The organism is Enterobacter sp. RIT637 (genome assembly GCF_019718755.1).
Classification (GTDB): Bacteria; Pseudomonadota; Gammaproteobacteria; order Enterobacterales; family Enterobacteriaceae; genus Enterobacter.
The window spans coordinates 114,418-172,088 of the sequence record NZ_JAIHAZ010000003.1 but is presented as its reverse complement, the minus strand read 5'-3'; the positions used below and the strand labels follow the sequence as shown (position 1 = coordinate 172,088).

The window sequence follows — 57,671 nt, the reverse complement described above, 5'->3', positions numbered from 1 at the left end:
CTGCAGCTGGAAGTCTGGGATACCGGGCCGGGTATTCCGCTCGGGCAGGAAAAGGCGATTTTCGAAAAATTTTCGCGCGGCAATAAGGAATCCGCGATCCCCGGCGTTGGGCTGGGTCTCGCTATTTGCGAAGCGATTATTGACGTGCACGGCGGCACCATTTCGGCAGAGCACCGTCCGGAAGGCGGCGCGCATTTTTGTGTTACACTTCCACTTGATACCCCACCAGAACTTGATGAATTACCAGAGGATTTGTGATCAGCGTCCTGATTGTTGAAGATGAGCTCGCCATAAGCCGATTTCTGCGTACCGCGCTGGAAGCCGACGGCCTGCGCGTTCATGAAGCCGGTACGCTTCAACGGGGGTTAATTGAGGCCGCAACGCGAAAGCCGGACCTGGCTATCCTCGATTTGGGGCTGCCGGATGGGGATGGCATCGATTTTATCCGTGAGGTTCGTCAGTGGAGCCAAATGCCGATTCTGGTGCTTTCTGCGCGAACTGAAGAAGCGGATAAAATCGCCGCGCTGGATGCAGGCGCAGACGACTACCTTATCAAGCCCTTTGGCATTGGTGAGCTGCAGGCCCGGCTTCGCGTCGCATTGCGTCGTCATAGTGCAACGACGCCTTCCGACCCGGTGTATACCTTCGGTGACATTCAGGTCGATCTTGCCGCTCGACGCATCATTCGGGCAGAAGAAGAGATCCACCTCACGCCTATCGAGTTCCGTCTGCTTGCCGTTTTGCTCAACAATCACGGCAAGGTGCTGACTCAGCGCCAGCTGTTAAGCCAGGTCTGGGGACCTAATGCCGTCGAGCATAGTCACTATTTACGCATTTATATGGGGCATCTTCGGCAAAAACTTGAAGTTGACCCCGCGCGCCCTCGTCATTTATTAACTGAAACCGGTATCGGTTATCGGTTTATGATTTGAATAACTATTCAAATTAATTTCAAATAAATAAACCTGCCATCAAAAATACGCATAAAAATAATCCAGATATTATTTTATGGATTATTTTTGCCCAATAAAAACACTAAGCAAACACAACATTAACACATACTCAACAAAACAGCATTTTGATCTGCGTTATTCATCAAAAACGACTAATTATTTGTGAAATGATCGGTTAACGGTGATCTCCTTCACAGTTAATCGCCACTTCCTGGATAAAATGACCATGCTTTCAATTACTGAAAGGAAAATAAACATGGAAAACAACAATCGTTTAATGCCCCATATAAGGCGAACAACGCATATCATGATGTTTGCCCACCGCAACTGCTTTGACTTTCATCTCTTTAACGCCCGGTAGTCCTTCGACTTCTGGCGCATCTGCTTACAGGTCATTCTGAAACATACTGTTTTACAGGCATTTGTCTGTAAACACGTGCGCTCTTGTCTCTAAATCCAGGAATCTCCGCAACCGGGCGGACTGGATTGCATTTAACAAAAACAATTAACTGATTTTTATCAGCGACCACGCTTTGCTTTTGTTTTCCGGAAAATATCGATTTCTGCCTTGTAAGAAATCGAGGGACACCTATTACCTAAAATAACGAGAGAAAGATGAAAAGTTTAAAAATTGCCGTCAGCCGTGCCTGCCCGGATTGCTTTACGACCCACCGCGAAATGGTGGATATCAGCGCCTCTGATTATATTGACGTTGCCGCCGTGGTACTGGCCGTCAGCGATATTTTCAATGGCGTAATAGAAGAAATAGACGCAACGGGATTTGGCATCCCGGTATTTATTGCCACCCATAAAGAAGAAATTGTTCCGGCAGAATTTCTGTCTCGTATTCACGGCGTTTTCGAGTGCTCAGACACCAGCAGTGATTTCTACGGACGCCAGGTGGAAGCGGCTGCACTGAAGTACGAAACCCAGCTTCGTCCACCGTTCTTCCGCGCCCTGGTCGATTACGTTAAACAGGGCAACAGCGCGTTCGACTGCCCGGGGCATCAGGGAGGACAGTTCTTCCGCCGTCACCCAGCCGGTAATCAGTTTGTCGATTTCTTTGGCGAAACGCTTTTCCGATCCGATCTGTGTAATGCTGACGTCGCAATGGGCGATCTGCTCATTCATGAAGGCGCGCCGTGCATCGCCCAGCAGCATGCGGCAAAAGTCTTTAATGCCGATAAGACCTACTTCGTGCTGAATGGCACCTCATCATCCAACAAAGTGGTGCTTAACGCCCTGCTCACTCCGGGCGACCTGGTGCTGTTTGACCGTAACAACCATAAATCTAACCATCACGGTGCCCTCCTCCAGGCCGGTGCAACGCCTGTCTATCTGGAAACCGCGCGTAACCCGTACGGCTTTATTGGCGGCATTGATGCCCACTGCTTTGAAGAAAATTATCTACGCGAGCTGGTGGCAGAGGTGGCACCGGGCCGCGCGCGCGATGCGCGTCCGTTCCGTCTGGCGGTGATCCAGCTGGGTACCTACGATGGCACCATTTATAACGCCCGTCAGGTGGTGGATAAGATTGGGCACCTGTGTGATTACATCCTGTTTGACTCGGCCTGGGTGGGTTACGAGCAGTTTATTCCGATGATGGCCGACTGCTCTCCGCTGCTGCTGGAGCTGAACGAAAACGATCCGGGGATCCTCGTCACCCAGTCTGTGCATAAACAGCAGGCCGGCTTCTCGCAGACCTCGCAAATCCATAAGAAAGACAGCCATATCAAAGGGCAACAGCGCTATGTCCCGCATAAGCGGCTGAATAATGCCTTTATGATGCACGCCTCCACCAGCCCGTTTTATCCGCTGTTCGCTGCGCTGGACATCAACGCCCGCATGCATGAAGGCCAGAGCGGCCGCAACATGTGGATGGACTGCGTGGTGACGGGCATTGAGGCGCGCAAGCTGATTCTGGAGAACTGCCGGTTTATTCGTCCGTTCGTGCCCGAGACGGTGGATGGCCGCACGTGGGAAAGCTGGGACACGGCGGAGATTGCAACCGATCTGCGCTTCTTCCACTTCGTGCCGGGTGAACGCTGGCACGCCTTTGAAGGCTACGCTGAGCACCAGTATTTTATCGACCCGTGTAAGCTGCTGCTGACCACGCCGGGTATCAACGCCCGCACCGGGGAATATGAGGACTTCGGCGTGCCAGCCACTATTCTTGCCAACTTCCTGCGTGAAAACGGCATCGTGCCGGAGAAATGCGATCTCAACTCAATCCTGTTCCTGCTCACGCCCGCGGAGGACATGGGCAAACTGCAGCAGCTGGTAGCTCAGCTGGTGCGCTTCGAAAAACTGCTCGAGAGCGATGTGCCGCTAAAAGAGGTCCTGCCTTCTCTCTATAAACAGCATCCGGAACGTTACGCCGGTTACACCCTGCGCCAGATCTGCCAGGAGATGCACGACCTGTACGCCCGCCACAACGTGAAACAGCTGCAGAAAGAGATGTTCCGCAAGTCTCACTTCCCGCGCGTCATGATGAACCCGCAAGAGGCGAACTATGCCTATCTGCGCGGCGAGGTCGAGCTGGTTTCACTGCGCGACGCGGAAGGCCGCATCGCCGCTGAAGGTGCACTTCCTTATCCACCGGGGGTGCTGTGCGTTGTGCCGGGTGAAGTCTGGGGTGGTTCCGTGCTGCGCTACTTTGCCGCGCTGGAAGAAGGCATCAACCTTCTGCCGGGCTTCGCGCCGGAGCTGCAGGGCGTGTACGTCGAGGAGTGTGACGGTCGCAAACAGGTTCGCTGCTACGTCATTAAACAACCCGCCGCTCAGCCCGCGCTGCTGAAAGGAGAAAAATTATGAGCAAGTCCAATAAGATGGGCGTGGTGCAGCTGACTATCCTCACCATGGTGAACATGATGGGCTCCGGGATTATCATGCTGCCAACCAAACTGGCAGAGGTGGGTACCATCTCTATCATCTCCTGGCTGGTGACGGCGGTCGGTTCAATGGCACTGGCGTGGGCGTTTGCCAAGTGCGGGATGTTCAGTCGTAAGTCAGGCGGCATGGGGGGCTACGCCGAATACGCCTTTGGCAAGTCGGGCAACTTTATGGCCAACTACACCTACGGGGTGTCGCTGCTGATCGCCAACGTGGCGATTGCCATCTCCGCCGTAGGTTACGGTACGGAACTGTTTGGCACAACGCTCAGCCCGGTGCAAATAGGGCTGGCGACCATCGGGGTGCTGTGGATCTGCACTGTGGCCAACTTTGGCGGCGCGCGCATCACCGGACAGCTCAGCAGCATCACCGTCTGGGGCGTGATTATTCCGGTAGTCGGCCTGTGCATCATCGGCTGGTTCTGGTTCAGCCCGACGCTGTACGCCAATTCCTGGAACCCGCACCACGTGCCGTTCTTTACCGCAGTGGGCTCTTCTATCGCCATGACGCTGTGGGCCTTCCTCGGTCTGGAATCCGCTTGTGCGAACGCGGAAGTGGTAGAGAACCCGGAGAAGAACGTGCCGATTGCGGTCCTCGGCGGCACGCTGGGCGCGGCGGTGATTTATATCGTCTCGACGAACGTGATTGCGGGCATCGTACCGAATATGGATCTGGCTAACTCCACGGCACCGTTCGGGCTGGCCTTCGCGCAAATGTTCACGCCTGAGGTCGGGAAAGTGATCATGGGACTGATGGTCATGTCCTGCTGCGGCTCGCTGCTCGGCTGGCAGTTCACCATTGCGCAGGTATTTAAATCTTCGGCTGACGAAGGTTACTTCCCGAAAATCTTCTCCCGCGTGAGCAAAGCCGATGCGCCGGTACAGGGCATGCTGGCGATCGTTATCTTCCAGAGCGGATTGTCGCTGATGACCATTAGCCCGTCGCTGAACAGCCAGTTCAACGTGCTGGTCAACCTGGCGGTGGTGACGAACATCATTCCGTACATTCTCTCGATGGCGGCGCTGGTGATCATTCAGAAGGTGGCGAAAGTCGATCCGCGCAAGGCGCGTGCGGCGAATATTGTGGCGCTGCTTGGGGCGATTTACAGCTTCTATGCGCTCTACTCGTCCGGTCAGGAGGCGATGCTGTACGGGGCGATGGTGACCTTTATGGGCTGGACGCTGTACGGTCTGGTGTCACCACGGTTTGAATTGAAGAACAAACATAGTTAAAAAAAAGCCCGGTGGCGCTAGCGCTTACCGGGCCTACGATAGCTGTTGTAGGCCGGGCAAACGCAGTGCCGCCCGGCACACAAACCGCACTTACGCGTTTTTCAGCACTTCGCTGACAATCTCTACCGCTTCTTTCTCAATCTGCTGACGATGCTCAGCGCCGAGGAAACTTTCACAATAGATTTTGTACGCATCTTCCGTACCGGATGGACGCGCGGCGAACCAGCCGTTTTCGGTCATCACTTTCAGACCACCGATAGACGCACCGTTGCCCGGTGCCGCCGTCAGACGCGCGGTGATCGGATCGCCTGCCAGGGTGCTTGCACTGACCATCTCCGGAGAGAGTTTGGACAGAGCGGCTTTCTGAGCAGAGGTCGCGCCAGCCTGAATGCGGTTATAGCTTGGCGCGCCAAAGCGTGCCGCCAGCTCGTTGTAATGTTCCTGCGGGTTCTTACCGGTGACCGCGGTGATTTCCGCCGCCAGCAGGCACATGATGATACCGTCTTTATCGGTTGACCACGGCGTGCCGTCGAAGCGCAGGAAGGACGCGCCCGCGCTCTCTTCACCGCCGAAGCCGAAGCTGCCGTCATGCAGACCGTCAACAAACCATTTGAAGCCCACCGGCACTTCCACCAGCTTGCGGCCCAGCGCCTCGACCACGCGGTCGATCATCGCAGAGGAGACCAGCGTTTTACCAACGGCTACCTCTTTGCCCCACTGCGGGCGGTGCTGGAACAGGTAGTTAATCGCCACCGCCAGATAGTGGTTCGGGTTCATCAGCCCTGCCGGGGTGACGATGCCGTGACGGTCATAATCCGGGTCGTTCGCAAACGCCAGGTCGAATTTATCGCGCAGCGCCAGCAGGCCCGCCATCGCACACTCGGAGGAGCAGTCCATACGGATCGCGCCGTCTTTATCGAGGTGCATAAAGCGGAAGGTCTGATCGACGTGATCGTTCACAATGGTCAGATCCAGCTTGTAGTGCTCTGCAATGCGCTTCCAGTATTCAATACCGGAGCCGCCCAGCGGATCCACGCCCAGCTTCAGACCGGCTTTCTGGATGGCCGCCATATCGACGATATCCGCCAGCCCTTCCACGAACGGCTGAACCAGATCCTGCTCTTTCACGTGACCGGACGCCATGGCGGCATCCAGAGAGATACGTTTAACGCCTTTCAGATCGTCGGCTAACAGGGCGTTCGCACGGTCTTCCACCACTTTGGTGACGTTGGTGTCTGCCGGGCCACCGTTAGGCGGGTTGTATTTAATGCCGCCGTCGTCTGGCGGGTTATGAGATGGCGTAATGACGATACCGTCAGCCTGTGCGCCACCTTTTTTATTGTGCACGAGGATTGCGTTAGAGACCGCAGGCGTTGGCGTGAAGCCGTTGTTCTCCTGAACAATCACATCCACACCGTTCGCTGCCAGCACTTCCAGCACGGAAATAAACGCCGGCTCAGACAGGGCGTGAGTATCTTTACCCACGTAGCATGGACCGGTGACGCCATTTTTGGCGCGCTCTTCCGCGATGGCCTGGGCAATGGCCAGAATGTGCGGTTCGTTAAAGCTATGGCGCGCCGCGCTGCCGCGGTGACCAGATGTACCGAACTTCACTGCGTGTTCTGCGTTGCCCACGACCGGTTTCAGCACGTAATACTGCGCGGTCAGTTGAGCGACGTTAATCAAATCGCTTTGTTGTGCAGGTTGGCCTGCACGGCTGTGATTTGCCATTGCCTGGTCCTTTTGATGCAAGGGTTAAATTGTACCGCAAACCTTTTCAATCAATTCCGCCGGGAACTGCATGGACTGCATGATGTGTTCAACCATGCTGCACTTGCGGCCCGTATTGGTATTGGTGATGACCCAGTACGGTGTGCCAGGGACATGTTTAGGTTTGGTTTGATTGCCATTTTGTAACAGCGTCTGTTCGTCGCCCGCGAAATAGACGCGGGTGCGACCGTGCAGCGACTCGGTCGCTTCTGCAAACGCTTTGTTATCCAGTGAATGAAGTGTAGACAGCACGAGCATAAAGCGGTTAACCGCCTTTTTCTGCTCTGCATATTCATCAGACAGCAGCAGTTCTCGTACTGCGCGCACTTTATCTTTTGCCGGTATTACGGCAGGTTTTGCTTGTGCAACAACGCTCGGCTGAGACACGACATCTTTTGTGACAGGGGTAGCAGGCTGTGAGGCGGCGGAAATTTTAAGCATACGCCGTAAAATGTCGGACGCGCTCTCCCCAATATGCCGCGTCTGGCTGGCAATAAACTGATAGAGTTCGTCATCAACTTCGATTGTTTTCATCTTAATCCAGTGCGATATCTTATCTGAATACAAGTCGTTGGGATTATAAGGTCAAATCCCAACAGCGGATAGCGTCAAACCCGGCAGGCGGCAAAAGTCAGATTAAACTGGATCCTTGCAGCCAGGCGGCAGAATGGTCAACATGATACCCTAACCTGACATACGTAAAAAAAGAACTTTGCCATGAAATTGAATACCCGAGCGCAATCTGCACAATCGCCGAACAATAATTCTCCCATCGTACTGGTTCACGGGCTGTTTGGTAGCCTCGATAACCTGGGCGTGCTGGCGCGCGATCTGGTTTCCGACCACGATATTTTGCAGGTTGATATGCGCAACCACGGTCTTTCCGGGCGTTCAGACGAGATGACCTACGCGGCGATGGCGCAGGATCTGCTGGATACGCTGGATGCACATAACCTGCAGAAGGTAACGCTGATCGGGCATTCCATGGGTGGCAAAGCGGTGATGGCCCTTACGGCGCTTGCGCCGGAGCGTATCAACGGGCTGGTGGTGATTGACGTCGCGCCCGTGGATTATGACGTCCGCCGTCACGATGAGATTTTTGCCGCCATTAATGCGGTCACAGAAGCGGGCGTCGCGACGCGCCAGCAGGCTGCCGCCGTGATGCGTGAGCATCTGGATGAGGAAGGCGTCGTGCAGTTCCTGCTAAAGTCGTATGTTGATGGGCAATGGCGTTTTAACGTGCCGGTGCTGTGGGAACAGTACAACAACATCGTGGGCTGGGAAACCGTCCCCGCATGGCCACACCCTACCCTCTTTATTCGCGGCGGAAACTCGCCTTACGTTACCGACGCCTACCGCTACACGCTGCTGGCCCAATTCCCGCAGGCTCGCGCCCACGTGATTGCCGGTGCCGGGCACTGGGTTCACGCCGAAAAACCGGACGCCGTACTGCGCGCCATTCGTCGCTATCTCTCTGATACTGCAAATTGATTAAAAAGAGAGCGACTGGAAGGTTGTGGGCTTCCAGTCGTTGGCGTGCCGTTTTCGGTGATGTATGATGGCGCGCTTATCGCCCGGGCATTAGCAGGGCGGCGTATTTCCCCCGAAGTCTCAGAATCATGGCCAAAGAACAAACGGACCGTACGACACTAGATCTGTTCGCGAATGAGCGTCGACCGGGACGACCGAAAACGAATCCGCTTTCGCGCGATGAACAGCTGCGTATTAATAAACGCAACCAGCTTAAACGCGATAAAAATCGTGGGCTTAAGCGTGTCGAACTGAAGCTGAACGCCGATGCCGTCGATGCACTAAATGAGCTGGCCGAGGCGCGTAACATCAGCCGCAGCGAACTGATTGAAGAGATGTTAATCACCCAACTTGAGACATTGCGCAGCAAGGCATAAGTCTGAAAATTCCTTTTATTTCCCTTTTCATGTAGCACAGAGTGCAGTCCTGCGCGATAGCTGTTTCCGCAGGGTTGCCTGTTCTGCTATTATTGCCCTTATCCGTGGACAAATTGCGCCACCATACCATTAAGTTTCAAGAGGTTATTTTACTCATGGCAATCATCGGCATTTTCTTCGGCAGTGATACCGGCAATACCGAAAATATCGCAAAAAACATTCAAAAACAGCTCGGTAAAGACGTTGCCGATGTGCACGACATCGCCAAGAGCAGCAAAGAAGATCTCGAAGGTTATGACATCCTGCTGCTGGGTATCCCGACCTGGTACTACGGTGAAGCACAGTGTGACTGGGACGATTTCTTCCCAACCCTGGAAGAAGTTGACTTCAACGGTAAGCTGGTCGCGCTGTTCGGTTGCGGCGATCAGGAAGACTACGCAGAATACTTCTGTGACGCACTGGGCACCATCCGCGACATCATTGAACCACACGGTGCGGTGATTGTCGGCCACTGGCCAACGGCGGGTTACCACTTTGAAGCCTCTAAAGGCCTGGCAGACGACGACCACTTTGTCGGCCTGGCCATCGACGAAGACCGTCAGCCGGAACTGACCGCTGAACGCGTTGAGAAATGGGTTAAGCAGATCCGTGAAGAGCTGAACCTCGACGACATTCTTAACGCCTGATTTCCCGGTGGCGCAACTCAGGTTGCGCCCGTTTACCAGGTAAAACCGATTAAATTAATTGCTACAAACTTTTAACTTTTTCGTTCAGACCTGTACAATATCCCCCTGGTAAAAAGTGGATGCCATCGAACAAGTTTGTTGGTGATACCACGTTTTTATAAGCATACTTTGCTTGAGACTTGCAGTTTTCATTTAGCCATGGCAGTTCTATAATGAGACGCATTATCCCAAGTGCATTTTCTGTCACTTCTTCTTTAGAAGTGAATCGTTTAGCAACAGGACAGATTCCGCATGACTGACAACAATACCGCATTAAAGAAGGCTGGCCTGAAAGTAACGCTTCCTCGGTTAAAAATCCTTGAAGTGCTTCAGGGGCCAGACAATCACCATGTCAGTGCGGAAGACCTCTACAAACGTCTTATCGACATGGGTGAAGAGATTGGGCTGGCAACCGTGTATCGTGTGCTGAACCAGTTCGATGACGCGGGCATTGTTACCCGTCATAACTTCGAGGGCGGTAAATCCGTTTTCGAGCTGACCCAACAGCACCATCACGATCACCTGATCTGCCTCGATTGTGGCAAGGTTATTGAATTTAGCGATGATTCCATCGAATCACGCCAGCGTGAAATCGCCGCTCGTCATGGCATTCGCCTGACCAACCACAGCCTGTACCTGTATGGTCACTGCGCTGAAGGCGATTGCCGTGAAGACGACCACGCGCACGACGCGAAATAATATCGTGTTTATACTCTGAGCCAGCCGTAAGGTTGGCTTTTTTTTTGCCTGTTTTTGGGCAAAAAAAAAGCCCGGTGGCACAGCGCCACCGGGCGTAAAGCAACTTATTTATTGTTACTGCGAATATCGCTCCAGATCTTATCGCAACGCTTCGCCACTTCCTGATCGTTACCGGTTTTACGTGCCTGAATGCAGGCCTGGTAATCCATCACGCGAACATTCTCCTGCGTCGCAAACTGCTCATGCGCTTTCTCTTTCTTCAGCACGTCCAGCACGCTCTGACAGGCTTCGATTTTCTCCGGCGACCCTTCCGCTGTATTGATACAGGCGCTATAGGCCTCCTTCAGGCGGGAATCTTCTTTTGGTGCCTCAGTCTGAGCACACGCCACCAGCCCTGATGCCAGCAACGCGACGATTACGATTTTTTTCATCATGTGCAGTCTCCATACCGGCGGGACAACATTACCCGCCGGTGTGTTCATCAGAAGATAGTGAATGGCGCGATGACCATGAATTTCACGTCACGTTCATCCTGGAAGATGTTGCCGTAACCGCCCGCGTAGCTCGGGATATCGGAGTGGTTGTCATACTGCGTGAAGTGCAGTTTGAACATCGTCCCTTTTGCACGTCCATCCTGCAGGGTGTAGATCGCATCCAGGCTGTAAGAAGACTCTTTCAGACGATAGTTTGGATCGTAGTACGCGTCCGGTGTTGCCATATCCGCAGGTTTTGCGTCCCAGGCGTAAGCGTAAGAGGCACCCACCGCCCAGCCAGGCAGGTTCCAGTTTTTCAGGTCATACATCGCACCGAAGAACACCGCTTTTTCGCCGTCGGCGTTGAAGTCAGAGCGGTTATCCCACCAGATGTCGAGACGACCGTTCGAGGACGCGTAGGTTGGCGTCATACGCTGCAGGAAATAGCCCTGCTGCCCTTCTGCCTTCACCCATGTTCCTTCCAGACGTAAATCAACCTGGCCCACTTTGTAGCCGAAGGTCAGCGCCTGCAGCCATGCAGTGCCGTCATAGATATCGTTAACGGTGCCATTGCTGGCTTTATCGCGCGTGCCGTAGAACTGGTAGCTGGTGCTCAGCGGGCTGCCCACAACATCAAATTTGTAGCTGGCTTTAGCAAAATACTGATCGATATAACCTTCCGCCTGACCAAATGCAGCTTCCAGGACCAGATCGTTTTTGAAGTCGTATTTCGCGCCCAGCGAGTGGAGGTAATCGACTTTGGTTTTCTTATCGTTCTGGTAGAACTTGTCCATCTCAATGTGCCACGGTGCTTTGTACTCGTTGGTCCACATATAGGAGAAGCTCAACGCACCCGCATCGCCGTAGTCAAAGTTAGCCCCGGCTTCCGCGCCCTGGTAGGTACCCGGCATAAAGCTCCAGTGCGGCGCTAACAGCGTTTGGCCGGTTGGCTGAATATAGCCCCCACGTGCCCATACCGGGCCGTATTTGAATTTCGCTGCTGCCTTGTACAGGCTGACACCGCTTTTATCGCCAGACCAGTCTTCTTTATACGCTTTGTTACTGGAGGAGAAGGCGATTTCGTTCGGGTGGCCGCTGTCACCGTTTTCCGCCATTTCAATGGCGGTGAACGCAGCAATATCCAGACCGAACATATCCGCGGCATAGCCTGACTGGAAATCCAGATTGGCGTTCCAGGTCGAGTGCGAAAGGTTGGTTTTGTATTTGTCTTCAGTGACGTCTTTACGGTCACGCTCACGCTGCCAGTAATAAATACCGCCCGTGAGGGTAGAATCATCGATGAAGCCTTCTGCCTTAGCTTCTGGGGTGATCGCCAGGCTCGACATTGCTGTCACACCGGCGATAGCCAGCGCCAGCGCACTACGTTTGCCACTGAACGTACGCATAGATTATTCCTCTTTGACGAATTAAAACGCCTCAACGGCGAAAATATAAAAGACCAAAAGGTCAGGGTAGTTAGAAATACCCTCGAATTAACTACCGCCTTTAGGTTATTTTTCGCGACGCGAATTATCAATGCTTTTCCGTGGGCAAAAGTCAGGATTATGACGAAGTGCACATAATTCGTAGTGCTTTGTAACATTTAGAGGAGAGCGAGGATTGGCGGGGAAATATCAGAAATTTCAGCGGGTAGCGCAGGTACTTGCTGTTTATTTTTCATCCTTTATGTATTTCGTAAAAATACAAACTTTTTTTAGAAAAATAAGTAGCACCTCATTGACCTCATATTTTAACGGCTGATCTTTAAGCCCTGGCTTAATACCATGATCATTAAATAAAAAAAACGCCGCAATAAGCGGCGTTTGTCTCTCCTTGACCAGAGCAGCAATATTATTCGCCGATCTTAGCCCAGGTGTCACGCAGGCCGACGGTACGGTTAAATACCGGTTTTTCTGCGGTGCTGTAACGGCTGTCCAGACAGAAGTAACCTTCACGCTCGAACTGGAACGCTTTACCCGCTTCCGCCGCTTTCAGCGACGGCTCAGCGTAACCCTGTTTGATAACAAGTGATTCCGGGTTAATGGTCGCCAGGAAATCGTCAGCCGCGCCTGGGTTAGGCACGCTGAACAGACGGTCATACAGACGGATCTCAACTGGCAGCGCATGGGAAGCGCTCACCCAGTGAATAACGCCCTTCACCTTACGGCCATCAGCAGGGTCTTTACTCAGCGTTTCTGCATCGTAAGAACAGAAGATGGTAGTGATGTTACCTTCCGCATCCTTCTCAACGCGCTCGGCTTTAATCACGTATGCATTACGCAGACGGACTTCTTTACCCAGCACCAGACGCTTGTACTGCTTGTTCGCTTCTTCGCGGAAGTCAGCACGATCGATCCAGATCTCACCGCTGAACGGTACGTCGCGGGTGCCCATCTCCGGCTTGCTCGGATGGTTAGGCATAGACACCAGTTCGCTCTCGCCCTGCGGGTAGTTTTCGATAACCAGTTTAACCGGGTCGATCACCGCCATCGCACGCGGGGCGTTTTCATTGAGGTCTTCACGAATGCAGGACTCCAGAGAAGCGATCTCAATGGTGTTGTCCTGTTTGGTGACGCCGATACGTTTGCAGAATTCACGGATAGAGGCAGAGGTATAACCACGACGGCGCAGACCGGAGATGGTCGGCATACGCGGGTCATCCCAGCCTTCAACGTGCTTGTCGGTCACCAGCAGGTTCAGCTTACGCTTGGACATCACGGTGTATTCCAGGTTCAGACGAGAGAACTCGTACTGACGTGGATGCACAGGAATGGTGATGTTATCCAGCACCCAGTCGTACAGACGGCGGTTGTCCTGGAACTCCAGCGTACAGAGAGAGTGCGTAATGCCTTCCAGCGCATCGCTGATGCAGTGGGTGAAGTCGTACATCGGATAGATGCACCACTTGTTACCGGTCTGGTGGTGTTCCGCAAACTTAATGCGGTACAGCACCGGATCGCGCATCACGATGAACGGAGACGCCATGTCGATTTTGGCACGCAGGCACGCTTTGCCTTCTTCGAAGCCACCGGCACGCATTTTTTCAAACAGCGCCAGGTTCTCTTCCACGCTGCGATCGCGATATGGGCTGTTTTTGCCCGGTGCGGTCAGCGAGCCGCGGTATTCACGGATTTCGTCAGCAGAGAGTTCGTCGACATACGCCAGACCTTTGTTGATAAGCTCTACAGCGTAGGCGTACAGCTGATCAAAATAGTCAGAGGAGTAGCAGATATCGCCAGACCAGCTGAAGCCCAGCCATTGCACGTCGTTCTTGATGGACTCAACGTATTCGATGTCTTCTTTTACTGGGTTGGTGTCATCGAAACGCAGGTTGCACTGGCCCTGGTAATCTTGCGCAATACCAAAGTTCAGGCAGATAGATTTTGCATGCCCAATGTGCAGGTAGCCGTTCGGCTCCGGCGGGAAGCGGGTATGAATTGTGGTGTGCTTACCACTGGCCAGATCTTCATCGATGATCTGACGAATAAAGTTACTCGGGCGGGCTTCTGCCTCACTCATCGTGGATTCCTCAAAGCGTAAACAACGTATAACGGCATATGATCTTATAAGCCGGACGTAGTGACAACCCTTAGTTACGGAAAATACGTATCAGATGAAAATAATGGGGGCAATTGATGCAAAAAAAAGCGGCGGAGGATATCCCCCGCCGCTTAAGGCATGACTCTACTCAGGAGCGATTACTTGCCTTTAATCTCATACAGTGGCGTTTGGCCCGCAACCACCTGACCTTTCGCCTGGATAACCAGACCGCTGAAGTCGTCGATGTTGCTGCAAACGACCGGGCTGATCATCGAGCGCGCGTTGGCGTTCAGGAAGTCCAGATCCATTTCCAGAATCGGCTGGCCTGCCACGACTTCTGCACCCTCTTCCACCAGGCGAGTAAAGCCCTGGCCGTTCAGCGCAACGGTATCGATACCCATGTGGACAACGATCTCCGCGCCTTTTTCCGTTTCGAGGCAGAACGCGTGGTTGGTGTTGAAGATTTTCACGATGGTACCGGCTGCAGGAGACACAACGGTTTTGTCCGTTGGCTTCACGGCCACGCCGTCACCGACCGCTTTGCTGGCGAAGGCTTCGTCAGGTACCTGCTCAATGGCAACCACGTCACCCGTAACCGGGGAAACCAGCGCGGCGATGGTCACTGCATTTGGCACAGCCTGTGGTTTAGCAGCAGCGGGGGCAGCAGGCGCTGCAGTAGCTTCAGCTGCGGCTACCGGACCGGTAGTTTTCATCGCGTTAGCAATTTTCTCTGCCACGAAGCCGACGATAATCTGTACGCTGGTTTTGTTCAGGCGGATAACGCCGGACGCACCCAGACGTTTTGCCAGCGCTTCGTTCACCAGAGAAGAGTCTTTAACGTTCAGACGCAGACGAGTGATACAGGCGTCGATACCGGTCAGGTTATCAGAACCGCCCACTGCGGCAATGTACTGACGCGCCAGACCTGAAACATCCTGCTCCTGACCGCCGCTCACGTTCACATCCTGACCATCCGCTTCGCTACCGGCCACAGCCAGCTCACGACCCGGGGTCATCAGGTTGAATTTGGTGATGGTGAAGCGGAATACCACGTAGTAGATAACGAAGAACACCAGACCCTGAGGGATCAGCATCCACCAGTGGGTCGCCAGCGGGTTACGGGACGACAGCACCATATCCACCAGACCGGCGCTGAAGCCGAAACCGGCAATCCACTGCATGCTTGCAGCGATGAACACGGAGATACCGGTCAGCACGGCGTGGATCACATACAGAACCGGCGCAACGAACATGAAGGAGAATTCCAGCGGCTCGGTGATTCCGGTGAAGAAGGCCGCGAACGCACCCGCCATCATGATACCCAGCACTTTCGCTTTGTTCTCTGGACGCGCGCAGTGGTAGATAGCCAGCGCAGCACCCGGCAGGCCGAACATCATAATTGGGAAGAAGCCCGCCTGGTAACGACCGGTGATACCCACAACCGCTTTACCTGCTTCGATGGACTGTGCGCCACCCAGGAAGTTAGGAATATCGTTAATACCGGCAACGTCGAACCAGAACACGGAGTTCAGCGCGTGGTGCAGACCAACCGGGATCAGCAGACGGTTGAAGAACGCGTACACGCCCGCACCGACGGAGCCCAGTTTCTGGATGTGTTCACCGAAGTTCACCAGACCGTCGAAGATCACCGGCCAGATGTACATCAGGATGAACGCAACGAAGATCATCACGAAGGAAGTCAGGATTGGCACCAGACGACGGCCGCTGAAGAACGACAGCGCTTTTGGCAGCTCAACGCTGCTGAAGCGGTTGTACAGTTCCGCAGAGATAATGCCGACGAGGATACCCACGAACTGGTTGCTGATCTTACCGAACGCGGCAGGAACCTGGTCCGCCGGGATCTTCTGGATCATGGAAACCGCAGCCGGAGAACAGAGCGTGGTCAGCACCAGGAAGCCCACGAAACCGGTCAATGCCGCAGCACCGTCTTTATCTTTGGACATACCGTAAGCCACACCAATGGCGAACAGCACGGACATGTTGTCGATGATGGCAGAACCAGACTTAATGAAGAACGCCGCTAGCGCGTTGTCTCCACCCCAGCCAACCGGGTCAATCCAGTAACCGACACCCATTAATATCGCTGCCGCTGGCAGCGTGGCAACCGGCACCATAAGCGCTCGGCCAACCTTTTGTAAATAACCTAGAATACTCACTTTCTTCCCCCTATGAGACCCCGTTTCAGGCACGTTCTCTGCTGTGTTTTTATTGTGTCATTAACTAATAGATACAGTTGATGATTCACTGGCATTGTGAGTGTGTGAAAAATTAATTCGTATCGCAAATTAAACACCCATTTTTTGTGATTTTTGTCACCAAATATCGTAATCCCCCCTCCCTTTCACTGGCTAACAGTGAAAACTTATTTTATCATTCAAAAAATCAAGACGGATTGATCCGGCCTGAAAGGTTCCAGGTTACGCTTAGTTCAGGTTGCACTAATCATCCGCCCACTTTTTTAATTAAACTTTAGAGGTGAACAATGAGACTGATCCCCCTGGCAACAGCTGAACAAGTCGGAAAATGGGCTGCGCGTCATATCGTTAACCGCATTAATGCGTTCAAACCTACCGCCGATCGTCCTTTCGTTCTTGGCCTTCCAACCGGCGGTACCCCGCTGACAGCGTACAAAGCCCTGGTTGAAATGCACAAAGCGGGCCAGGTTAGCTTTAAGCATGTTGTGACCTTCAACATGGACGAATATGTTGGCCTGCCAAAGGAACATCCGGAAAGCTACCATAGCTTCATGCACCGTAATTTCTTTGATCACGTTGATATCCCTGCTGAAAATATTAACCTGCTGAATGGAAACGCGCCTGATATTGACGCAGAATGCCGTCAGTACGAAGAAAAAATCCGTTCTTACGGTAAAATCCACCTGTTCATGGGTGGCGTGGGCAACGATGGTCATATCGCGTTCAACGAACCAGCGTCTTCTCTGGCTTCCCGTACCCGTATTAAAACGCTGACCCATGACACCCGCGTGGCGAACTCCCGTTTCTTTGACGGCGACGTGAACCAGGTTCCAAAATACGCCCTGACCGTTGGCGTAGGCACCCTGCTGGATGCCGAAGAAGTGATGATCCTGGTACTGGGCGGCGTGAAAGCGCAGGCACTCCAGGCAGCCGTTGAAGGCAACGTTAACCACATGTGGACCATCAGCTGCCTGCAGCTGCATCCTAAAGCCGTCGTCGTGTGTGACGAACCGTCCACGATGGAGCTGAAAGTGAAAACGCTGAAATACTTCAACGAGTTAGAAGCAGAGAACATCAAAGGTCTGTAATTGAATAACCGCCTCTGTATGCAGGGGCGGTCGCTTTTTTTTAAACCGGGGGTCGTTATGTACGCTTTAACCCACGGTCGGATTTATACCGGCCATGAAATTCTGGATGACCACGCGATTGTTATCGCGAATGGCCTGATTGAACGTGTTTGCCCGCTGGCAGAGCTGCCGCCGGAGATTGAACAGCGCTCACTCAATGGAGCAGTAATCTCCCCCGGTTTCATCGACGTACAGCTTAACGGCTGCGGCGGTGTGCAGTTCAATGATACTGCGGATGCGGTGACGGTTGAAACGCTGGAGATCATGCAGAAAGCCAACGAGAAATCGGGCTGCACCAGTTATTTGCCAACGCTCATCACCAGCAGTGATGATCTCATGAAACAGGGTATCCGCGTGATGCGTGAATACCTGGCCAAACATCCGAATCAGGCGCTGGGTCTTCACCTTGAAGGGCCATGGCTGAACATGGTTAAGAAAGGTACGCACAACCCTGACTACGTCCGCAAACCGGACGCTGAGCTGGTCGACTACATGTGTGCTAACGCCGATGTCATCACCAAAGTGACGCTGGCACCTGAAATGACCGGAACTGACGTTATCAGCAAACTGGCAGCCGCCGGGATCGTGGTTTCCGCGGGTCACTCAAACGCCACGCTGAAAGAAGCGAAAGCCGGTTTCCGCGCAGGTATTACATTTGCGACGCATCTGTACAACGCAATGCCGTATATTACCGGTCGCGAGCCGGGGCTGGTTGGCGCAATTCTGGATGAGCCAGACGTCTACTGCGGCATTATCGCAGACGGCTTGCACGTCGATTTCACCAACATTCGCAACGCAAAACGCCTGAAAGGCGACAAGCTGTGTCTGGTGACAGATGCCACAGCGCCAGCAGGGGCAAATATTGAGCAGTTCATTTTTGCTGGTAAAACAATATACTACCGCAATGGACTCTGTGTGGACGAAAACGGCACGCTGAGCGGTTCTGCCCTGACCATGATTGAAGGGGTACGTAACCTGGTTGAGCATTGCAGCATTGCGCTTGATGAAGTGCTGCGTATGGCAACGCTTTATCCGGCTCGCGCAATGGGCGTGGATAAACAGCTTGGCGGAATTGCACCGGGTATGGTTGCAAACCTGACGGCATTCACACACGATTATAAAATTATTAAGACCATCGTTAATGGTAACGAGGTCGTCACTGAGTAAGTAAAAGTATGACACCAGGCGGACAAGCTCAAATCGGTAATGTCGATCTCGTTAAACAACTTAACAGCGCGGCAGTTTATCGCCTGATTGACTCACACGGGCCAATCTCTCGAATTCAGATAGCCGAACAAAGCCAGCTTGCTCCCGCCAGCGTAACAAAAATTACGCGTCAGCTTATTGAGCGCGGTCTGATCAAAGAAGTCGATCAGCAGGCCTCCACCGGGGGCCGCCGCGCCATCTCCATTGTTACCGAAACCCGCAATTTCCAGGCGATTGGCGTGCGTCTTGGGCGTCATGACACCACCCTTACGCTTTACGATCTGAGCAGTAAAGCCATTGCTGAAGAGCACTATCCGCTTCCGGAGCGCACCCAGGAGACGCTGGAACACGCGCTGCTGAACACCATCGCGCACTTTATTGAGAGCTGTCAGCGCAAGATCCGCGAGCTTATCGCTATCTCAGTGATCCTACCCGGCCTTGTCGACCCGGAAAGCGGCGTAATTCGTTACATGCCGCATATCCAGGTCGAGAACTGGGGGCTGGTCGACGCGCTGGAAAAGCGCTTTAAAGTCACCTGCTTTGTGGGTCACGATATTCGCTCGCTGGCGCTGGCTGAGCACTACTTTGGTGCGAGCCAGGACTGCGAAGACTCTATTCTGGTGCGCGTACACCGGGGGACGGGCGCAGGCATTATCTCCAATGGTCGCATTTTTATCGGTCGCAACGGCAACGTCGGCGAGATTGGTCATATTCAGGTTGACCCTCTTGGCGAACGCTGCCACTGCGGAAACTTTGGCTGCCTTGAAACGGTTGCCGCTAACGCCGCCATCGAACACCGCGTTCGCCATCTGCTGGAACAGGGTTATCAAAGCCGTGTCACGCTGAACGACTGTAAGATTGGCGCCATCTGCAAAGCCGCCAATAAAGGCGATGCGCTGGCCTGCGAAGTGATCGAGCAGGTTGGACGCCATCTTGGCAAAACCATCGCCATTGCCATCAACCTGTTTAACCCGCAAAAAGTCGTGATTGCCGGGGAAATCGTCGAAGCCGAAAAAGTCTTACTGCCCGCCATTGAAGGTTGCATCAATACCCAGGCGCTGAAAGCGTTTCGTCAGAATTTACCGGTCGTGCGGTCTACGCTGGATCACCGCTCTGCGATTGGCGCGTTTGCTCTTGTAAAACGCGCCATGCTTAACGGGATCCTGCTCCAGCATTTGCTGGAAAGTTGATCGGGACTTATAGTAACGCCTTCTTTTTTTGATGTCGGATTGTCCATGACCATTAAGAATGTAATTTGTGATATCGACGGCGTGCTGATGCACGACAACGTTGCCGTGCCGGGTGCTGCGGAGTTTCTTCACCGCATCATCGACAAAGGAATGCCACTGGTTCTTCTCACGAACTACCCTTCCCAAACCGGTCAGGATCTGGCAAACCGCTTTGCCACGGCGGGCGTCAACGTGCCGGACAGCGTGTTTTATACCTCCGCGATGGCGACCGCTGATTTTCTAAAGCGTCAGGAAGGAAAAAAGGCCTATGTCGTCGGTGAAGGCGCGCTGATCCACGAGCTGTATAAAGCAGGCTTTACCATTACCGATGTGAACCCGGACTTTGTGATTGTCGGCGAAACGCGCTCCTTTAACTGGGAAATGATGCATAAAGCTGCGTACTTTGTCGCCAGCGGCGCGCGCTTTATCGCCACCAACCCGGATACGCACGGCCGCGGTTTTTATCCGGCCTGCGGCGCGCTGTGCGCCGGTATCGAAAAAATCTCCGGTCGTCAGCCGTTTGTGGTCGGTAAACCGAGTCCGTGGATCATTCGTGCCGCGCTGAACAAGATGCAGGCCCACTCCGAAGAAACCGTGATTGTCGGCGATAACCTGCGCACCGATATTCTGGCCGGTTTCCAGGCGGGTCTTGAGACCATCCTGGTGCTCTCTGGCGTCTCTCAACTTGATGACATTGACGCGATGCCGTTCCGGCCAAGCTGGATTTACCCCTCCGTCGATGAAATCGACATTATCTGATACCAAACCACGCCTCTGGGCGTGGTTTTTCATTTCTGGCTCGCAAAACCGAAGCGCCATCTAATAAAAAACGCTATCTATTAAATAATCTTCAATAAAAGCGCGCCAGGCGTACGCTTTTTTCAACATTCAGCAATCACCATTGCGTTATTTGCGTTTTCCCCGGTAAAACGCTTGCACGCCCTCACCCTTTGCGGCATTTTCATAAGCAAGCAACATTACAAAGCAACAGGGTTAACGGAGAAGGTTATGTGTTCAATTTTTGGCGTACTGGATATTAAAACTGACGCAGGCGAACTGCGTAAAAAAGCACTCGAACTGTCCCGCCTGATGCGCCATCGCGGCCCGGACTGGTCAGGCGTTTACGCCAGCGATAAAGCGATTCTGGCTCACGAACGTCTGTCTATTGTTGACGTCAACGCCGGTGCACAGCCGCTGTATAACGAGAAAAAAACGCACGCGCTGGCTGTCAACGGTGAAATCTACAACCACCAGGCGCTGCGCGCCGAATACGGCGACCGCTACGCGTTCCAGACCGGTTCCGACTGTGAAGTGATCCTGGCGCTCTATCAGGAAAAAGGCCCCGAGTTCCTGGACGACCTGCAGGGCATGTTTGCCTTCGCGCTGTACGACAGTGAAAAAGACGCATACCTGATTGGCCGTGACCATATCGGCATTATCCCGCTGTACATGGGTCACGATGAGCACGGTAACTTCTACGTTGCCTCTGAAATGAAAGCCCTGGTCCCGGTCTGCCGCACCATCAAAGAATTCCCGGCGGGCAGCTACCTGTGGAGCAAAGACGGCGAAATCCGCCCGTACTACCAGCGCGACTGGTTCGATTACGATGCGGTAAAAGATAACGTCACCGATAAAGCCGAGCTGCGTCAGGCGCTGGAAGATTCCGTAAAAAGCCACCTGATGTCAGACGTGCCTTACGGCGTACTGCTCTCCGGCGGCCTGGACTCCTCCGTGATCTCCGCGATCACCAAAAAATTCGCGGCCCGTCGCGTGGAAGATCAGGAACGTTCTGAAGCCTGGTGGCCGCAGCTGCACTCCTTCGCTGTGGGCCTGGAAGGGGCTCCTGACCTGAAAGCCGCGCAGGAAGTGGCGAACCACCTCGGCACCGTGCACCATGAAATTCATTTCACCGTGCAGGAAGGTCTGGATGCGATCCGCGATGTGATTTATCACATTGAAACCTATGACGTGACCACCATCCGCGCCTCAACGCCGATGTACCTGATGTCGCGTAAGATCAAAGCGATGGGCATCAAGATGGTGCTCTCCGGTGAAGGTTCTGACGAAGTGTTTGGCGGCTACCTGTACTTCCACAAAGCGCCAAACGCCAAAGAGCTGCACGAAGAGACCGTACGTAAGCTTCAGGCGCTGCATATGTTTGACTGTGCGCGTGCCAACAAAGCGATGTCCGCCTGGGGCGTGGAGGCGCGCGTGCCGTTCCTGGATAAGAAATTCCTCGATGTCGCGATGCGCATCAACCCACAGGACAAGATGTGCGGCAACGGCAAGATGGAAAAACATATCCTGCGTGAATGTTTTGAATCCTACCTGCCGGCGAGCGTGGCATGGCGTCAGAAAGAGCAGTTCTCTGATGGCGTAGGCTATAGCTGGATCGACACCCTGAAAGAGGTCGCGGCGAAACAGGTTTCTGACCAACAACTGGAAACCGCAAGCTTCCGCTTCCCGTACAACACGCCGGGCTCGAAAGAGGCCTATCTGTACCGTGAAATTTTTGAAGAGCTGTTCCCGGTGCCGAGTGCTGCGGAGTGCGTACCGGGTGGCCCGTCCGTCGCCTGCTCGTCTGCCAAAGCGATTGAATGGGATGAATCGTTCAAATCTATGAACGATCCATCAGGACGCGCGGTAGGCGTTCACCAGTCAGCCTACAAATAATCACTCAGATCGCAATCAGGCCCCTCAGGGGCCTGATTTTTTTGCCTCGCATTTCACCGTCTAAATCTGATTAATAACCAATAATTGCCGAATATTCGGTCACGCTGTTCGCAACCTAACCAAACAGTCACATTCCGGCTATTTTCGTTGAAAAAGGTGTTGACGCTGCAAGGGTCTATACGCATAATGCGCCCCGCAACGCCGATAAGGTAACGCGAAAAAAGATGGCTACGTAGCTCAGTTGGTTAGAGCACATCACTCATAATGATGGGGTCACAGGTTCGAATCCCGTCGTAGCCACCATCTTTTTTGCGGGAGTGGCGAAATTGGTAGACGCACCAGATTTAGGTTCTGGCGCCGCAAGGTGTGCGAGTTCAAGTCTCGCCTCCCGCACCATTCCCAGGTAAGCGTTGCACGGATGGGGTATCGCCAAGCGGTAAGGCACCGGTTTTTGATACCGGCATTCCCTGGTTCGAATCCAGGTACCCCAGCCATACTTCTTCGATTTTGCGGTTCTCCGCGGTATTGGGGTATCGCCAAGCGGTAAGGCACCGGTTTTTGATACCGGCATTCCCTGGTTCGAATCCAGGTACCCCAGCCATCGAAGATTGCAGTACTGGCTACGTAGCTCAGTTGGTTAGAGCACATCACTCATAATGATGGGGTCACAGGTTCGAATCCCGTCGTAGCCACCAAATTAGTCATCTGTCGAATTATTCGATAGACTAGAAAAAATTGTTGGGGTATCGCCAAGCGGTAAGGCTCTGGTTTCTGATACCAGCATTCCGAGGTTCGAATCCTCGTACCCCAGCCAATTTAAAAAAGTCGTTAAGCAGTTTGTTTAACGCAATTGGGGTGTCGCCAAGCGGTAAGGCTCTGGTTTCTGATACCAGCATTCCGGGGTTCGAATCCCTGCACCCCAGCCACTTAAGTAACAAAAAAGCCCGCTCTGCGGGCTTTTTTGTTTTTGTTGTTAGTATTGTGCGGCCTGATCCCCTCACCCTGACCCTCTCCCACTGGGAGAGGGAAAAAGGATTAGAGCCCGAGCGCGTATTTTAGCGCCTGGCGTTTCAGACCACCGGCACGCTCCGCTGCCATCAATCCAATGTTACGCAAAATGCGCACCGGCCCCAGGTCGTTGCTGAACCCGGCATAGAACAGATCCATCCCCGACTGCATGATGAAGTTATCCGCCATGCGCCGCGTCTGGTAACGCTTCAGGATCTGATGGCTGGCCCAGTTTTCCGTGTGCCCGCGTGCGCTGCCCAGCACATCCAGTAACGCATCGACGTCACGATAGCCCAGATTCACCCCCTGCCCGGCCAGAGGGTGAATAGTGTGCGCAGCATCGCCCACCAGCGCCAGCCCTTCACGGGCATACTGTAAAGCGTGACGGCGCGTGAGGGGAAACGCCCCGGCAGCGACCGGCGTAACGTTGCCCAGACGGCTTGGGAAGTGCAGGCGGATTTCCCGCTGCAATTGTTCCATTGAAAGCCCCTGCAGCTGGCGAATGCGCGCCGGTTTGTCGTACCACACCAGCGACGCCCAGTGATCAAACAGCGGTAAAAACGCGTGCGGGCCGTTCGGGGTGAAGTGCTGCCAGGTGCTCTCGCCGGGCGCATTTTCACACTCGACGGTAATCAGCATGCAGGATTGCTGATACTGCCAGGCATGAACGCCAATGCCCGCCATTTGCCTGACCTGCGAATTGGCACCATCCGCCCCCACCACCAGCTCCACGGCCAGCTCATCGCCGTTATCCAGCGTCAGCACATATCCACCCGGTTGATGATGCAACGCCTTGAGGGAATCAGGAACGCGCAGCGTCACCTTCGGATGCGCCTCAAGCGCCTGCCAGAGCGCCAGCTGGAGCACGTTGTTTTCCACCATATAACCCAGGCGCGGTAGCTTCAGCTCGGCGGCATCAAACGCGACGTGGGCATTTTCCCACTCCCAGGTTTCAAGGCGGCTGTACGGATGGGCGCGCATCGCCAGCACCGCCTCCCAGACGCCCAGCCCGCGCAGCAGATCGACAGACGCCGCGCTGATCGCGGAAATGCGCACATCCGGTTTGCTGGCGGGATCGAAGGCTGGCGGAGCAGCCTGTTCAATTACCGTTACGTCAAATCCCTGTTGCGCCAGCCCCAGCGCCAGCGCGCCGCCGACCATACCGCCGCCGACAACGGCAACTTCGGTGTGTAGGAGTGTCATGGTCAATTTTCCTTATTGGAGAATCCCTTAAGTTTACCGGATTTTTGTGGTCTTGAGGCCCACAACCTTCATACTGGTCACAACCCCACCAAAGCATTACAATACGCGGCTTGCAATCCTGAGCTGAGCAAGTCGATGACTAAAAAACTCCATATAAAAACCTGGGGCTGTCAGATGAACGAATACGATTCATCCAAGATGGCCGATCTGCTGGACACCACCCACGGATACCAGCTGACTCAAAATGCGAAAGAAGCCGATGTGCTGCTGCTGAACACTTGTTCGATTCGTGAAAAAGCGCAGGAAAAAGTCTTTCACGTGTTAGGCCGCTGGAAGCTTCTCAAGCGTAAAAATCCGGACCTGATTATCGGCGTGGGCGGCTGCGTCGCGTCGCAGGAAGGTAAGCTGATCCGCCAGAGAGCGCCGTATGTGGATATTGTCTTTGGCCCACAGACCCTGCACCGCCTGCCTGAAATGATCAATAAGGTTCGCGGCAACCGTAGCCCGGTCGTTGACGTCAGCTTCCCGGAGATCGAAAAGTTTGACCGGCTGCCAGAGCCGCGCGCCGATGGCCCGACCGCCTTCGTCTCCATCATGGAAGGCTGCAACAAATACTGTACTTACTGCGTGGTGCCCTACACCCGTGGTGAAGAAGTCAGCCGTCCGGCTGACGATATTCTGTTTGAAATCGCCCAGCTTGCCGCGCAGGGCGTACGCGAAGTGAACCTGCTGGGCCAGAACGTTAACGCCTGGCGCGGTGAGAACTACGACGGCACCACCGGCAGCTTTGCCGAGCTGCTGCGTCTGGTGGCTGCGATTGACGGTATTGACCGCATTCGCTTTACCACCAGCCATCCGATGGAATTCACCGACGACATCATTGACGTTTATCGCGACACACCTGAGCTGGTGAGCTTCCTGCACCTGCCGATTCAGTGTGGCTCTGACCGCGTGCTGAACCTGATGGGCCGTCCACATACGGTGCTGGAGTATAAATCCACCATTCGTAAGCTGCTTGCCGCGCGTCCGGATATCCAGATCAGCTCCGACTTTATCGTCGGCTTCCCAGGCGAAACCACCGATGACTTCGAGCGCACCATGAAGCTCATCGGTGAAGTGAATTTTGACGTCAGCTACAGCTTCATCTTCTCTGCGCGTCCGGGAACACCGGCCGCAGATATGGTTGACGATGTGCCGGAAGAAGAGAAAAAGCAGCGTCTGTATATTCTGCAGGAGCGCATTAACCAGCAGGCCAACGCCTGGAGCCGCCGCATGCTCGGGACCGTTCAGCGCATTCTGGTGGAAGGTACCTCGCGCAAGAGCATCATGGAACTGTCCGGTCGTACCGAAAACAACCGCGTGGTGAACTTTGAGGGCACCCCGGATATGATCGGTAAATTTGTGGACGTCGAAATTGTCGACGTGCTGACCAACTCGCTGCGCGCGAAGCTGGTACGCACCGAAGACGAAATGGGCCTGCGAATTGCTGAATCTCCGGAATCCGTTATCTCTCGCACCCGCAAAGTCAACGATTCTGGCGTGGGCATTTACCAGCCGTAATCCTTCAGGCCTGCCTTTCCGGCAGGCCTTGTATTTCCTCTCGTCGTCCCAATATGCATAGCAATGCTTGCGCCTTTAATCTAAGGCGTGAATACTTTCGGTAATGACAGTTTTATGTCGCCAGGCCTACAAAACACTCAAAGAGGAACGGTTTGAATATAGACACGCGTGAAATTAGCCTTGAGCCCGCAGACAACGCTCGCCTGCTGAGCCTGTGCGGGCCGTTTGATGACAACATCAAACAACTGGAACGACGTCTGGGTATCGAAATCAATCGTCGCGATAACCATTTCAAACTCACCGGACGCCCTATCTGCGTCAACGCGGCTGCGGATATTCTGCGCAGCCTGTATGTCGATACCGCCCCAATGCGCGGCGAGATTCAGGACATCGAACCGGAACAAATTCACCTCGCCATTAAAGAGGCACGCGTGCTTGAGCAAAGCGCGGAAAGCGTGCCGGACTACGGCAAGGCGATCAACATCAAGACTAAACGCGGCGTCATCAAGCCACGTACGCCGAACCAGGCGCAGTACATCGCCAATATTCTCGACCACGACATCACCTTCGGCGTGGGCCCGGCAGGTACGGGTAAAACCTATCTCGCCGTTGCCGCTGCGGTAGATGCACTTGAGCGTCAGGATATCCGTCGTATTCTGCTGACCCGCCCTGCCGTAGAAGCGGGTGAAAAACTGGGCTTTCTGCCGGGCGATTTAAGTCAGAAAGTGGACCCCTACCTGCGTCCGCTTTATGACGCGCTGTTCGAGATGTTAGGCTTTGAGAAAGTTGAAAAGCTGATTGAGCGTAACGTGATTGAAGTTGCGCCATTGGCCTACATGCGCGGTCGTACGCTTAACGATGCGTTCATCATTCTCGATGAGAGCCAGAACACCACCATCGAACAGATGAAGATGTTCCTGACGCGAATCGGCTTTAACTCAAAAGCGGTTATCACCGGTGATGTCACCCAGATCGACCTGCCGCGCAGCACCAAATCCGGCCTGCGCCACGCTATTGAAGTGCTGTCCGAGGTCGATGAAATCAGCTTTAACTTCTTCCACAGTGAAGACGTCGTTCGCCACCCGGTGGTCGCGCGCATCGTTAACGCCTATGAAGCCTGGGAAGAGGCGGATCAAAAACGCAGGGCCGAACAGGCTGCGGAACGTAAGCGCGAAGCGCAGGAGCAAGAACAGAAATGAGTCAGGTGATCCTCGATTTACAGCTGGCCTGTGAAGACAATTCCGGCATGCCAGATGAGGCACAGTTTCAGAAATGGCTGGATGCGGTTATCCCCCAGTTTCAGGAAGAATCAGAAGTCACGATTCGCCTGGTGGATGAAGCAGAAAGCCATGAGCTTAACCTGACCTACCGCGGGAAAGATAAGCCGACCAACGTGCTCTCTTTCCCGTTCGAAGCGCCGCCGGGCATCGAGATGCCACTGCTGGGTGATTTGATCATCTGCCGTCAGGTGGTTGAGCAGGAAGCCAAAGAGCAGCAAAAGCCGCTCGACGCCCACTGGGCGCATATGGTGGTACACGGCAGCCTGCACCTGCTGGGCTACGACCACATTGAAGATGACGAAGCGGAAGAGATGGAGTCCCTCGAGACAGAGATAATGCTTGCTCTGGGCTATGAGGATCCGTACATTGCCGAGAAAGAATAGTCGGTCTAGCGCCTGACTAACATGCCGCCGCGTAAGGACATAGCGCGGCGGTAAACATTGAACTCACAAGAGAACCCTTAACAAACGCCATGAGCGACGACAATTCACACAGTAGCGACACGACAAACAGTAAAAAGGGATTTTTCTCCCTCATTCTGAACCAGCTTTTCCACGGCGAACCCAAAAACCGTGATGAACTGCTGGAGCTGATTCGTGATTCCGGGCAGAACGACCTTATCGACGAAGATACGCGCGAAATGCTCGAAGGGGTTATGGACATCGCCGACCAGCGCGTCCGCGACATCATGATCCCCCGCTCGCAGATGATCACCCTGAAACGCAACCAGACGCTGGACGAGTGCCTCGATGTGATCATCGAATCGGCCCACTCGCGTTTCCCGGTCATCAGCGAAGACAAAGATCACATCGAAGGGATTTTGATGGCGAAAGATCTGCTGCCGTTTATGCGCAGCGATGCCGAAGCCTTCAGCATGGAAAAAGTGTTACGCCAGGCCGTGGTTGTGCCGGAAAGTAAACGTGTGGATCGGATGCTGAAAGAGTTTCGCTCTCAGCGTTACCACATGGCGATTGTTATTGATGAATTCGGCGGCGTTTCCGGTCTGGTCACGATCGAGGATATTCTTGAGCTGATCGTGGGTGAAATCGAAGACGAGTATGACGAAGAAGAAGATATCGACTTCCGTCAGCTTAGCCGCCACACCTGGACCGTGCGCGCACTGGCCTCCATCGAGGACTTCAACGACGCCTTCGGCACTCACTTCAGCGATGAAGAAGTTGATACCATTGGCGGGCTGGTGATGCAGGCCTTTGGTCATCTTCCGGCGCGCGGTGAGACCGTTGACATCGACGGTTACCAATTCAAAGTCGCTATGGCCGACAGCCGACGTATTATTCAGGTTCACGTCAGAACGCCGGACGACTCACCGGTGCCAAAACTGGAAGATTAATCTAAATGGCATTTGCCCCATTACTTGAACGCCAGCGCGTCCGTTTGCTGCTGGCGCTGTTGCTCGGAGCCAGCGGTACGCTGGCTTTTTCTCCTTACGACATCTGGCCCGCGGCCATTCTCTCCCTGATGGGGCTTCAGGGTTTAACCCTGAATCGGCGTCCGGTACAGGCTGCCGCTATCGGCTATGTCTGGGGGCTGGGGCTGTTCGGCTCCGGCATCAACTGGGTCTACGTCAGTATCGCGCAGTTCGGCGGCATGCCGGGGCCGGTTAACGTCTTCCTGGTCGTTCTGCTCGCCGCCTATCTCTCGCTCTATACCGGACTGTTCGCAGGCATTCTTTCTCGCCTGTGGCCTAAAACCACCTGGCTGCGCGTCGCGATTGCCGCGCCGGTTGTCTGGCAAATTACCGAGTTCCTGCGCGGCTGGGTGCTGACCGGCTTCCCGTGGCTGCAGTTCGGCTACAGCCAGATTGACGGCCCGCTGAAGGGCCTGGCGCCGGTGATGGGCGTTGAGGCCATCAACTTCCTGTTGATGGTGGTGAGCGGCCTGCTGGTGCTGGCGCTGGTCACGCGCTGCTGGAAACCGCTGGCTGTGGCGCTGGTGCTCTTCGCTCTGCCCTTCCCGCTGCGCTATATCCAGTGGTTCACGCCTGAGCCCGAACGCGCCATGCAGGTCTCCATGGTGCAGGGCGATATCCCGCAGTCGATGAAGTGGGACGAGAAAGAGCTGCTGAATACGCTGAAGATTTACGCCAATGCCACCGAGGAGGTGATGGGTAAATCGCAGCTGATCATCTGGCCGGAATCCGCCATTCCCGATCTGGAAATTAACCAGCAGCCGTTCCTGAACATGATGAACGATCTGCTGGTAGCGCGAGGCAGCACGCTGATTACCGGCATTGTTGATGCACGCCTGAATCAGCAAAACCGCTACGACACCTACAACACCATCATTACGCTCGGCAAAGACAGCGAATACAGCTATCAATCCACTGACCGGTACAACAAGAACCACCTGGTGCCGTTTGGTGAATTTGTCCCGCTGGAATCGATTCTTCGCCCGCTGGCACCGTTCTTTGACCTGCCGATGTCCTCCTTCAGCCGCGGCCCGTACGTTCAGCCCCAGCTGCACGCACACGGCCTCGCCCTGACGGCGGCCATCTGCTACGAGATTATCCTCGGGGAGCAGGTGCGCGATAACTTCCGCCCGGACACCGACTATCTGCTGACCATCTCCAACGATGCGTGGTTTGGTAAGTCCATCGGCCCATGGCAGCACTTCCAGATGGCGCGCATGCGTTCCCTGGAGCTGGCGCGTCCGCTGTTGCGCAGCACCAACAACGGCATCACCGCTGTGATTGGTCCGCAGGGTGAAATTCAGGCGATGATCCCACAGTTCACCCGCGAAGTGCTGACTGCTAAAGTCACACCAACCACTGGGCTGACGCCGTACGCGCGTACCGGCAACTGGCCGCTGTGGATTTTGACGGTGCTGTTCGGCTTTGGCGCGGTGCTGATGAGTCTGCGTCAGCGTCGTAAATAACTTTACCTTCTGTTGCCGGGTGGCGCTAACGCTTACCCGGCATACATTTTGCTCCCGTAGGTCGGGTAAGGCGTAGCCGCCACCCGACAATACCCTCCAAACACCAATTCTGGCACGCCTATTGCTTTGTTTATTCACGCAAACGCAGTTTGGCTTAACGTGCAACCTTGTCGCACCAGCGTAGATCATCGGTAGCACCGAAAAGGTGCAACGAGAGATTATTGCCTCTGAATGGTGCGGCGCGCTTCGCAAAAATAAACAATAACGCAGCAAAATCTTTACATTAAGCCAGACTAAATGTTAACAAGCTTGCATAACACTGCACTCGCATAGCGCGAGATATAACAACATCACAATGGGTATCAATGCGTCACTGGCGCTGATAAGAAAGGAGTTGGGTATGCAATTACGTAAACTGGCCACAGCAATGCTGGTTATGGGAATGTCTGCAAGCGTCGTTCACGCTGAAGATGCTCCGGCAGCAGGCAGTACTCTCGACAAGATTGCCAAAAACGGCGTCATCGTGGTCGGCCACCGTGAATCTTCTGTCCCGTTCTCTTACTACGACAACACGCAAAAAGTCGTGGGCTATTCACAGGATTATTCCAACGCCATCGTTGAAGCTGTGAAGAAAAAGCTGAACAAACCTGACCTGCAGGTGAAGCTGATCCCAATCACTTCACAGAACCGTATTCCGCTGCTGCAAAACGGCACCTTTGACTTCGAGTGTGGCTCTACCACCAACAACCTTGAGCGTCAGAAACAGGCCGCCTTCTCCGACACCATCTTTGTCGTGGGCACCCGTCTGCTCACCAAGAAAGGCGGCGCAATCAAAGATTTTGCTGACCTGAAAGGCAAAGCGGTCGTTGTGACCTCCGGTACCACTTCCGAAGTGCTGCTGCACAAGCTGAACGACGAGAAGAAAATGGATATGCGCATCATCAGCGCGAAAGACCATGGCGACTCCTTCCGTACCCTGGAAAGCGGTCGTGCCGTCGCGTTTATGATGGATGACGCCCTGCTGGCGGGCGAACGTGCGAAAGCGAAGAAACCAGACAACTGGGAAATCGTGGGCACCGCGCAGTCGAAAGAAGCCTACGGCTGTATGCTGCGTAAAGACGACGCTGACTTCAAAAAGCTGATTGATGACACCATCGCGCAGGCACAGACATCCGGCGATGCGGAAAAATGGTTCGACAAATGGTTCAAGAACCCGATTCCACCAAAAAATCTCAACATGAACTTTGAACTGTCTGATGACATGAAAGCACTGTTCAAATCACCAAACGATAAAGCGCTTAACTAATTAGAACGACAGGGGCGGGACCTCCTGCCCTCTCGATTGTCGGGAAGCATGGACAGACTATACGCTGAGTGGTCGTTCCCCACTCAGCGCGAAAATGAGCTTCTCACCAATCTTCGAGGGTAGCGCTGCTACCCTTTTTTTTCTGGAGTTTATTATGTCAATTGACTGGAACTGGGGCATCTTTCTGCAACAAGCCCCGTTCGGCAACACCACCTATCTTGGCTGGCTGTGGAGCGGCTTTCAGGTCACCGTTGCGCTATCGATAACGGCGTGGATTATCGCGTTTCTTGTCGGTTCGCTGTTCGGTATTCTGCGCACCGTCCCTAACCGCTTTCTCTCAACACTCGGCACCCTGTACGTGGAACTGTTCCGTAACGTTCCGCTGATCGTGCAGTTCTTCACCTGGTATCTGGTCATTCCGGAACTGCTGCCGGAAAATATTGGCATGTGGTTCAAGTCGGAACTGGATCCGAACGTACAGTTCTTTGTCTCTTCCATGCTGTGCCTGGGGCTGTTCACCGCCGCGCGCGTTTGCGAGCAGGTGCGTGCCGCCATCCAGTCACTGCCGCGCGGGCAAAAGAACGCGGCTCTGGCGATGGGCCTGACGCTGCCGCAAGCCTACCGCTACGTGCTGCTGCCTAACGCCTATCGCGTAATCGTTCCACCGATGACCTCTGAGATGATGAACCTGGTGAAAAACTCGGCCATCGCCTCGACTATCGGTCTGGTGGATATGGCTGCGCAGGCGGGCAAGCTGCTGGATTACTCCGCCCACGCGTGGGAATCCTTCACCGCGATCACGCTCGCATATGTTCTGATTAACGCTTTCATCATGCTGGTGATGAACCTGGTTGAACGCAAAATTCGCCTGCCGGGCAATCTGGGGGGCAAATAATGTACGAATTTGACTGGAGTTCTGTCGTTCCATCCATGCCTTACCTGCTGGATGGCCTGGTGATCACCTTAAAGATCACCGTGATTGCCATTATTATCGGCATCGTGTGGGGCACCCTGCTGGCGGTGATGCGCCTGTCGAGCTTTAAACCCCTCGCCTGGTTTGCGACTGCCTACGTTAACGTCTTCCGCTCCATTCCACTGGTGATGGTGCTGCTATGGTTTTACCTGATTGTTCCAGGCTTCCTGCAGAACGTACTGGGACTGTCGCCGAAAACCGATATCCGCCTGATCTCCGCCATGGTGGCATTCTCGATGTTTGAGGCCGCTTACTACTCCGAGATTATCCGTGCGGGCATTCAGAGTATCTCCCGCGGGCAGTCCAGCGCCGCGCTGGCGCTGGGGATGACCCACTGGCAATCCATGCAGCTCATTATTCTGCCGCAGGCGTTCCGCGCCATGGTTCCGCTCCTGCTGACCCAGGGCATCGTGCTGTTCCAGGATACCTCTCTGGTCTACGTCCTGAGCCTGGCAGACTTCTTCCGTACCGCGTCCACCATCGGCGAGCGTGATGGTACGCAGGTTGAGATGGTCCTCTTCGCGGGTGGGGTCTATTTTGTGATTAGTTTAAGCGCGTCGCTGTTGGTCAGCTGGCTGAAGAAAAGGACTGTATAATGATTTCCCTGAAAAATGTTTCTAAATGGTATGGGCACTTTCAGGTGCTGACCGACTGCTCCACCGAAGTGAAAAAAGGCGACGTGGTGGTGGTGTGTGGACCGTCTGGCTCCGGTAAGTCGACGCTGATCAAAACCGTTAACGGCCTTGAGCCGGTGCAGCAGGGTGAGATTGTTGTCAACGGTACCAAAGTCAACGACAAGAAAACCAATCTTGCACAGCTTCGCTCACACGTCGGCATGGTGTTCCAGCATTTTGAGCTGTTCCCTCACCTCTCAATCATCGAGAACCTGACGCTGGCGCAGGTAAAAGTACTTAAGCGTGATAAAAAAGCATCGCGCGAGAAAGGGCTGAAGCTCCTGGAACGCGTGGGGCTTTCGGCGCATGCCGATAAGTTCCCTGCACAGCTTTCCGGCGGCCAGCAGCAGCGCGTGGCGATTGCCCGCGCGCTGTGCATGGATCCGGTGGCAATGCTGTTTGATGAGCCAACGTCGGCGCTCGATCCAGAGATGATCAACGAAGTGCTGGACGTGATGGTTGAACTGGCGCACGAAGGGATGACCATGATGGTGGTAACCCACGAAATGGGCTTCGCCCGTAAAGTGGCCAACCGCGTGATCTTTATGGACGAAGGGAAAATTGTCGAAGACTCACCGAAAGAAGAGTTCTTTGCCAATCCGAAATCCGAGCGTGCGAAAGATTTCCTCGCCAAAATCCTGCACTAATCTTCTCCGTGCGCAATCTGCGGATTGCGCACTGCTTCACGCTTTCACTCTCTTCCTCTCGTCGGCGTCACATTGCAGCGTTAACCTTGTCACAAAATAACGCTAAGAATGGAGAACGCTATGGCACAGCCTATTATTCTCGATTGCGATCCGGGTCATGATGACGCGATCGCACTCGTCCTTGCACTTGCCTCCCCTGAACTCGACGTGAAAGCCGTCACCTCGTCCGCCGGAAACCAGACGCCTGATAAAACCCTGCGTAACGTGCTGCGCATGCTAACGCTGCTTAAACGCACCGATATTCCGGTTGCGGGTGGGGCCGTGAAGCCGCTGATGCGCGAGCTGATTATTGCCGACAACGTTCACGGTGAAAGCGGGCTGGACGGCCCGGCACTGCCGGAGCCAGGCTTTGCACCGCAACGCTGCACCGCCGTGGAACTGATGGCGAAGGTGCTGCGCGAAAGCGCGGAGCCCGTGACGCTGGTAGCTACCGGACCGCAAACCAACGTTGCGCTGCTGCTGAACAGCCATCCGGAACTTCGCGGTAAAATCGCCCGGATCGTGCTGATGGGTGGCGCAATGGGGCTGGGGAACTGGACGCCAGCGGCGGAGTTCAACATTTTTGTCGATCCGGAAGCAGCGGAGATTGTCTTCCAGTCAGGATTACCGATTGTGATGGCGGGGCTGGACGTTACCCATCGCGCGCAGATTATGGCGGACGATATAGAGCGTTTCCGCTCCGTCGGCAACCCGGTTGCGACAACCGTGGCCGAACTGCTCGACTTCTTTATGGAGTATCACAAAGCCGAAAAGTGGGGTTTCCACGGCGCGCCGCTGCACGACCCGTGTACCATTGCCTGGCTGTTAAAACCTGAGATGTTTACCACGGTGGAGCGTTGGGTCGGCGTGGAGACGCAGGGCAAATATACCCAGGGCATGACGGTAGTGGACTACTATTCGCTGACGGGAAATAAACCGAATACCACGGTGATGGTGGACATCGACCGGGAGGCATTTGTGGATTTGCTGGCGGAAAGGCTGACTTATTACTCTGCGGCCTGATGCCCTCACCCCGGCCCTCTCCCAAGGGGAGAGGGAGCAAACACTAAAAACGGCAACGGGGTTGCCGTTTCGCTTTTACTTTTTGCGGCCTGATGCCCTCACCCCAACCCTCTCCCACGGGAGAGGGAGCAAACACTAAAAACGGCAACGAGGTTGCCGTTTTGCTTTTATTTATGGCTCAAACGGACGGCGCTGGAACTGGTCGTGCCCACACTTCGGACACAGCGGCAGGACATCCGGCGTATAAACCGCGATATGGTAATGGCACTTCTCACACACCAGATTCCCCAGCCCCACCACTTCACCGCTCTGGTACACGCCGTGGTGGTTCAAATCCTGAAACACCTCGCGCCACTCCAGCTGCGTTTTGTCGGTAATATCCGCCAGCTCCTGCCACAGGCTCTCTTTAATCACACGCATAAAGACGCTGTCGGCGACTTCATCCTGGCTCTCTTCGTAGCTGCGCGCGAACTCTTCCAGATCGCGACGCACGGCGCGCGTCACCTCTTCCACTTCGGTTCGCGTTAACTCACCCGTTTGCGCCACCCGGGCGCGCGCCTGTTCGACCAGCGCGTCGATATCGCGTTCGCCGTTACGTAGCCGTTCCGTCAGAGTCGCCACCAGTTCGCGGTAAAATTGAGCAACCTTGTTCATCATTTTGCCTCCCGGGTAAGTAACTATTTCTAATAATAGACCTTATTTCGCCGCCGCTTTGTCAGGTGAAGCACAGACCCGGTAAATTCCTGCAAAGTGCATTTGTGCGAAAGGCTGTTTTGACGCGGGCGTTTGGGCTATGCTATGCGGATCTGAATTACCACATCCATTGGCTACATTTGTAGCTGTATTGAAAACAGGACCACTGGCTGCCATGCAAGAGCAATACCGCCCGGAAGAGATAGAATCAAAAGTCCAGCAACACTGGGACGAGAAGCGCACCTTTGAAGTAACCGAAGACGAGAGCAAAGAGAAGTATTACTGCCTGTCGATGCTTCCCTATCCTTCTGGTCGACTACACATGGGCCACGTGCGTAACTACACCATCGGTGATGTGATTGCACGCTACCAGCGCATGCTGGGCAAAAACGTCCTGCAGCCAATCGGCTGGGATGCGTTCGGTCTGCCTGCGGAAGGCGCAGCGGTCAAAAACAACACCGCACCAGCACCGTGGACGTACGACAACATCGCGTACATGAAAAACCAGCTCAAAATGCTGGGCTTTGGCTATGACTGGAGCCGCGAGCTGGCAACCTGCACCCCGGAATACTACCGCTGGGAGCAGAAGTTCTTCACCGAGCTGTACAAAAAAGGCCTGGTGTATAAAAAGACCTCTGCCGTTAACTGGTGTCCGAATGACCAGACCGTTCTCGCAAACGAACAGGTAATCGACGGCTGCTGCTGGCGCTGTGACACCAAAGTTGAGCGTAAAGAGATCCCACAGTGGTTTATCAAAATCACCGCTTACGCTGATGAGCTGCTGAACGATCTGGATAACCTGGATCACTGGCCAGATACCGTTAAGACCATGCAGCGCAACTGGATCGGCCGTTCTGAAGGCGTGGAAATCACCTTCAACGTTGAGAACTACGACCAGACCCTGACCGTTTACACCACCCGTCCGGACACTTTCATGGGCGCGACCTACCTGGCCGTGGCCGCAGGTCACCCGCTGGCGCAGAAAGCGGCAGAGAACAACCCGGAACTGGCGACCTTCATCGACGAATGCCGCAACACCAAAGTGGCCGAAGCCGATATGGCAACGATGGAGAAAAAAGGGGTTGATACCGGCTTTAAAGCCATTCACCCACTGACTGGCGAAGCGATTCCTGTCTGGGCCGCCAACTTCGTTCTGATGGAGTACGGCACAGGCGCCGTGATGGCCGTTCCGGGTCACGACCAGCGCGACTACGAATTTGCAACCAAATATGGCCTGACCATCAAGCCTGTTATCCTGGCGGCTGACGGTTCTGAACCGGACCTGTCCGAGCAGGCGCTGACCGAAAAAGGCACCCTGTTCAACTCCGGCGAATTCAGCGGCCTGAGCTTCGAAGACGGCTTCAACGCCATTGCCGACAAGCTGGCGTCTCTGGGCGTGGGCGAACGTAAAGTTAACTTCCGTCTGCGCGACTGGGGCGTTTCCCGTCAGCGTTACTGGGGTGCGCCAATTCCAATGGTGACCCTGGAAGACGGCACCGTGATGCCGACGCCTGAAGATCAGCTGCCGGTGATCCTGCCGGAAGACGTGGTCATGGACGGCATCACCAGCCCGATCAAAGCCGATCCTGAGTGGGCAAAAACCACCGTCAACGGTCAGCCTGCGCTGCGTGAAACCGACACTTTCGATACCTTTATGGAATCTTCCTGGTACTACGCGCGTTATACCTGCCCGCAGTACAAAGAAGGGATGCTGGATTCCGATGCAGCGAACTACTGGCTGCCGGTAGACATCTACATTGGCGGCATCGAACACGCCATTATGCACCTGCTCTACTTCCGCTTCTTCCACAAACTGATGCGCGATGCGGGCATGGTGAACTCTGACGAACCCGCGAAACAGCTGCTGTGTCAGGGCATGGTTCTGGCAGATGCGTTCTATTACGTGGGCGCAAACGGCGAGCGTAACTGGGTTTCTCCGGTTGACGCCATCGTTGAGCGCGACGAAAAAGGCCGTATCGTGAAGGCGAAAGACGCCGAAGGTCATGAACTGGTTTACACCGGCATGAGCAAGATGTCCAAGTCCAAAAACAACGGTATCGACCCGCAGGTGATGGTTGAGCGTTACGGTGCGGACACCGTGCGTCTGTTCATGATGTTTGCCTCTCCGGCAGACATGACCCTCGAATGGCAGGAGTCCGGCGTTGAAGGCGCGAACCGCTTCCTGAAACGCGTCTGGAAACTGGTTTACGAGCATACCTCACAGGGTGATGCGCCAGCACTGAACGCTGCGGCATTGACTGAAGATCAGCAGGCGCTGCGTCGCGACGTTCATAAAACGATTGCGAAAGTAACCGATGATATTGGTCGTCGTCAGACCTTCAATACCGCAATTGCGGCTATTATGGAACTGATGAACAAGCTGGCTAAAGCCCCGCAGGACGGCGAGCAGGATCGTGCCATCATGCGTGAAGCGCTGCTGGCCGTCGTTCGCATGCTTAACCCGTTCACACCGCACGCCAGCTTCACCCTGTGGCAGGAGCTGAAAGGCGAAGGCGATATCGACAACGCGCCGTGGCCAGTGGCTGATGAATCCGCTATGGTGGAAAACACCACCCTGGTTGTGGTGCAGGTCAACGGCAAAGTGCGCGGTAAAATCACCGTGGCTGTTGATGCAACCGAAGAGCAGGTTCGCGAGCGCGCAGGTCAGGAACCGCTGGTTGCGAAATATCTTGAGGGCGTTACCGTACGTAAAGTGATCTACGTACCAGGTAAACTGCTTAATCTGGTCGTTGGCTAAGCGCGGGAGGAAACGTGCGACAACTGGCAACAATACTCTTATCACTGGCGGTGCTTGTCACCGCTGGCTGTGGCTGGCACCTGCGCAATACCACGGCGGTGCCTGCTGAGATGAAAACGATGATTTTCGATTCATCAGATCCGAATGGTCCACTCAGCCGGGCTGTTCGTAACCAGCTCCGTTTGAACGATGTTGAGTTGATCGAGAAAGGCACGCTGCGCCAGGATGTTCCGTCATTGCGCATCCTGACCTCGACGTTGTCAAAAGATACCGCGTCCATCTTCCAGGATGGCCGTACTGCGGAATATCAGATGGTGCTTAACGTGAAAGCGGCCGTATTGATCCCGGGTAAAGATATTTACCCAATCAGTACTAAAGTCTACCGTTCGTTCTTCGATAACCCGCAAACGGCGCTGGCAAAAGATGCCGAGCAGCAGATTATCATCAACGAAATGTATGATAAGGCAGCGGAACAGCTGATCCGTAAACTGCCAAGTATTGCTGCGTCGACGAAACAAGGCTCTGACATTATCGACACACCGGACGCTAACGCGCCGACCATGTCAACGTCGATGGGTAACTGATGATCAGGTTGTATCCTGAACAACTCCGCGCGCAGCTCAATGAAGGGCTGCGCGCGGCGTATCTGCTGCTCGGAAACGATCCGCTATTACTTCAGGAAAGTCTGGATGCCGTTCGTCACGCGGCGGTCGCTCAGGGCTTTGATGAACACCACACCGTTCAGCTGGACAATAACACCGACTGGAACGCCGTCTTTTCACTTTGCCAGGCAATGAGCCTGTTTGCATCGCGCCAGACAATCCAGATCCTGCTGCCAGAAAATGGCCCTAATGCGGCCATAAATGAGCAACTCGCCACGCTGGTCAGCCTGTTGCACAGCGATCTGCTGCTGATTGTGCGCGGCAACAAGCTCACCAAGGCGCAGGAAAACGCAACGTGGTTTACGCAACTTGCGACCAACGCCGTACAGGTCACCTGCCAGACACCTGAACAGACGCATCTGCCAAAATGGGTTGCCGCGCGAGCAAAACAGCACAATCTTCAGTTGGATGAGGCGGCGAACCAGCTGCTTTGCTACTGCTATGAAGGCAACCTGCTGGCGCTGGCGCAGGCACTGGACAGGCTTTCTCTGCTTTGGCCTGACGGCAAACTGACGTTACCGCGTGTTGAGCAGGCGGTAAACGATGCAGCCCACTTTACGCCGTTTCACTGGGTTGACGCGCTGCTGTCAGCAAAGAGCAAACGCGCGCTGCACATTTTGCAGCAGCTGCGTCTTGAAGGCAGTGAACCTGTCATTTTGCTGCGCACGCTCCAGCGGGAGCTGTTGTTACTGAATACGCTCAAGCGTCAGTCTGCCCATACGCCATTGCGTTCACTGTTTGATAAACACCGTGTATGGCAAAACCGCAGGGCGATGACCACCGAGGCCATCAACCGACTGAGTCATGAACAGCTGCGCCAGGCTGTGCAGCTACTGATGCGCGCCGAGCTCACGTTGAAACAAGATTACGGTCAGTCGGTCTGGTCGGAGCTGGAAAGCCTTTCACTGCTGCTCTGCCACAAGGCACTGGCAGACGTATTTATCGATGGATAGCATGCATTCTCTACAAGCGCTGTACGGCGGAACCTTCGACCCGGTGCATTACGGGCATCTTAAGCCGGTTGAAATTCTGGCGAATCTGATTGGCCTGCAGCGCGTTATCATTATGCCCAATAACGTTCCGCCGCACCGCCCTCAGCCAGAGGCTACCAGCGAGCAGCGAAAAGAGATGCTCGCCCTGGCGATTGCGGATAAACCCCTTTTCCGTCTTGACGTGCGGGAGTTACGTCGCAACACCCCGTCCTGGACGTCCCAGACGCTGCAGGAGTGGCGAGCTGAACAAGGGCCGGATAAACCGCTGGCCTTTATTATCGGTCAGGATTCCCTGCTCAACTTCCCCACCTGGCATCAGTATGAAACCATACTGGAGAACAGCCACCTTCTCGTGTGCCGTCGCCCCGGGTATCCGCTGACCATGCGAGAACAACAGTACCAGCAATGGCTTGAAGCGCACCTCACCGACAACGTGGAAGATCTGCATAATCAGCCTGCCGGGAAGATTTATCTGGCAGAAACGCCGTGGTTTGATATTTCTGCGACGCTCATTCGCGAGCGCCTGCAGCAGGGTTTAGCCTGTGACGATATGCTGCCTTCGTCCGTTCTGGCGTATATCAATCAGCACGGGTTGTATCAGAAAAGCGCAGACGCATAGCCTGAGGCAAGAAAAAGCGGCTGATTGATTATCCTGCCTTGACAGAGTAAGCCATACTGTTATCCTCCGCTGCCAGACTTTCCCGCCGATCATTGCTTTACAGAAATTGTTTTACAAAAATGGCGATGCAATCTCCGGCGGAGGGTGGGATGATACCCGCCTTCAAAAGCCCGGCCGGTGACATTTGTCCCGACACTGGCGTCAGTTCAGGTATACTGTCTGGCCACGAATTTATAGTTACACAATCTCATTCACCCAGGGGGAAAACTTGCAGGGTAAAGCACTCCAGGATTTTGTTATCGACAAAATTGATGACCTGAAAGGTCAGGACATCATCGCTATCGACGTTAAAGGTAAATCCAGCATCACCGACTGCATGATTATCTGCACCGGTACATCTACTCGCCATGTGGTTTCGATTGCCGATCACGTCGTTCAGGAATCACGTGCAGCAGGGCTGTTACCGCTTGGCGTTGAAGGTGAAGCGACCGCTGACTGGGTGGTTGTTGACCTCGGCGATGTGATTGTCCATGTCATGCAGGAAGAGAGTCGTCGCCTGTATGAGCTGGAAAAACTCTGGGGTTAATGCGTGAAGTTGCAGCTGGTCGCCGTCGGCACCAAAATGCCGGGCTGGGTACAAACCGGTTTTACTGAGTATCTGCGTCGTTTTCCAAAAGATATGCCGTTCGAACTGGTGGAAATTCCTGCCGGTAAGCGCGGCAAGAACGCGGATATCAAACGTATTCTCGATAAAGAGGGTGAGCTGATGCTGGCTGCCGCAGGCAAAAACCGCATCGTTACCCTCGATATTCCAGGGAAACCCTGGGATACGCCGCAGCTGGCGCACGAACTGGAGCGCTGGAAGCAGGATGGGCGTGATGTCAGTCTGTTGATTGGCGGACCTGAAGGGTTATCCCCCGCCTGCAAAGCGGCAGCAGAACAAAGTTGGTCCCTCTCCGCGCTGACGCTCCCCCACCCGCTTGTCAGGGTGCTGGTGGCAGAAAGCCTGTACCGCGCGTGGAGCATTACTACCAACCACCCCTACCACCGCGAGTAATGACTGACCAGGGTAGATTAAGCAGCGGATGAAACTACAGAATTCTTTTCGCGACTATACGGCTGAGTCCGCGCTGTTTGTGCGCCGGGCGCTGGTCGCCTTTACGGGGATTTTGCTGCTGACCGGCGTGCTGATCGCCAACCTCTATAATCTGCAAATTGTCCGCTTCACCGACTACCAGACGCGTTCAAACGAGAACCGCATCAAGCTGGTGCCGATCGCGCCAAGCCGCGGCATTATCTACGACCGTAACGGCACGCCGCTGGCCTTGAACCGCACCATCTATCAAATCGAGATGATGCCGGAAAAGGTCGATAACGTGCAGGATACGCTGAACGCCCTGAGAAGCGTTGTCGACCTCAACGATGACGATATCGCCGCCTTTAAAAAAGAGCGCTCCCGTTCTCACCGCTTCACGTCTATTCCGGTCAAAACCAACCTGACAGAAGTGCAGGTAGCCCGTTTTGCCGTGAACCAGTATCGATTCCCCGGCGTGGAAGTGAAAGGCTATAAGCGCCGCTACTATCCTTACGGCTCTGCGCTGACGCACGTGATTGGCTACGTTTCCAAGATTAACGATAAAGACGTTGACCGCCTTGATAAAGACGGCAAGCTGGCCAACTACGCCGCAACGCATGATATCGGTAAGCTGGGGATTGAGCGTTATTATGAAGATGTGCTGCACGGCGAAACCGGCTATGAGGAGGTTGAAGTTAACAACCGTGGCCGCGTAATCCGCCAGCTGAAAGAGGTGCCACCGCAGGCGGGCCATGATGTGTATCTGACACTCGACCTTAAGCTGCAGCAGTATATCGAAACCCTGCTGGCAGGCAGCCGTGCCGCCGTTATCGTCACCGATCCGCGCACCGGTGGAATTCTGGCCATGGTCTCCATGCCGAGCTACGATCCTAACCTCTTCGTGGACGGTATCTCCAGCAAAGATTATTCCGGTCTGCTTAACGATCCGAACACCCCGCTGGTTAACCGTGCGACGCAGGGTGTCTACCCGCCTGCGTCAACGGTAAAACCTTACGTTGCGGTTTCTGCACTGAGTGCGGGCGTGATCAATCGTAATACCAGCCTGTTTGACCCCGGCTGGTGGCAGCTGCCTGGCTCTGAAAAACGTTACCGCGACTGGAAGAAATGGGGTCACGGTCATCTGAACGTAACCAAATCACTAGAAGAGTCTGCGGATACCTTCTTCTACCAGGTCGCCTATGACATGGGCATCGATCGTCTGTCGACGTGGATGAGTAAATTCGGCTACGGACACTACACCGGCATCGATCTTGCGGAAGAACGTTCTGGCAATATGCCAACCCGCGAATGGAAGCTGAAGCGCTTTAAGAAGCCGTGGTATCAGGGCGATACCATTCCGGTCGGGATCGGCCAGGGTTACTGGACAGCCACCCCGCTGCAGATGAACAAAGCGATGATGATCCTCATCAACGACGGCGTGGTGAAGGTTCCGCATCTGCTGCAAAGTACGGTTGAGAATGGCAAGAAAGTCCCTTGGATCCAGCCGCATGAGGCCCCGGTGGGCGACATCCATTCCGGCTTCTGGGAAATTGCCAAAGATGGTATGTACGGCGTGGCAAACCGTCCAAACGGGACCGCGCATAAATACTTTGCGGGTGCACCTTATAAAGTGGCGGCCAAATCGGGGACGGCTCAGGTCTTCGGCCTGAAGGCAAACGAAACCTATAACGCGCACAAAATTGCTGAACGTCTGCGTGACCACAAGCTCATGACGGCGTTTGCCCCTTATGATAACCCGCAGGTTGCAGTGGCGATGATTCTCGAAAACGGCGGTGCAGGTCCGGCTGTGGGTACCATCATGCGTCAAATCCTCGACCACATTATGCTGGGTGATAACAACACCGAACTGCCGGCAGAAAACCCGGCAGCCGCTGCGGCGGAGGACCAATAATCATGACGGATAATCCGAATAAAAAATCGCTGTGGGACAAGATCCACATTGACCCTGCCATGCTATTGATTCTGCTGGCTTTGCTGGTATACAGCGCCCTGGTTATCTGGAGCGCCAGCGGTCAGGACATCGGCATGATGGAGCGCAAAATCGGCCAAATCGCGATGGGCCTGATCATCATGGTGGTGATGGCGCAGATCCCACCCCGCGTGTACGAAGGCTGGGCGCCCTACCTCTATATTTTCTGTATCATCCTGCTTGTTGCGGTGGATGCCTTTGGTGCGATATCCAAGGGCGCACAGCGCTGGCTGGATCTGGGGATCGTTCGCTTCCAGCCGTCAGAAATCGCGAAAATTGCCGTACCGCTGATGGTCGCGCGCTTTATAAACCGCGACGTCTGCCCGCCTTCGCTAAAAAATACCGCGATCGCGCTGGTGCTGATTTTCCTGCCGACCTTGCTGGTTGCAGCACAGCCTGACCTCGGCACCTCGATTCTTATCGCGCTGTCCGGCCTGTTTGTCCTGTTCCTGTCAGGCCTGAGCTGGCGACTGATCGGTATCGCGGTGGTGCTGGTTGCCGCCTTTATCCCGATCCTCTGGTTCTTCCTGATGCATGATTACCAGCGCCAGCGCGTGATGATGCTCCTCGATCCTGAAACCGATCCGCTGGGTGCGGGCTATCATATTATTCAGTCGAAGATTGCAATTGGCTCCGGTGGCCTGCGCGGGAAAGGCTGGCTGCATGGCACGCAGTCGCAGCTGGAATTCTTACCGGAACGCCACACCGACTTCATCTTTGCGGTGCTGGCGGAAGAGTTAGGGCTGGTTGGCATCTTAATTCTGCTGGCGCTCTACGTGCTGCTGATCATGCGAGGTCTGTGGATTGCCGCACGAGCGCAAACCACCTTTGGGCGCGTGATGGCAGGCGGATTGATGTTGATTTTATTCGTTTATGTCTTCGTAAATATTGGTATGGTGAGTGGTATTCTGCCGGTTGTAGGCGTACCGCTGCCGCTGGTGAGTTACGGGGGCTCGGCACTGATCGTGTTGATGGCCGGGTTTGGTATCGTCATGTCGATCCATACCCACAGAAAAATGTTGTCCAAAAGCGTATAAAAATAAGGGGATCGCAATGCGTAAGCAGTGGCTGGGGATCTGCATCGCAGCAAGTTTACTTGCAGCCTGCACAAGTGATGATGGTCAGCAACAGGCAACCGTCGCGCCGCCGCAGCCTGCGGTCTGTAACGGCCCGATTGTTGAAATTAGCGGTGCCGATCCGATCTATGAACCGCTGAACGCAACGGCGAATCAGGATTATCAGCGCGACGGCAAAAGCTTCAAAATTGTTCAGGATCCTTCCCGTTTCAGCCAGGCTGGCTTTGCCGCCATTTATGATGCCGAGCCGGGTAGTAACCTGACCGCATCAGGCGAAACCTTCGATCCGATGCAAATCACGGCGGCGCATCCCACTCTGCCGATCCCAAGCTATGCTCGCGTCACGAACCTGGCGAACGGCCGGATGATCGTCGTGCGTATCAACGACCGTGGCCCGTACGGGAATGACCGCGTCATCTCGCTGTCCCGAGCAGCGGCTGACCGTCTGAACACCTCGAACAACACCAAGGTGCGTATCGATCCGATCATCGTTGCGCAGGACGGCACCCTTTCAGGTCCAGGCACTGCCTGTACGACAGTCGCGAAACAAACCTATGCCCTGCCGGCTCGCCCAGACCTGAGTGGCGGGATGGGAGGCGCGTCTACCCCTGCAGAGCCAGCTCAACCTCAGGGCGAAGTCCGCGCCATCAGTAACGATACGTTACAAAGCGATGACAGTACCGGTGCCCCGGTGAAAAGCAGCGGTTTCCTCGGTGCGCCGACAACCTTATCCTCTGGCGTTCTTGAAGGCAGTGAACCCACGCCAGCCCCGGTTGTGGCAGCCCCGGTCACGCAACCAGCTCCCGTAACCGCACCAGCGCCTACGCAAAGTGCTCCCGCCCCTGCTGCCGCAAGCGGCAGCTACGTGGTTCAGGTCGGCGCCGTCAGCGATCAGGCTCGTGCACAACAGTATCAGCAGCGCTTAAGCCAGCAGTTCAGCGTGCCGGGCCGCGTTGAGCAAAACGGTGCAGTCTGGCGTATTCAGATGGGGCCGTTTGCCAGCAAATCGCAGGCAGCTTCCCTGCAACAGCGCTTACAAAGCGAAGCGCAGCTCCAGTCGTTTATCACTGTTGCAAAGTAATGAATCGGCGGTATCCGAAATGTCAATTTGTGTAAAACACATTCACAATCTCATGATGAAAGTCGGATGCCTGCCTGTATAGCATTTGCTATAGTAAGGCACTTTTTTTAATTCCATCACGGATGTCGTAGTTCTGACCATGAAGACCACTTTTTCTGCTCGTTTTGTGCAGCGCATGGCGCTGACCGCGGCCCTTTGCGCAGCTGCTCTCTCTGCAGCTCACGCGGATGACCTGAACATCAAGACCATGATCCCTGGCGTTCCGCAAATCGACGCGGAATCCTACATCCTGATCGATTACAACTCTGGCAAAGTTCTGGCAGAACAGAATGCCGATGCCCGTCGCGATCCGGCCAGTCTGACTAAAATGATGACCAGCTACGTTATCGGCCAGGCCATGAAGGCAGGGAAATTCAAGGAAACCGACCTGGTCACCATCGGTAACGATGCCTGGGCGACCGGTAACCCGGTGTTCAAAGGATCATCGTTGATGTTCCTGAAACCTGGCATGCAGGTTCCCGTCTCCCAGCTGATCCGTGGTATCAACCTGCAGTCTGGTAACGACGCCTGCGTCGCCATGGCCGATTTCGCAGCAGGCAGCCAGGACGCGTTTGTTGGCCTGATGAACAGCTATGTTTCCGCACTGGGTCTGAAAAACAGTCACTTCCAGACCGTACACGGCCTGGACGCAGACGGTCAGTACAGCTCAGCACGTGACATGGCCCTGATTGGTCAGGCTCTGATCCGTGACGTCCCGAACGAATACACCATCTATAAAGAAAAAGAGTTCACCTTCAACGGTATCCGTCAGACCAACCGTAACGGCCTGCTGTGGGATAACAGCCTGAACGTTGACGGCATCAAGACTGGCCATACCGATAAAGCGGGTTACAACCTGGTGGCCTCTGCGACTGAAGGCCAGATGCGCCTGATTTCCGCCGTGATGGGCGGTCGCACCTTCAAAGGTCGTGAAACCGAAAGCAAAAAACTGCTGACCTGGGGCTTCCGTTTCTTCGAAACCGTCAATCCGCTGAAAGCGGGTAAAGAGTTCGCCTCTGAGCCAGTCTGGTTCGGTGATAATGACCGTGCTTCACTGGGTGTGGATAAAGATCTGTATCTGACCATTCCTCGTGGCCGCATGAAAGATCTGAAAGCGAGCTACGTGCTCAACACCACTGAACTGCACGCCCCGCTGCAGAAGAATCAGGTGGTGGGTACCATCAACTTCCAACTTGACGGCAAAACCATCGATCAGCGTCCGCTCGTGGTGCTGGATGAAATTCCTGAAGGCAATTTCTTCAGCAAAATCATTGATTACATTAAATTGATGTTCCACCACTGGTTTGGCTAAAAACTGAACACTTGAAAGTGTGATTTTGATCCCCATATACTAAGTATCCTGATAACTCCCACCTGACGTGGGAGTTATTATTTTTTGACGTTACGCCGGAGCTGACATGAAAACCAAACTTAACGAACTGCTTGAATTCCCTACCTCATTTACTTACAAAGTAATGGGTCTGGCGAAGCCTGAGCTGGTTGATCAGGTGGTTGAAGTGGTACAGCGCCATGCGCCGGGTGACTACTCTCCGTCAGTAAAACCAAGCAGCAAGGGCAACTACCACTCGGTTTCTATTACCATCACTGCGACACACATTGAGCAGGTTGAGACGCTGTACGAAGAACTCGGCAATATCGAAATCGTTCGTATGGTGCTGTAGTCCCTCTGCGGTTACCCGGTTTGCCGGGTAACCCCTCTTCCTGCTGTGATATACTTTCCGCACCCTTTTCTCCCCGTCTTCGGAGACGTCGTTTTGTACCAGGATAACATTCTTGTCCGCCATCTCGGGCTTCAACCTTACGAGCCTGTCTCCCAGGCTATGCATGATTTCACCGATTCACGCGATGAAACCACACCCGATGAAATCTGGCTGGTTGAACACCTCCCTGTGTTTACCCAGGGGCAGGCAGGAAAAGCCGAACATCTGTTGATGACGGGCGATATCCCGGTGATCCAGAGCGATCGTGGTGGACAGGTCACCTATCATGGGCCGGGTCAGCAGGTCATGTACGTGTTGCTCAACCTGAAGCGCAGAAAGTTAGGCGTCCGTGAACTTGTCACCCTGCTGGAACAAACCGTCGTAAACACCCTTGCAGAATACGGCATCGACGCCCATCCGCGTGCGGATGCGCCGGGCGTATATGTAGGAGAGATGAAGATCTGTTCGTTGGGTCTGCGCATTCGTAAAGGCTGTTCATTCCATGGGCTGGCGCTCAACATCAATATGGATCTCACCCCCTTCCTGCGCATCAACCCGTGCGGCTATGCGGGTATGGAGATGACGCAAATGCGCCAGTGGGTAGCCACCGCCACCCCGGATATTATTCGTCCTGTACTTTTGAAGAACTTTTTAGCACTGCTTAACAATCCTCCTCACGAATATATCCCTGCTTAATATATGCTTGCTAGTGGCTCGATTATTTGACGGGCCACGGCTATTTCCCGCATTTACGCTTTACAACAATCAGCAGATTCTATATTTTCGAAGCGCCCGCATATTAGCGATACATATTATTCATCAATTTGATAGTGCCGCCTGCGGATCTCATACTACTTGCGTGACAATCACCCAACTGTCTGTTTTCGTTAAATAAGTGAAACACTTTACGAATCTCTGCAAGCATAAAAAATAAATTCAACTATCATTCATATTGTGAATGGATACGGAGTGAAAGCGTGGAGTCTACTAATTTACCAGCCAAACGCCTGAATGAACCCGGCGGTGAAGATAAGCCACAAATTTTTCGGACTTTACGTAATATTGATCTCAACTTGTTGACTATTTTTGAGGCAGTTTATGTCCATAAGGGTATCGTTAACGCTGCGAAAATTCTCAATCTGACTCCTTCAGCAATTAGCCAGTCAATTCAAAAGCTGCGCGCTATTTTCCCGGATCCATTATTTATACGTAAGGGCCAGGGCGTAACCCCCACGGCTTATGCCACGCATCTGCATGAATACATCAGCCAGGGACTGGAATCGATTCTCGGTGCGCTGGACCTTACGGGCAGCTACGATAAACACAGAACAATTACCATTGGCACCTCCCCCTCACTGGGCGTGCTGGTGATGCCTGCTATCTACAAGACAATAAAGCAACATGCGCCGCAGCTGTTGATCCGCAACGTCACCGTGAATGATCCTGAAACCCAGTTGGCGCAGTTCCAGACCGACCTGATCATTGACAGCAATCATTTCAGTGCAAGGGCTTTAGGCCAGCATGTCCTGTACGCCGACAGCCTGATCCTGGTATGCCGTCAGCATCATCCCGCGTTCAATGCGCCTTTGACGCTAGAAAACCTGCGCGCCTACGAGCATTCCTCTTTTATGGCTGAAGGCCAGGGATCCAACCCGCTACGCCAGCGCATTGATGAACTCTTCCCGGAGCGCCAGGTGAGCTTCAGCAGTTACAATATGTTTACCGTTGCATCCCTTATTGGCAGCAGCGACATGCTGTGCGTCATGCCTCTGCGCCTCTTTAACCTGCTGCGCAAATGCTGGCCGCTGGAGAGCATTCCGCTCGAGCAGTTGAATGACGAAACGCTTGAAATTTCGCTGCATTACAACAAGCTAAGCCTGCGCGATCCGGTACTGGAAAACGTCATCAACGTTATCCGCCAGGCCTTCTGAACCCGCCCGACAGCACAAGCCCCTGCTGCATGCGGGGCAAAACGCACAAAACAACAACTATTTTACAAATTGGCGACCTGGCAGGCTGCTTTACCGACCGTTTCAATGATATACTGCCTGTCGTTCGTTCAAAAATAGTTGATAAATACAACATTCCCTTGAATTGAAACGCTTTCCTTCGATATTCGCAACTGGAACACGCACGCTATGAGTAAACCCATTGTGATGGAACGCGGTGTTAAATACCGCGATGCCGATAAAATGGCCCTTATCCCGGTTAAAAACGTGGCTACAGAGCGCGAAGCGCTGTTAAGAAAACCGGAATGGATGAAAATCAAACTGCCGGCGGACTCTTCGCGTATCCAGGGGATCAAAGCGGCGATGCGCAAAAATGGCCTTCACTCCGTGTGTGAAGAAGCCTCCTGCCCTAACCTTGCTGAATGTTTCAATCACGGTACTGCGACATTTATGATTTTGGGTGCCATCTGTACCCGCCGCTGCCCGTTCTGCGACGTTGCTCATGGCCGCCCTGTTGCGCCAGATGTGAACGAGCCGCAGAAACTGGCGCAAACCATCGCCGACATGGCGTTGCGTTATGTCGTTATCACCTCGGTTGACCGTGATGACCTGCGTGATGGTGGCGCACAGCACTTTGCAGACTGCATTACTGCCATCCGCGAGAAAAGCCCAAACATTAAGATTGAGACGCTGGTTCCCGATTTCCGTGGACGTATGGACCGCGCGCTGGATATCCTCACCGCCACCCCACCAGACGTATTCAACCACAACCTGGAAAACGTGCCGCGTATTTACCGCCAGGTGCGTCCAGGCGCAGACTACAACTGGTCTCTGAAGTTGCTGGAGCGTTTTAAAGAAGCGCATCCGCATATTCCGACCAAGTCCGGTCTGATGGTGGGTCTCGGTGAAACCAATGCTGAAATCATCGAAGTGATGCGCGATCTGCGTCGCCACGGTGTCACTATGCTGACGCTGGGGCAGTATCTGCAGCCAAGCCGTCACCACCTGCCGGTGCAGCGCTATGTGAGCCCGGATGAGTTCGACGAGATGAAAGCCGAAGCCATGGCAATGGGCTTTACCCATGCGGCGTGTGGCCCGTTTGTTCGCTCTTCCTACCATGCCGATATGCAGGCGAAAGGCGAAGAAGTAAAATAAACCTGTAATATCATTTTACAGAAACACAAAAAAACCGGCCTCGTGAGCCGGTTTTTTTATGCAAGCCTTGCAGGATTGCCATTACTCTTTGTGCGAAAGCTTCTCTGCAGGAACACTATCTTCGGCGCTTTTCTTCGCGGCCGCGTCATCGTCATTCATCGCTTTCTTAAAGCCTTTAATGGCAGCACCCAGGTCTCCACCCAACGTGCGTAACTTCTTGGTACCAAACAGCAGGACGACCAGTGCGGCAACCACCAGCAGTTTGGTAATACTAATCTCACCCATAGATACCTTCTTTACATAAACCAGGCTGCATTAAGCGCCAAAAACCCGATCGTATTAACGGACATTTGGCGCGCGCACACAATAGCAATCTGTAACAAGGTGAATCAAGCATTGTTGAAAAAAACATCACAATAATTGCGGTGGCGCAAACCGTCGATTGCGAAGAACGGGTAACTGCCGACGTGCAAGCGCAATTCGCTCTGATATTATCTCCGTCAGCAAAAGCGCTGGCGCTTCGGCTGCTGAGGCGATGGTCACTCCTAACGGATCGATAACCCTGCTCTGACCAATATTCTTATTCCCACACTCTCCTGAGGCGACCACGTAGCAGGTGGTATCAAGCGCCCTTGCGGCCAACAGCGTCGCCCAGTGATGCTCTTTTAAGGGCCCTTTGACCCAGGCGGCTGGCAAGACCAGGACGTCGGCACCCTGTAAAGCCAGATTCAGTGCCATTTCAGGGAAACGCAGGTCATAGCAGGTCATTAATCCCACTTTAAATCCATCGACCTCCAGTAGCGGTGAAACGCTGTCGCCGGGATCGACGAGCCGCGACTCCTGAATGTTGAACGCATCATAGAGATGGAGCTTAGCATAGCGTGCAATAATCTCTCCGCCGCGGATAGCCACAAGCGTATTCACAGCCCGACCCGGCGCGGAAGGAACATGCACCGTTAAAATAGTCGTCATGAGATTGCCAGCGCTCTCTGCCAGCAGCTGCTGTAAAAACGCCCCGTCCAGCGGCTGCGCCGACTTAACCGACATATCAGGATCGTTATCATCCCGTGCCAGCAGCGCCTCGGGAAGCACCAGCAAGGATGCCCCCTTCTGCCGCGCCTGGGCCATCAGGGAGACGCATATTCCCGCATTCTCATTCCAGTCCGGCGTTACCGCAAACTGCCCTACTGCAACATACATATTTGTCCCCCGGCTAAAAACAGCGTTACACTCGACGTACTTACACATCCAATAGCAGGTATTTATAGTGTTACAACTACTTATAGCCGTTTTTATTGGCGGAGGCACGGGTAGCGTTGCGCGGTGGTTTTTAAGTATGCGGTTTAACCCTCTTCATCAGGCCATTCCCATGGGAACCCTGGCAGCAAACCTGATTGGTGCCTTTATTATCGGTATGGGGCTCGCGTGGTTTAACCGCATGACGCATATCGACCCGGTGTGGAAAGTATTGATAACCACCGGTTTCTGCGGCGGCTTAACGACGTTCTCCACCTTCTCTGCCGAAGTGGTGTTCCTGTTTCAGGAAGGACGCATTGGCTGGGCACTGACGAACATCGCCATCAATATGCTCGGTTCATTTGCGATGACCGGGATCGCATTTTGGCTATTTTCTTCCGCCAGTACGCATTAATCGCCCGACGTTAATGTTGGCTTAATTTTTCTCTGCCACTCTGGACCCAATACGGAGCGAGGGTGACAGTATGAAAGAACAGTTGATGAGCGCGGGAATGGTTTTGCTGAGCGTAGCGATCGTTGCCAGCTTCCTGAAAATGTATCTGATTGGTTGATTCAGAACGAAAAAAACCCGCTCAGAGAGCGGGTTTTGAAATTCTTGCTGACGCGTCTGAATTACAGAGCGATTACGTTAGCAGCAGAAGGGCCTTTGGCACCGTTAGTGATTTCAAACTCAACACGCTGACCTTCAGCCAGGGTTTTGAAACCATTAGACTGGATTGCAGAGAAGTGTACGAACACGTCTTTGCTGCCATCTTCAGGAGTAATGAAACCGAATCCTTTGGACTCATTAAACCACTTAACGTTACCTTTAATCTTAGACATCAAAATTACCTTTACATTAAAAAACGACACAAATGCTGTGTCGGGTATCAGTACATCAATTGTGGAACCTTTTGTCCAGCGGATCTTTGATAAAAAGTGACAAAAGTCGCGTTAATTTTCGCTGGCGGATTTTTATCCTTTACGATTCAACGACAGTGCACTTTTTCGCCAGCTTGTAACGTTTTGTCAGTTAAAACTGAAAACGCATCCAGGCAAAGTAAACGTTTCCGTTGTTATAGGTTCCCGGGATGTAGGTCATCTGGAACGTCGCGGGACCATAGCCAATCGATGCCAACGGCAACAGGACCGGGATCGGGATATAGTTCCAGTTATCACGCGCCGTAAAGCCTGCCGTGTAGCCCAGACCAAGACGGAAGTTGTCATCCGCTAAAGGACGCCAGGTTTTCTCCCAGCCGTAACCGCCAATCGGCTCCCACTTGTTGTAGGAGTCCTTAAACGCCATCAGGTACAGCCCGTGCCAGTTTCCTTTGTCGTCCCATCGGGACTGACCAAACCCCGCTCCCCAGGGACGTTCGTTGTAGCGGTCCGTTTTTTCTTTGTCATAGGCAAAACGCGCATGCCACGTTATCGCCGGAATATAGAGATCGTAATGTTCTGGCTCCTTCCAGGTTTGCGCGACGTTATCCGTAAACGTTGAGAACCAACCTTTATCCGTCGCGTTATCTTCTGCCCTGGCGACAGAAGAGAAAGTTAACTGCCCAAAAATAAACAATAAAATCAGGAAAAATTTATTACGTACCATCACAATGCAATTACCATTCTTAGTATTCGAAGCAAAGTTTACCATAGAATAGTTGAATGAATCCTTAACAACATCAGCGTTATTCCTAATTAATGGCCCTAAATCCGAGAATATTCTTAGAGAGAGAGGGAAATGACGCATCCCAGCCCCACCGGGCACTGCCGCTGACCTCAGAGAACATCAGTAAGCCTGCAACTTTGTACGCATGTGCGGCATGGGCATTATTATCTTCAACTTCACCACTGATATATTAATAACAATCAATCCGCATAATAAAATATCACCCTCAATGAACTCATAACGTCTTTTTAAATTAATCTGACATGTGTAAGTTATTTATCCATTGCGCAAAAATACAAATATACCCGATGACAAAAAAGGGATTTTGAGCCACATGCATCATGTTGCCATGGCAAAAGGCTGCCAGGAGTACAGGAGAGGCTGGCACCAACGCCCCGCACGTTCCCGACCAGCTGACCGCCAAATGACATATAATGGTGTATCCGGCGGTCAATACCCATATGACATAAATGCCGGAGTGATGGCAAAAATAGCGTCAATGCCTTCTTTAGTAGTCTGTTTATTGATTTTAATCAGCAAGGGCTGAGCAATAATTCGGCACATTCTCATCCTTCTTTTTTATTGATTATTTGTGCTCTCGGGTAGCAAGGAGACAGGGGAAATCATGCTTACGTTTATCGAACTCCTTATCGGAGTCGTCGTCATTGTCGGTGTAGCCCGCTACATCATTAAAGGGTACTCAGCCACAGGCGTGTTATTTGTCGGCGGCTTAACCCTGCTGATTGTTAGCGCGCTAATGGGTCATCAGGTGTTACCTGCCAGCGCAGCCAGCACCGGCTACACGGCCACCGACATTGTTGAATATATAAAAATTCTGCTCATGAGCCGCGGTGGCGACCTGGGCATGATGATTATGATGCTGTGCGGTTTTGCCGCCTATATGACCCATATCGGCGCAAACGATATGGTGGTCAAACTGGCGTCAAAACCACTGCAGTACATTAACTCCCCCTATCTGCTCATGGTCGCGGCCTATTTCCTCGCCTGCCTGATGTCCCTTGCGGTGTCGTCAGCAACCGGCCTTGGCGTACTGCTCATGGCAACGCTGTTCCCGGTTATGGTCAACGTCGGAATCAGTCGCGGCGCGGCCGCGGCTATCTGTGCCTCTCCTGCAGCCATTATTCTTTCGCCAACCTCTGGCGACGTCGTGCTTGCCGCGAAAGCCGCTGAGATGTCGCTGATCGATTTCGCCTTTAAAACCACGCTGCCCATCTCCATTGTTGCCATCGTGGGTATGGGCATCGCCCACTTCTTCTGGCAGCGCTATCTCGATAAGAAAGAGAACATCAGCCATGAAATGCTGGACGTGAGTGAAATCACCACCACTGCGCCCGCGTTTTACGCCATTCTGCCGTTCACCCCCATCATTGGCGTGCTGATTTTTGACGGCAAATGGGGTCCACAGCTGCACATCATCACCATTCTGGTGATCTGTATGCTGCTGGCTGCCCTGCTGGAATTTGTGCGCGGCTTCAACACTCAGAAGGTGTTTTCAGGACTGGAAGTGGCCTATCGCGGAATGGCGGATGCGTTTGCTGGCGTCGTGATGCTGCTGGTTGCGGCGGGCGTGTTTGCCCAGGGCCTCAGCACCATCGGCTTTATTCAGAGCCTGATCTCCATCGCCACCTCGTTCGGCTCTGCCAGCATTATCCTGATGCTGGTCCTGGTGATCCTCACCATGCTGGCGGCAATGACCACGGGTTCCGGTAACGCACCGTTTTACGCCTTCGTTGAGATGATCCCGAAACTGGCTCACTCCTCTGGCATTAACCCGGCCTACCTTTCCATCCCGATGCTTCAGGCTTCAAACCTGGGCCGTACCATCTCTCCGGTATCGGGTGTGGTGGTTGCCGTCGCCGGTATGGCAAAAATCTCGCCGTTTGAGGTCGTGAAACGGACGTCCGTACCCGTGCTGGTTGGCCTGATCATCGTGATCATCGCCACTGAAGTGCTGGTTCCCGGCGCCGCCTAAGCGAAACTCCTGATAACCAAAAAGCGCCTGCGGGCGCTTTTTGTGCTTTAATAATTTCCAGAAATTAATTGCACTCAATCGATCAGGAAATCAAATGTTCAGTAAGGATATCGCTATCCCCTCTGGCGCTATGGCGCTTGCCCTTTGTGCCCTCTCCGCACAAGCAGAACCCCTCAAGGCAACGCAATATGGCGATTTCGATCGCTACGTTCTGGCGCTCTCCTGGCAAACCGGATTCTGTCAGAGCATGGTCGAACGCAATCGTAATGAACCCGATGAATGTCGGCTGCAAAAAGAGAGCGCCAGCAAAACTGATTTCCTGACCGTGCACGGTTTATGGCCTGGCCTGCCAAAATCCATCGCGTCACGCGGGGTAGATGAACGCCGCTGGATGCGCTTTGGCTGCGCCACCCGCCCCGTCCCGAACATGCCTGAAGCAAAAGCAAGCCGTAAATGTTCTGCCGCAGAAACCGGGCTGTCACTTTCAGGTGCCGCAAAGCTTAACAGCGTAATGCCCGGCGCGGGCGGAAACTCCTGCCTGGAACGTTACGAGTATGCCAAACACGGCGTCTGCTTTGGGTTTGATCCCGACGCTTACTTCGGCACCATGGTGCGTTTAAATCAGGACGTTAAGACCAGCGCAGTCGGTAAATTTCTGGCGGATAACTACGGCAAAACCGTCAGCCGCCGCGACTTTGATAATGCCGTTGCAAAAAGCTGGGGCCAACAGAACGTCAAAGCCATTAAGCTTACCTGTAACGGCAATCCGGCTTATCTGACCGAGATGCAGATCTCCCTGAAAGCCGACACTATTAATGCCCCTCTCTCGTCGGCCTCTTTTGCGCCGCAGCCGCATCCGGGCAACTGCGGCAAACAGTTCGTTATTGATAAAGTCGGTTACTGACCCGCGCCAGGACGCACCATATCGAACCGGTGCTCATCGCTGATCCCGTAATACGCCGTCGGCCCACCCGCACGCAGGATGGGCTGCGCTTTTGCGGTCTGATAAATCCCCTCTTCCAGCAGCGTGTCGGCGATATGAATACCGACCACTTCTCCCAACACCAGCCAGGTGTCCACTGGCGTACCGTCTGCGCCGGTCAGCTGGATGCACTGCGACAGGCGGCACTCAAAATTCACCGGGCTTTCCGCCACGCGCGGCGCTTTCACCAGCTGGCTGGCGACGGGCGTTAGGCCAGCAAAAGTAAACTCATCTTCATCATGGGGGAGCATGGCCGAGGTTTTGTTCATCGCTTCAGCCAGATCGCGCGTGGCCAGGTTCCAGACAAACTCGCCCGTTTCGTGAATATTGCGCACGCTGTCTTTCCAGCCGTTGCTGGAAAAACCAATGATCGGTGGGCGATAGTTGAAACAGTTAAAGAAGCTGTACGGCGCGAGGTTAAGCAGGCCGTTCGCGTCGCAGGACGAGATCCAGCCAATCGGGCGCGGACCAATAATAGCGTTCAGCGGATCGTGCGGCAGGCCGTGACCCTGAGACGGTTGGTAGAAGTACATCGTTCTCTCTCGTTGGTGGGGCGCAACGCCCAGGTTCAGTACACCCAGCGTAACGTATTCCGCCCGGAATGAAGACTGAATAAATTTCAGCGAAAATTCATATGGGCCATGAATGTGACCTTCATCACTTCAAACTTGCACGCTCAGCCAGTATCATCGGGAGAGTTAAACCCTCGCTGCCAGACGGCGAGGGTTTTCTTT

General features: G+C 53.9%; 54 protein-coding genes and 7 tRNA genes (1 of these 61 running past the window's edge). 48 read left to right on the top strand and 13 right to left on the bottom strand.

Translation table 11 applies throughout. From position 1 onward, the window contains the following. The 5 genes from kdpD to potE form a co-directional block, all read left to right on the top strand. A protein-coding gene (kdpD, locus tag K5E19_RS07720) for a two-component system sensor histidine kinase KdpD (RefSeq protein WP_221550678.1) crosses the window boundary here: on the top strand, positions 1-258 show its 3' end. The gene continues 2,430 nt to the left of window position 1, outside the view; 258 of the gene's 2,688 nt are visible here — the last part of the coding sequence; the start codon falls outside the window, past its left edge; the stop codon is at positions 256-258. Continuing rightward, on the top strand, positions 255-932 hold the full coding sequence (kdpE, locus tag K5E19_RS07715) for a two-component system response regulator KdpE (protein WP_221550676.1): 678 nt from the start codon (positions 255-257) through the stop codon (positions 930-932). Before kdpD ends, kdpE begins: the two co-directional genes overlap by 4 nt. 277 nt (positions 933-1,209) lie before the next feature. Beyond that, positions 1,210-1,314 (top strand): leader peptide SpeFL, encoded by a 105-nt coding sequence (gene speFL, locus K5E19_RS07710; RefSeq protein ID WP_003858645.1) that lies wholly within the window; start codon positions 1,210-1,212, stop codon positions 1,312-1,314. Positions 1,315-1,568: 254 nt separating this feature from the next. Then, on the top strand, positions 1,569-3,767 hold the full coding sequence (gene speF, locus K5E19_RS07705; protein WP_221550675.1) for an ornithine decarboxylase SpeF: 2,199 nt from the start codon (positions 1,569-1,571) through the stop codon (positions 3,765-3,767). Beyond that, positions 3,764-5,077: a putrescine-ornithine antiporter gene (potE, locus tag K5E19_RS07700; protein WP_221550674.1), complete on the top strand. Its 1,314-nt coding sequence runs from the start codon at positions 3,764-3,766 to the stop codon at positions 5,075-5,077. The genes speF and potE overlap by 4 nt, the downstream gene beginning before the upstream one ends. Before the next feature lie 90 nt (positions 5,078-5,167). On the opposite strand, the gene pgm is transcribed toward potE, so the two are convergent. Further along, positions 5,168-6,808, bottom strand: coding sequence for a phosphoglucomutase (alpha-D-glucose-1,6-bisphosphate-dependent) (pgm, locus tag K5E19_RS07695; RefSeq protein WP_221550673.1), 1,641 nt, complete (start codon positions 6,806-6,808; stop codon positions 5,168-5,170). Between the two features lie 24 nt (positions 6,809-6,832). Further along, a complete protein-coding gene (gene seqA, locus K5E19_RS07690; RefSeq protein ID WP_010428659.1) occupies positions 6,833-7,381 on the bottom strand; it encodes a replication initiation negative regulator SeqA in 549 nt (182 codons plus the stop codon). A 183-nt stretch (positions 7,382-7,564) separates the two neighbouring features. Between seqA and ybfF the strand changes: the two genes are divergently transcribed. The 4 genes from ybfF to fur all read left to right on the top strand — a co-directional run bounded on the left by ybfF (position 7,565) and on the right by fur (position 10,178). Then, complete coding sequence (gene ybfF, locus K5E19_RS07685) at positions 7,565-8,338, top strand: esterase (protein WP_221550672.1); 774 nt, start codon at positions 7,565-7,567, stop codon at positions 8,336-8,338. 128 nt (positions 8,339-8,466) lie between these two features. Beyond that, positions 8,467-8,754, top strand: a complete 288-nt coding sequence (gene ybfE / locus K5E19_RS07680; RefSeq protein ID WP_010428654.1) for a LexA regulated protein — start codon at positions 8,467-8,469, stop codon at positions 8,752-8,754. 155 nt (positions 8,755-8,909) lie between these two features. After that, positions 8,910-9,440 carry a flavodoxin FldA gene (gene fldA, locus K5E19_RS07675; protein ID WP_221550671.1) on the top strand — a complete coding sequence of 177 codons (531 nt, stop codon included), beginning with the start codon at positions 8,910-8,912 and terminating at the stop codon, positions 9,438-9,440. Positions 9,441-9,731: 291 nt separating this feature from the next. Continuing rightward, positions 9,732-10,178: a ferric iron uptake transcriptional regulator gene (gene fur, locus K5E19_RS07670; RefSeq protein ID WP_010428651.1), complete on the top strand. Its 447-nt coding sequence runs from the start codon at positions 9,732-9,734 to the stop codon at positions 10,176-10,178. Positions 10,179-10,282: 104 nt separating this feature from the next. Here fur and chiQ read toward each other — a convergent pair whose 3' ends face one another. The 4 genes from chiQ to nagE form a co-directional block, all read right to left on the bottom strand. Then, positions 10,283-10,609 carry a ChiQ/YbfN family lipoprotein gene (chiQ, locus tag K5E19_RS07665; RefSeq protein ID WP_221550854.1) on the bottom strand — a complete coding sequence of 109 codons (327 nt, stop codon included), beginning with the start codon at positions 10,607-10,609 and terminating at the stop codon, positions 10,283-10,285. A gap of 50 nt (positions 10,610-10,659) precedes the next feature. Beyond that, positions 10,660-12,057 (bottom strand): chitoporin ChiP, encoded by a 1,398-nt coding sequence (gene chiP, locus K5E19_RS07660; RefSeq protein WP_120159152.1) that lies wholly within the window; start codon positions 12,055-12,057, stop codon positions 10,660-10,662. Positions 12,058-12,502: 445 nt separating this feature from the next. Continuing rightward, positions 12,503-14,170, bottom strand: a complete 1,668-nt coding sequence (gene glnS / locus K5E19_RS07655) for a glutamine--tRNA ligase (protein WP_221550670.1) — start codon at positions 14,168-14,170, stop codon at positions 12,503-12,505. Positions 14,171-14,349: 179 nt separating this feature from the next. Continuing rightward, positions 14,350-16,368 (bottom strand): N-acetylglucosamine-specific PTS transporter subunit IIBC, encoded by a 2,019-nt coding sequence (gene nagE / locus K5E19_RS07650; RefSeq protein ID WP_100165289.1) that lies wholly within the window; start codon positions 16,366-16,368, stop codon positions 14,350-14,352. Between the two features lie 326 nt (positions 16,369-16,694). Between nagE and nagB the strand changes: the two genes are divergently transcribed. From nagB to K5E19_RS07590, 12 genes are all read left to right on the top strand, one after another. Further along, a complete protein-coding gene (gene nagB, locus K5E19_RS07645) occupies positions 16,695-17,495 on the top strand; it encodes a glucosamine-6-phosphate deaminase (RefSeq protein WP_010428635.1) in 801 nt (266 codons plus the stop codon). Positions 17,496-17,552: 57 nt separating this feature from the next. Next, positions 17,553-18,701, top strand: a complete 1,149-nt coding sequence (nagA, locus tag K5E19_RS07640; RefSeq protein WP_221550669.1) for an N-acetylglucosamine-6-phosphate deacetylase — start codon at positions 17,553-17,555, stop codon at positions 18,699-18,701. Between the two features lie 8 nt (positions 18,702-18,709). Continuing rightward, the gene (locus K5E19_RS07635; protein WP_221550668.1) at positions 18,710-19,930 is read left to right on the top strand and encodes an N-acetylglucosamine repressor; all 1,221 of its coding nucleotides are present in this window, start codon (positions 18,710-18,712) and stop codon (positions 19,928-19,930) included. A gap of 45 nt (positions 19,931-19,975) precedes the next feature. After that, positions 19,976-20,728, top strand: coding sequence for a ribonucleotide monophosphatase NagD (nagD, locus tag K5E19_RS07630; RefSeq protein WP_010428628.1), 753 nt, complete (start codon positions 19,976-19,978; stop codon positions 20,726-20,728). Between the two features lie 249 nt (positions 20,729-20,977). Next, on the top strand, positions 20,978-22,642 hold the full coding sequence (gene asnB / locus K5E19_RS07625; protein WP_021242994.1) for an asparagine synthase B: 1,665 nt from the start codon (positions 20,978-20,980) through the stop codon (positions 22,640-22,642). Positions 22,643-22,868: 226 nt separating this feature from the next. Next, positions 22,869-22,945, top strand: a tRNA-Met gene (locus K5E19_RS07620). An 8-nt stretch (positions 22,946-22,953) separates the two neighbouring features. Next, positions 22,954-23,038, top strand: a tRNA-Leu gene (locus K5E19_RS07615). Between the two features lie 23 nt (positions 23,039-23,061). Beyond that, positions 23,062-23,136: transfer RNA gene (locus K5E19_RS07610), tRNA-Gln, on the top strand. 32 nt (positions 23,137-23,168) lie between these two features. Continuing rightward, a tRNA-Gln gene (locus K5E19_RS07605) sits at positions 23,169-23,243 on the top strand. A gap of 17 nt (positions 23,244-23,260) precedes the next feature. Further along, positions 23,261-23,337 (top strand) — tRNA-Met (locus K5E19_RS07600). A 44-nt stretch (positions 23,338-23,381) separates the two neighbouring features. After that, positions 23,382-23,456, top strand: a tRNA-Gln gene (locus K5E19_RS07595). 37 nt (positions 23,457-23,493) lie between these two features. Continuing rightward, a tRNA-Gln gene (locus K5E19_RS07590) sits at positions 23,494-23,568 on the top strand. 109 nt (positions 23,569-23,677) lie between these two features. Here the strand turns inward: K5E19_RS07590 and ubiF are convergent. After that, positions 23,678-24,853 carry a 3-demethoxyubiquinol 3-hydroxylase gene (ubiF, locus tag K5E19_RS07585; RefSeq protein WP_221550666.1) on the bottom strand — a complete coding sequence of 392 codons (1,176 nt, stop codon included), beginning with the start codon at positions 24,851-24,853 and terminating at the stop codon, positions 23,678-23,680. A gap of 135 nt (positions 24,854-24,988) precedes the next feature. Between ubiF and miaB the strand changes: the two genes are divergently transcribed. The 10 genes from miaB to rihA all read left to right on the top strand — a co-directional run bounded on the left by miaB (position 24,989) and on the right by rihA (position 35,250). Then, a complete protein-coding gene (gene miaB, locus K5E19_RS07580; protein WP_221550665.1) occupies positions 24,989-26,413 on the top strand; it encodes a tRNA (N6-isopentenyl adenosine(37)-C2)-methylthiotransferase MiaB in 1,425 nt (474 codons plus the stop codon). 152 nt (positions 26,414-26,565) lie between these two features. Further along, on the top strand, positions 26,566-27,612 hold the full coding sequence (locus tag K5E19_RS07575; protein ID WP_221550664.1) for a PhoH family protein: 1,047 nt from the start codon (positions 26,566-26,568) through the stop codon (positions 27,610-27,612). Next, a complete protein-coding gene (gene ybeY / locus K5E19_RS07570; RefSeq protein WP_010428616.1) occupies positions 27,609-28,076 on the top strand; it encodes an rRNA maturation RNase YbeY in 468 nt (155 codons plus the stop codon). Before K5E19_RS07575 ends, ybeY begins: the two co-directional genes overlap by 4 nt. Before the next feature lie 89 nt (positions 28,077-28,165). Next, positions 28,166-29,044: a CNNM family magnesium/cobalt transport protein CorC gene (corC, locus tag K5E19_RS07565; protein ID WP_010428614.1), complete on the top strand. Its 879-nt coding sequence runs from the start codon at positions 28,166-28,168 to the stop codon at positions 29,042-29,044. A gap of 5 nt (positions 29,045-29,049) precedes the next feature. After that, complete coding sequence (gene lnt / locus K5E19_RS07560; RefSeq protein ID WP_221550663.1) at positions 29,050-30,588, top strand: apolipoprotein N-acyltransferase; 1,539 nt, start codon at positions 29,050-29,052, stop codon at positions 30,586-30,588. 400 nt (positions 30,589-30,988) lie between these two features. Further along, a complete protein-coding gene (locus K5E19_RS07555) occupies positions 30,989-31,894 on the top strand; it encodes an amino acid ABC transporter substrate-binding protein (RefSeq protein ID WP_221550662.1) in 906 nt (301 codons plus the stop codon). A gap of 154 nt (positions 31,895-32,048) precedes the next feature. Next, a complete protein-coding gene (gene gltJ / locus K5E19_RS07550; protein ID WP_221550661.1) occupies positions 32,049-32,789 on the top strand; it encodes a glutamate/aspartate ABC transporter permease GltJ in 741 nt (246 codons plus the stop codon). Further along, positions 32,789-33,463 carry a glutamate/aspartate ABC transporter permease GltK gene (gltK, locus tag K5E19_RS07545; protein ID WP_221550660.1) on the top strand — a complete coding sequence of 225 codons (675 nt, stop codon included), beginning with the start codon at positions 32,789-32,791 and terminating at the stop codon, positions 33,461-33,463. Before gltJ ends, gltK begins: the two co-directional genes overlap by 1 nt. After that, the gene (locus K5E19_RS07540; RefSeq protein WP_014883001.1) at positions 33,463-34,188 is read left to right on the top strand and encodes an amino acid ABC transporter ATP-binding protein; all 726 of its coding nucleotides are present in this window, start codon (positions 33,463-33,465) and stop codon (positions 34,186-34,188) included. The genes gltK and K5E19_RS07540 overlap by 1 nt, the downstream gene beginning before the upstream one ends. A 120-nt stretch (positions 34,189-34,308) precedes the next feature. Next, positions 34,309-35,250, top strand: a complete 942-nt coding sequence (rihA, locus tag K5E19_RS07535) for a pyrimidine-specific ribonucleoside hydrolase RihA (protein ID WP_221550659.1) — start codon at positions 34,309-34,311, stop codon at positions 35,248-35,250. A gap of 171 nt (positions 35,251-35,421) precedes the next feature. Here the strand turns inward: rihA and K5E19_RS07530 are convergent, their stop codons facing one another. Then, complete coding sequence (locus tag K5E19_RS07530) at positions 35,422-35,904, bottom strand: zinc ribbon-containing protein (protein ID WP_221550853.1); 483 nt, start codon at positions 35,902-35,904, stop codon at positions 35,422-35,424. 214 nt (positions 35,905-36,118) lie between these two features. Here K5E19_RS07530 and leuS point away from each other — a divergent pair, with 214 nt between their 5' ends. From leuS to lipA, 14 genes are all read left to right on the top strand, one after another. Further along, positions 36,119-38,701, top strand: coding sequence for a leucine--tRNA ligase (gene leuS, locus K5E19_RS07525; RefSeq protein ID WP_221550657.1), 2,583 nt, complete (start codon positions 36,119-36,121; stop codon positions 38,699-38,701). 14 nt (positions 38,702-38,715) lie between these two features. Beyond that, positions 38,716-39,285 (top strand): LPS assembly lipoprotein LptE, encoded by a 570-nt coding sequence (lptE, locus tag K5E19_RS07520; RefSeq protein WP_221550655.1) that lies wholly within the window; start codon positions 38,716-38,718, stop codon positions 39,283-39,285. After that, entirely contained in the window at positions 39,285-40,316 is a 1,032-nt protein-coding gene (gene holA / locus K5E19_RS07515) for a DNA polymerase III subunit delta (RefSeq protein ID WP_221550653.1), read from the top strand. The genes lptE and holA overlap by 1 nt, the downstream gene beginning before the upstream one ends. Then, positions 40,309-40,974: a nicotinate-nucleotide adenylyltransferase gene (gene nadD, locus K5E19_RS07510; protein WP_221550651.1), complete on the top strand. Its 666-nt coding sequence runs from the start codon at positions 40,309-40,311 to the stop codon at positions 40,972-40,974. Before holA ends, nadD begins: the two co-directional genes overlap by 8 nt. A 268-nt stretch (positions 40,975-41,242) precedes the next feature. Continuing rightward, the gene (gene rsfS, locus K5E19_RS07505) at positions 41,243-41,560 is read left to right on the top strand and encodes a ribosome silencing factor (protein ID WP_003858696.1); all 318 of its coding nucleotides are present in this window, start codon (positions 41,243-41,245) and stop codon (positions 41,558-41,560) included. Between the two features lie 3 nt (positions 41,561-41,563). Then, entirely contained in the window at positions 41,564-42,031 is a 468-nt protein-coding gene (gene rlmH / locus K5E19_RS07500) for a 23S rRNA (pseudouridine(1915)-N(3))-methyltransferase RlmH (protein WP_221550649.1), read from the top strand. 28 nt (positions 42,032-42,059) lie between these two features. Continuing rightward, positions 42,060-43,961, top strand: a complete 1,902-nt coding sequence (gene mrdA / locus K5E19_RS07495; protein ID WP_221550647.1) for a peptidoglycan DD-transpeptidase MrdA — start codon at positions 42,060-42,062, stop codon at positions 43,959-43,961. Positions 43,962-43,963: 2 nt separating this feature from the next. Next, complete coding sequence (mrdB, locus tag K5E19_RS07490; RefSeq protein ID WP_221550642.1) at positions 43,964-45,076, top strand: peptidoglycan glycosyltransferase MrdB; 1,113 nt, start codon at positions 43,964-43,966, stop codon at positions 45,074-45,076. Between the two features lie 16 nt (positions 45,077-45,092). Beyond that, a complete protein-coding gene (gene rlpA / locus K5E19_RS07485) occupies positions 45,093-46,196 on the top strand; it encodes an endolytic peptidoglycan transglycosylase RlpA (RefSeq protein WP_221550641.1) in 1,104 nt (367 codons plus the stop codon). Positions 46,197-46,335: 139 nt separating this feature from the next. After that, positions 46,336-47,547 (top strand): D-alanyl-D-alanine carboxypeptidase DacA, encoded by a 1,212-nt coding sequence (dacA, locus tag K5E19_RS07480; RefSeq protein WP_042715190.1) that lies wholly within the window; start codon positions 46,336-46,338, stop codon positions 47,545-47,547. 106 nt (positions 47,548-47,653) lie between these two features. Next, complete coding sequence (ybeD, locus tag K5E19_RS07475; protein WP_006177135.1) at positions 47,654-47,917, top strand: DUF493 family protein YbeD; 264 nt, start codon at positions 47,654-47,656, stop codon at positions 47,915-47,917. Positions 47,918-48,010: 93 nt separating this feature from the next. Beyond that, entirely contained in the window at positions 48,011-48,652 is a 642-nt protein-coding gene (gene lipB, locus K5E19_RS07470; RefSeq protein WP_221550640.1) for a lipoyl(octanoyl) transferase LipB, read from the top strand. Positions 48,653-48,933: 281 nt separating this feature from the next. Beyond that, a complete protein-coding gene (locus K5E19_RS07465) occupies positions 48,934-49,887 on the top strand; it encodes a YbeF family transcriptional regulator (RefSeq protein WP_221550639.1) in 954 nt (317 codons plus the stop codon). A gap of 207 nt (positions 49,888-50,094) precedes the next feature. Next, positions 50,095-51,060, top strand: a complete 966-nt coding sequence (lipA, locus tag K5E19_RS07460) for a lipoyl synthase (RefSeq protein WP_100165300.1) — start codon at positions 50,095-50,097, stop codon at positions 51,058-51,060. 81 nt (positions 51,061-51,141) lie between these two features. Here the strand turns inward: lipA and tatE are convergent, their stop codons facing one another. Together tatE and K5E19_RS07450 are read right to left on the bottom strand one after the other, a co-directional pair. Then, a complete protein-coding gene (gene tatE / locus K5E19_RS07455) occupies positions 51,142-51,345 on the bottom strand; it encodes a twin-arginine translocase subunit TatE (protein ID WP_010428567.1) in 204 nt (67 codons plus the stop codon). A gap of 126 nt (positions 51,346-51,471) precedes the next feature. Then, positions 51,472-52,260: a deaminated glutathione amidase gene (locus tag K5E19_RS07450; RefSeq protein ID WP_221550638.1), complete on the bottom strand. Its 789-nt coding sequence runs from the start codon at positions 52,258-52,260 to the stop codon at positions 51,472-51,474. Positions 52,261-52,327: 67 nt separating this feature from the next. Here K5E19_RS07450 and crcB point away from each other — a divergent pair, with 67 nt between their 5' ends. Beyond that, positions 52,328-52,711, top strand: a complete 384-nt coding sequence (gene crcB / locus K5E19_RS07445; RefSeq protein ID WP_221550637.1) for a fluoride efflux transporter CrcB — start codon at positions 52,328-52,330, stop codon at positions 52,709-52,711. 218 nt (positions 52,712-52,929) lie between these two features. On the opposite strand, the gene cspE is transcribed toward crcB, so the two are convergent. Both cspE and pagP read right to left on the bottom strand, forming a co-directional pair. After that, positions 52,930-53,139 carry a transcription antiterminator/RNA stability regulator CspE gene (cspE, locus tag K5E19_RS07440; protein WP_002439184.1) on the bottom strand — a complete coding sequence of 70 codons (210 nt, stop codon included), beginning with the start codon at positions 53,137-53,139 and terminating at the stop codon, positions 52,930-52,932. 190 nt (positions 53,140-53,329) lie between these two features. Next, entirely contained in the window at positions 53,330-53,947 is a 618-nt protein-coding gene (gene pagP, locus K5E19_RS07435; protein ID WP_409334601.1) for a lipid IV(A) palmitoyltransferase PagP, read from the bottom strand. 640 nt (positions 53,948-54,587) lie between these two features. On the opposite strand from pagP, the gene dcuC reads away from it, so the two are divergent. Both dcuC and rna read left to right on the top strand, forming a co-directional pair. Continuing rightward, positions 54,588-55,955, top strand: coding sequence for an anaerobic C4-dicarboxylate transporter DcuC (dcuC, locus tag K5E19_RS07430; RefSeq protein WP_089598881.1), 1,368 nt, complete (start codon positions 54,588-54,590; stop codon positions 55,953-55,955). Between the two features lie 94 nt (positions 55,956-56,049). Beyond that, positions 56,050-56,859 carry a ribonuclease I gene (rna, locus tag K5E19_RS07425; RefSeq protein ID WP_221550636.1) on the top strand — a complete coding sequence of 270 codons (810 nt, stop codon included), beginning with the start codon at positions 56,050-56,052 and terminating at the stop codon, positions 56,857-56,859. On the opposite strand, the gene K5E19_RS07420 is transcribed toward rna, so the two are convergent. After that, a complete protein-coding gene (locus K5E19_RS07420) occupies positions 56,853-57,470 on the bottom strand; it encodes a flavin reductase family protein (RefSeq protein WP_221550634.1) in 618 nt (205 codons plus the stop codon). The genes rna and K5E19_RS07420 overlap by 7 nt on opposite strands. Positions 57,471-57,671 lie beyond the last annotated feature (201 nt).

What these genes read in the sequence shown, in the direction of transcription:
- potE (WP_221550674.1), top strand. Translation starts at nt 3,764, where the DNA reads ATGAGCAAGTCCAATAAGATGGGCGTGGTGCAGCTGACTATCCTCACC.
- speF (WP_221550675.1), top strand. Translation starts at nt 1,569, where the DNA reads ATGAAAAGTTTAAAAATTGCCGTCAGCCGTGCCTGCCCGGATTGCTTT.
- glnS (WP_221550670.1), bottom strand. Translation starts at nt 14,170, where the DNA reads ATGAGTGAGGCAGAAGCCCGCCCGAGTAACTTTATTCGTCAGATCATC.
- seqA (WP_010428659.1), bottom strand. Translation starts at nt 7,381, where the DNA reads ATGAAAACAATCGAAGTTGATGACGAACTCTATCAGTTTATTGCCAGC.
- nagB (WP_010428635.1), top strand. Translation starts at nt 16,695, where the DNA reads ATGAGACTGATCCCCCTGGCAACAGCTGAACAAGTCGGAAAATGGGCT.
- chiP (WP_120159152.1), bottom strand. Translation starts at nt 12,057, where the DNA reads ATGCGTACGTTCAGTGGCAAACGTAGTGCGCTGGCGCTGGCTATCGCC.
- gltJ (WP_221550661.1), top strand. Translation starts at nt 32,049, where the DNA reads ATGTCAATTGACTGGAACTGGGGCATCTTTCTGCAACAAGCCCCGTTC.
- K5E19_RS07555 (WP_221550662.1), top strand. Translation starts at nt 30,989, where the DNA reads ATGCAATTACGTAAACTGGCCACAGCAATGCTGGTTATGGGAATGTCT.
- lipA (WP_100165300.1), top strand. Translation starts at nt 50,095, where the DNA reads ATGAGTAAACCCATTGTGATGGAACGCGGTGTTAAATACCGCGATGCC.
- dacA (WP_042715190.1), top strand. Translation starts at nt 46,336, where the DNA reads ATGAAGACCACTTTTTCTGCTCGTTTTGTGCAGCGCATGGCGCTGACC.
- K5E19_RS07540 (WP_014883001.1), top strand. Translation starts at nt 33,463, where the DNA reads ATGATTTCCCTGAAAAATGTTTCTAAATGGTATGGGCACTTTCAGGTG.
- mrdB (WP_221550642.1), top strand. Translation starts at nt 43,964, where the DNA reads ATGACGGATAATCCGAATAAAAAATCGCTGTGGGACAAGATCCACATT.
- K5E19_RS07450 (WP_221550638.1), bottom strand. Translation starts at nt 52,260, where the DNA reads ATGTATGTTGCAGTAGGGCAGTTTGCGGTAACGCCGGACTGGAATGAG.
- nadD (WP_221550651.1), top strand. Translation starts at nt 40,309, where the DNA reads ATGGATAGCATGCATTCTCTACAAGCGCTGTACGGCGGAACCTTCGAC.
- dcuC (WP_089598881.1), top strand. Translation starts at nt 54,588, where the DNA reads ATGCTTACGTTTATCGAACTCCTTATCGGAGTCGTCGTCATTGTCGGT.
- rihA (WP_221550659.1), top strand. Translation starts at nt 34,309, where the DNA reads ATGGCACAGCCTATTATTCTCGATTGCGATCCGGGTCATGATGACGCG.
- rna (WP_221550636.1), top strand. Translation starts at nt 56,050, where the DNA reads ATGTTCAGTAAGGATATCGCTATCCCCTCTGGCGCTATGGCGCTTGCC.
- pgm (WP_221550673.1), bottom strand. Translation starts at nt 6,808, where the DNA reads ATGGCAAATCACAGCCGTGCAGGCCAACCTGCACAACAAAGCGATTTG.
- ybeY (WP_010428616.1), top strand. Translation starts at nt 27,609, where the DNA reads ATGAGTCAGGTGATCCTCGATTTACAGCTGGCCTGTGAAGACAATTCC.
- leuS (WP_221550657.1), top strand. Translation starts at nt 36,119, where the DNA reads ATGCAAGAGCAATACCGCCCGGAAGAGATAGAATCAAAAGTCCAGCAA.
- K5E19_RS07635 (WP_221550668.1), top strand. Translation starts at nt 18,710, where the DNA reads ATGACACCAGGCGGACAAGCTCAAATCGGTAATGTCGATCTCGTTAAA.
- K5E19_RS07420 (WP_221550634.1), bottom strand. Translation starts at nt 57,470, where the DNA reads ATGTACTTCTACCAACCGTCTCAGGGTCACGGCCTGCCGCACGATCCG.
- gltK (WP_221550660.1), top strand. Translation starts at nt 32,789, where the DNA reads ATGTACGAATTTGACTGGAGTTCTGTCGTTCCATCCATGCCTTACCTG.
- cspE (WP_002439184.1), bottom strand. Translation starts at nt 53,139, where the DNA reads ATGTCTAAGATTAAAGGTAACGTTAAGTGGTTTAATGAGTCCAAAGGA.
- pagP (WP_409334601.1), bottom strand. Translation starts at nt 53,947, where the DNA reads ATGGTAAACTTTGCTTCGAATACTAAGAATGGTAATTGCATTGTGATG.
- lnt (WP_221550663.1), top strand. Translation starts at nt 29,050, where the DNA reads ATGGCATTTGCCCCATTACTTGAACGCCAGCGCGTCCGTTTGCTGCTG.
- asnB (WP_021242994.1), top strand. Translation starts at nt 20,978, where the DNA reads ATGTGTTCAATTTTTGGCGTACTGGATATTAAAACTGACGCAGGCGAA.
- ybfF (WP_221550672.1), top strand. Translation starts at nt 7,565, where the DNA reads ATGAAATTGAATACCCGAGCGCAATCTGCACAATCGCCGAACAATAAT.
- K5E19_RS07530 (WP_221550853.1), bottom strand. Translation starts at nt 35,904, where the DNA reads ATGAACAAGGTTGCTCAATTTTACCGCGAACTGGTGGCGACTCTGACG.
- tatE (WP_010428567.1), bottom strand. Translation starts at nt 51,345, where the DNA reads ATGGGTGAGATTAGTATTACCAAACTGCTGGTGGTTGCCGCACTGGTC.
- holA (WP_221550653.1), top strand. Translation starts at nt 39,285, where the DNA reads ATGATCAGGTTGTATCCTGAACAACTCCGCGCGCAGCTCAATGAAGGG.
- rlpA (WP_221550641.1), top strand. Translation starts at nt 45,093, where the DNA reads ATGCGTAAGCAGTGGCTGGGGATCTGCATCGCAGCAAGTTTACTTGCA.
- mrdA (WP_221550647.1), top strand. Translation starts at nt 42,060, where the DNA reads ATGAAACTACAGAATTCTTTTCGCGACTATACGGCTGAGTCCGCGCTG.
- speFL (WP_003858645.1), top strand. Translation starts at nt 1,210, where the DNA reads ATGGAAAACAACAATCGTTTAATGCCCCATATAAGGCGAACAACGCAT.
- chiQ (WP_221550854.1), bottom strand. Translation starts at nt 10,609, where the DNA reads ATGAAAAAAATCGTAATCGTCGCGTTGCTGGCATCAGGGCTGGTGGCG.
- fldA (WP_221550671.1), top strand. Translation starts at nt 8,910, where the DNA reads ATGGCAATCATCGGCATTTTCTTCGGCAGTGATACCGGCAATACCGAA.
- ubiF (WP_221550666.1), bottom strand. Translation starts at nt 24,853, where the DNA reads ATGACACTCCTACACACCGAAGTTGCCGTTGTCGGCGGCGGTATGGTC.
- miaB (WP_221550665.1), top strand. Translation starts at nt 24,989, where the DNA reads ATGACTAAAAAACTCCATATAAAAACCTGGGGCTGTCAGATGAACGAA.
- corC (WP_010428614.1), top strand. Translation starts at nt 28,166, where the DNA reads ATGAGCGACGACAATTCACACAGTAGCGACACGACAAACAGTAAAAAG.
- ybeD (WP_006177135.1), top strand. Translation starts at nt 47,654, where the DNA reads ATGAAAACCAAACTTAACGAACTGCTTGAATTCCCTACCTCATTTACT.
- fur (WP_010428651.1), top strand. Translation starts at nt 9,732, where the DNA reads ATGACTGACAACAATACCGCATTAAAGAAGGCTGGCCTGAAAGTAACG.
- nagD (WP_010428628.1), top strand. Translation starts at nt 19,976, where the DNA reads ATGACCATTAAGAATGTAATTTGTGATATCGACGGCGTGCTGATGCAC.
- nagA (WP_221550669.1), top strand. Translation starts at nt 17,553, where the DNA reads ATGTACGCTTTAACCCACGGTCGGATTTATACCGGCCATGAAATTCTG.
- ybfE (WP_010428654.1), top strand. Translation starts at nt 8,467, where the DNA reads ATGGCCAAAGAACAAACGGACCGTACGACACTAGATCTGTTCGCGAAT.